Annotated in this window: 53 protein-coding genes and 3 tRNA genes; 35 read left to right on the top strand and 21 right to left on the bottom strand. The window is 69.3% G+C overall.

Annotated elements, in window-relative coordinates:
• The 5 genes from D457_RS0110765 to D457_RS0110790 all read left to right on the top strand — a co-directional run.
• On the top strand, positions 1-766 hold a 766-nt coding region (locus tag D457_RS0110765; protein WP_039831198.1), incomplete at its 5' end, for a glycosyltransferase.
• Between the two features lie 131 nt (positions 767-897).
• Positions 898-2,370, top strand: a complete 1,473-nt coding sequence (locus D457_RS32335; protein ID WP_239646067.1) for a glycosyltransferase — start codon at positions 898-900, stop codon at positions 2,368-2,370.
• 163 nt (positions 2,371-2,533) lie between these two features.
• Entirely contained in the window at positions 2,534-4,009 is a 1,476-nt protein-coding gene (locus D457_RS0110775) for a glycosyltransferase (protein ID WP_239646068.1), read from the top strand.
• Positions 4,010-4,743: 734 nt separating this feature from the next.
• Complete coding sequence (locus tag D457_RS0110785) at positions 4,744-5,808, top strand: 3-isopropylmalate dehydrogenase (RefSeq protein ID WP_017580677.1); 1,065 nt, start codon at positions 4,744-4,746, stop codon at positions 5,806-5,808.
• Between the two features lie 224 nt (positions 5,809-6,032).
• Entirely contained in the window at positions 6,033-7,148 is a 1,116-nt protein-coding gene (locus D457_RS0110790; protein ID WP_017580678.1) for a branched-chain amino acid aminotransferase, read from the top strand.
• A gap of 79 nt (positions 7,149-7,227) precedes the next feature.
• Here the strand turns inward: D457_RS0110790 and D457_RS0110795 are convergent, their stop codons facing one another.
• The gene (locus tag D457_RS0110795) at positions 7,228-7,626 is read right to left on the bottom strand and encodes a type II toxin-antitoxin system VapC family toxin (protein WP_017580679.1); all 399 of its coding nucleotides are present in this window, start codon (positions 7,624-7,626) and stop codon (positions 7,228-7,230) included.
• Positions 7,627-7,902 carry a type II toxin-antitoxin system Phd/YefM family antitoxin gene (locus D457_RS34675; protein WP_083926730.1) on the bottom strand — a complete coding sequence of 92 codons (276 nt, stop codon included), beginning with the start codon at positions 7,900-7,902 and terminating at the stop codon, positions 7,627-7,629.
• A 324-nt stretch (positions 7,903-8,226) separates the two neighbouring features.
• On the opposite strand from D457_RS34675, the gene cimA reads away from it, so the two are divergent.
• The 4 genes from cimA to D457_RS0110815 all read left to right on the top strand — a co-directional run bounded on the left by cimA (position 8,227) and on the right by D457_RS0110815 (position 13,513).
• Positions 8,227-9,837: a citramalate synthase gene (cimA, locus tag D457_RS0110800; protein ID WP_017580680.1), complete on the top strand. Its 1,611-nt coding sequence runs from the start codon at positions 8,227-8,229 to the stop codon at positions 9,835-9,837.
• 360 nt (positions 9,838-10,197) lie between these two features.
• Complete coding sequence (locus D457_RS0110805; protein WP_026116530.1) at positions 10,198-11,145, top strand: carbohydrate ABC transporter permease; 948 nt, start codon at positions 10,198-10,200, stop codon at positions 11,143-11,145.
• A complete protein-coding gene (locus tag D457_RS0110810; RefSeq protein WP_017580682.1) occupies positions 11,142-12,077 on the top strand; it encodes a carbohydrate ABC transporter permease in 936 nt (311 codons plus the stop codon). The genes D457_RS0110805 and D457_RS0110810 overlap by 4 nt, the downstream gene beginning before the upstream one ends.
• A gap of 32 nt (positions 12,078-12,109) precedes the next feature.
• Positions 12,110-13,513: an ABC transporter substrate-binding protein gene (locus D457_RS0110815; RefSeq protein ID WP_017580683.1), complete on the top strand. Its 1,404-nt coding sequence runs from the start codon at positions 12,110-12,112 to the stop codon at positions 13,511-13,513.
• A gap of 77 nt (positions 13,514-13,590) precedes the next feature.
• Here the strand turns inward: D457_RS0110815 and D457_RS0110820 are convergent, their stop codons facing one another.
• Entirely contained in the window at positions 13,591-13,998 is a 408-nt protein-coding gene (locus D457_RS0110820) for a Rieske (2Fe-2S) protein (protein WP_394297037.1), read from the bottom strand.
• Positions 13,999-14,283: 285 nt separating this feature from the next.
• Positions 14,284-15,078, bottom strand: coding sequence for a DUF3152 domain-containing protein (locus D457_RS0110825; RefSeq protein WP_017580685.1), 795 nt, complete (start codon positions 15,076-15,078; stop codon positions 14,284-14,286).
• 485 nt (positions 15,079-15,563) lie between these two features.
• Here D457_RS0110825 and D457_RS0110830 point away from each other — a divergent pair, with 485 nt between their 5' ends.
• The 6 genes from D457_RS0110830 (at position 15,564) to D457_RS0110855 (ending at position 19,443) form a co-directional block, all read left to right on the top strand.
• Complete coding sequence (locus tag D457_RS0110830; protein ID WP_017580686.1) at positions 15,564-16,364, top strand: fumarylacetoacetate hydrolase family protein; 801 nt, start codon at positions 15,564-15,566, stop codon at positions 16,362-16,364.
• An 81-nt stretch (positions 16,365-16,445) separates the two neighbouring features.
• Positions 16,446-17,339, top strand: coding sequence for a GDSL-type esterase/lipase family protein (locus tag D457_RS0110835; protein WP_017580687.1), 894 nt, complete (start codon positions 16,446-16,448; stop codon positions 17,337-17,339).
• A gap of 93 nt (positions 17,340-17,432) precedes the next feature.
• The gene (gene gltX, locus D457_RS0110840; RefSeq protein WP_083926731.1) at positions 17,433-18,881 is read left to right on the top strand and encodes a glutamate--tRNA ligase; all 1,449 of its coding nucleotides are present in this window, start codon (positions 17,433-17,435) and stop codon (positions 18,879-18,881) included.
• A gap of 168 nt (positions 18,882-19,049) precedes the next feature.
• Positions 19,050-19,121: transfer RNA gene (locus tag D457_RS0110845), tRNA-Gln, on the top strand.
• 46 nt (positions 19,122-19,167) lie between these two features.
• Positions 19,168-19,243 (top strand) — tRNA-Glu (locus D457_RS0110850).
• 124 nt (positions 19,244-19,367) lie between these two features.
• Positions 19,368-19,443, top strand: a tRNA-Glu gene (locus D457_RS0110855).
• 51 nt (positions 19,444-19,494) lie between these two features.
• Here D457_RS0110855 and D457_RS0110860 read toward each other — a convergent pair.
• Positions 19,495-20,526 carry a DUF4073 domain-containing protein gene (locus D457_RS0110860; protein ID WP_017580689.1) on the bottom strand — a complete coding sequence of 344 codons (1,032 nt, stop codon included), beginning with the start codon at positions 20,524-20,526 and terminating at the stop codon, positions 19,495-19,497.
• 550 nt (positions 20,527-21,076) lie between these two features.
• Here D457_RS0110860 and D457_RS35705 point away from each other — a divergent pair.
• Positions 21,077-21,406 (top strand): hypothetical protein, encoded by a 330-nt coding sequence (locus D457_RS35705; protein WP_152514214.1) that lies wholly within the window; start codon positions 21,077-21,079, stop codon positions 21,404-21,406.
• Positions 21,407-21,565: 159 nt separating this feature from the next.
• Here the strand turns inward: D457_RS35705 and D457_RS0110865 are convergent, their stop codons facing one another.
• The 6 genes from D457_RS0110865 to D457_RS0110890 form a co-directional block, all read right to left on the bottom strand.
• Positions 21,566-22,168 carry a TetR/AcrR family transcriptional regulator gene (locus D457_RS0110865; protein WP_017580690.1) on the bottom strand — a complete coding sequence of 201 codons (603 nt, stop codon included), beginning with the start codon at positions 22,166-22,168 and terminating at the stop codon, positions 21,566-21,568.
• 204 nt (positions 22,169-22,372) lie between these two features.
• Positions 22,373-23,506, bottom strand: coding sequence for a PDR/VanB family oxidoreductase (locus tag D457_RS0110870; protein ID WP_017580691.1), 1,134 nt, complete (start codon positions 23,504-23,506; stop codon positions 22,373-22,375).
• A complete protein-coding gene (locus D457_RS0110875) occupies positions 23,503-24,492 on the bottom strand; it encodes a metal-dependent hydrolase (protein WP_017580692.1) in 990 nt (329 codons plus the stop codon). Before D457_RS0110875 ends, D457_RS0110870 begins: the two co-directional genes overlap by 4 nt.
• Positions 24,493-24,562: 70 nt before the next feature.
• On the bottom strand, positions 24,563-26,347 hold the full coding sequence (locus D457_RS0110880) for an SDR family oxidoreductase (protein WP_017580693.1): 1,785 nt from the start codon (positions 26,345-26,347) through the stop codon (positions 24,563-24,565).
• Positions 26,344-27,258 carry a M24 family metallopeptidase gene (locus D457_RS0110885; protein WP_017580694.1) on the bottom strand — a complete coding sequence of 305 codons (915 nt, stop codon included), beginning with the start codon at positions 27,256-27,258 and terminating at the stop codon, positions 26,344-26,346. Before D457_RS0110885 ends, D457_RS0110880 begins: the two co-directional genes overlap by 4 nt.
• A gap of 163 nt (positions 27,259-27,421) precedes the next feature.
• On the bottom strand, positions 27,422-28,108 hold the full coding sequence (locus D457_RS0110890) for an IclR family transcriptional regulator (protein WP_026116533.1): 687 nt from the start codon (positions 28,106-28,108) through the stop codon (positions 27,422-27,424).
• A gap of 180 nt (positions 28,109-28,288) precedes the next feature.
• Here D457_RS0110890 and leuC point away from each other — a divergent pair, with 180 nt between their 5' ends.
• The 3 genes from leuC (at position 28,289) to D457_RS0110905 (ending at position 30,959) form a co-directional block, all read left to right on the top strand.
• Positions 28,289-29,695 (top strand): 3-isopropylmalate dehydratase large subunit, encoded by a 1,407-nt coding sequence (gene leuC, locus D457_RS0110895; protein WP_017580696.1) that lies wholly within the window; start codon positions 28,289-28,291, stop codon positions 29,693-29,695.
• 31 nt (positions 29,696-29,726) lie between these two features.
• The gene (gene leuD / locus D457_RS0110900; RefSeq protein ID WP_017580697.1) at positions 29,727-30,317 is read left to right on the top strand and encodes a 3-isopropylmalate dehydratase small subunit; all 591 of its coding nucleotides are present in this window, start codon (positions 29,727-29,729) and stop codon (positions 30,315-30,317) included.
• Between the two features lie 360 nt (positions 30,318-30,677).
• The gene (locus tag D457_RS0110905) at positions 30,678-30,959 is read left to right on the top strand and encodes an HU family DNA-binding protein (RefSeq protein WP_014910144.1); all 282 of its coding nucleotides are present in this window, start codon (positions 30,678-30,680) and stop codon (positions 30,957-30,959) included.
• A 115-nt stretch (positions 30,960-31,074) separates the two neighbouring features.
• Here D457_RS0110905 and cofC read toward each other — a convergent pair whose 3' ends face one another.
• Entirely contained in the window at positions 31,075-31,722 is a 648-nt protein-coding gene (cofC, locus tag D457_RS0110910; RefSeq protein WP_017580698.1) for a 2-phospho-L-lactate guanylyltransferase, read from the bottom strand.
• 240 nt (positions 31,723-31,962) lie between these two features.
• Between cofC and D457_RS0110915 the strand changes: the two genes are divergently transcribed.
• From D457_RS0110915 to D457_RS0110935, 5 genes are all read left to right on the top strand, one after another.
• Positions 31,963-32,805 (top strand): lysophospholipid acyltransferase family protein, encoded by an 843-nt coding sequence (locus D457_RS0110915; protein ID WP_017580699.1) that lies wholly within the window; start codon positions 31,963-31,965, stop codon positions 32,803-32,805.
• Positions 32,802-33,875 (top strand): NAD(P)H-dependent glycerol-3-phosphate dehydrogenase, encoded by a 1,074-nt coding sequence (locus tag D457_RS0110920; RefSeq protein ID WP_017580700.1) that lies wholly within the window; start codon positions 32,802-32,804, stop codon positions 33,873-33,875. Before D457_RS0110915 ends, D457_RS0110920 begins: the two co-directional genes overlap by 4 nt.
• Before the next feature lie 11 nt (positions 33,876-33,886).
• On the top strand, positions 33,887-35,104 hold the full coding sequence (locus D457_RS0110925; RefSeq protein WP_017580701.1) for a trans-sulfuration enzyme family protein: 1,218 nt from the start codon (positions 33,887-33,889) through the stop codon (positions 35,102-35,104).
• Between the two features lie 60 nt (positions 35,105-35,164).
• A complete protein-coding gene (locus D457_RS0110930) occupies positions 35,165-36,289 on the top strand; it encodes a D-alanine--D-alanine ligase family protein (RefSeq protein ID WP_017580702.1) in 1,125 nt (374 codons plus the stop codon).
• A gap of 195 nt (positions 36,290-36,484) precedes the next feature.
• Complete coding sequence (locus D457_RS0110935; RefSeq protein ID WP_239646069.1) at positions 36,485-37,045, top strand: Uma2 family endonuclease; 561 nt, start codon at positions 36,485-36,487, stop codon at positions 37,043-37,045.
• Positions 37,046-37,149: 104 nt separating this feature from the next.
• On the opposite strand, the gene D457_RS0110940 is transcribed toward D457_RS0110935, so the two are convergent.
• From D457_RS0110940 to D457_RS0110965, 6 genes are all read right to left on the bottom strand, one after another.
• Positions 37,150-37,974, bottom strand: coding sequence for an EI24 domain-containing protein (locus D457_RS0110940; RefSeq protein ID WP_017580704.1), 825 nt, complete (start codon positions 37,972-37,974; stop codon positions 37,150-37,152).
• 9 nt (positions 37,975-37,983) lie between these two features.
• Complete coding sequence (cydC, locus tag D457_RS0110945) at positions 37,984-39,750, bottom strand: thiol reductant ABC exporter subunit CydC (protein WP_017580705.1); 1,767 nt, start codon at positions 39,748-39,750, stop codon at positions 37,984-37,986.
• Positions 39,747-41,516, bottom strand: coding sequence for a thiol reductant ABC exporter subunit CydD (cydD, locus tag D457_RS0110950; RefSeq protein WP_017580706.1), 1,770 nt, complete (start codon positions 41,514-41,516; stop codon positions 39,747-39,749). The genes cydC and cydD overlap by 4 nt, the downstream gene beginning before the upstream one ends.
• A gap of 181 nt (positions 41,517-41,697) precedes the next feature.
• Positions 41,698-42,738, bottom strand: coding sequence for a cytochrome d ubiquinol oxidase subunit II (gene cydB / locus D457_RS0110955; RefSeq protein ID WP_017580707.1), 1,041 nt, complete (start codon positions 42,736-42,738; stop codon positions 41,698-41,700).
• Between the two features lie 12 nt (positions 42,739-42,750).
• On the bottom strand, positions 42,751-44,196 hold the full coding sequence (locus D457_RS0110960; protein ID WP_017580708.1) for a cytochrome ubiquinol oxidase subunit I: 1,446 nt from the start codon (positions 44,194-44,196) through the stop codon (positions 42,751-42,753).
• A 207-nt stretch (positions 44,197-44,403) separates the two neighbouring features.
• A complete protein-coding gene (locus tag D457_RS0110965; RefSeq protein ID WP_026116534.1) occupies positions 44,404-45,126 on the bottom strand; it encodes a DUF305 domain-containing protein in 723 nt (240 codons plus the stop codon).
• An 89-nt stretch (positions 45,127-45,215) separates the two neighbouring features.
• Here D457_RS0110965 and D457_RS0110970 point away from each other — a divergent pair, with 89 nt between their 5' ends.
• Positions 45,216-45,995, top strand: a complete 780-nt coding sequence (locus D457_RS0110970) for a DUF3105 domain-containing protein (protein WP_017580710.1) — start codon at positions 45,216-45,218, stop codon at positions 45,993-45,995.
• A gap of 179 nt (positions 45,996-46,174) precedes the next feature.
• Here D457_RS0110970 and D457_RS0110975 read toward each other — a convergent pair whose 3' ends face one another.
• Both D457_RS0110975 and D457_RS0110980 read right to left on the bottom strand, forming a co-directional pair.
• Positions 46,175-46,636, bottom strand: a complete 462-nt coding sequence (locus D457_RS0110975; protein ID WP_017580711.1) for a DUF3515 domain-containing protein — start codon at positions 46,634-46,636, stop codon at positions 46,175-46,177.
• A 31-nt stretch (positions 46,637-46,667) separates the two neighbouring features.
• Positions 46,668-46,901 carry an Lrp/AsnC family transcriptional regulator gene (locus D457_RS0110980; protein ID WP_017580712.1) on the bottom strand — a complete coding sequence of 78 codons (234 nt, stop codon included), beginning with the start codon at positions 46,899-46,901 and terminating at the stop codon, positions 46,668-46,670.
• Positions 46,902-47,109: 208 nt separating this feature from the next.
• On the opposite strand from D457_RS0110980, the gene D457_RS0110985 reads away from it, so the two are divergent.
• Positions 47,110-48,141, top strand: a complete 1,032-nt coding sequence (locus D457_RS0110985; protein WP_394297038.1) for a thiamine-phosphate kinase — start codon at positions 47,110-47,112, stop codon at positions 48,139-48,141.
• Positions 48,142-48,341: 200 nt separating this feature from the next.
• A complete protein-coding gene (locus D457_RS0110990) occupies positions 48,342-48,998 on the top strand; it encodes a cellulose binding domain-containing protein (protein WP_026116536.1) in 657 nt (218 codons plus the stop codon).
• Between the two features lie 238 nt (positions 48,999-49,236).
• Here the strand turns inward: D457_RS0110990 and rpmB are convergent, their stop codons facing one another.
• Positions 49,237-49,422: a 50S ribosomal protein L28 gene (gene rpmB, locus D457_RS0110995; protein ID WP_026116537.1), complete on the bottom strand. Its 186-nt coding sequence runs from the start codon at positions 49,420-49,422 to the stop codon at positions 49,237-49,239.
• Between the two features lie 374 nt (positions 49,423-49,796).
• On the opposite strand from rpmB, the gene recG reads away from it, so the two are divergent.
• The 8 genes from recG (at position 49,797) to D457_RS0111035 (ending at position 57,325) form a co-directional block, all read left to right on the top strand.
• Positions 49,797-52,016: an ATP-dependent DNA helicase RecG gene (gene recG / locus D457_RS0111000; protein ID WP_017580715.1), complete on the top strand. Its 2,220-nt coding sequence runs from the start codon at positions 49,797-49,799 to the stop codon at positions 52,014-52,016.
• 168 nt (positions 52,017-52,184) lie between these two features.
• Positions 52,185-52,751, top strand: coding sequence for a 16S rRNA (guanine(966)-N(2))-methyltransferase RsmD (gene rsmD / locus D457_RS0111005; RefSeq protein ID WP_026116538.1), 567 nt, complete (start codon positions 52,185-52,187; stop codon positions 52,749-52,751).
• 243 nt (positions 52,752-52,994) lie between these two features.
• Positions 52,995-53,483: a pantetheine-phosphate adenylyltransferase gene (coaD, locus tag D457_RS0111010; RefSeq protein ID WP_017580717.1), complete on the top strand. Its 489-nt coding sequence runs from the start codon at positions 52,995-52,997 to the stop codon at positions 53,481-53,483.
• Between the two features lie 470 nt (positions 53,484-53,953).
• Positions 53,954-54,499 (top strand): YceD family protein, encoded by a 546-nt coding sequence (locus tag D457_RS0111015; protein WP_017580718.1) that lies wholly within the window; start codon positions 53,954-53,956, stop codon positions 54,497-54,499.
• A gap of 135 nt (positions 54,500-54,634) precedes the next feature.
• The gene (rpmF, locus tag D457_RS0111020; protein WP_013151268.1) at positions 54,635-54,811 is read left to right on the top strand and encodes a 50S ribosomal protein L32; all 177 of its coding nucleotides are present in this window, start codon (positions 54,635-54,637) and stop codon (positions 54,809-54,811) included.
• 391 nt (positions 54,812-55,202) lie between these two features.
• Positions 55,203-55,955, top strand: coding sequence for a ribonuclease III (gene rnc, locus D457_RS0111025; RefSeq protein ID WP_017580719.1), 753 nt, complete (start codon positions 55,203-55,205; stop codon positions 55,953-55,955).
• Between the two features lie 3 nt (positions 55,956-55,958).
• Entirely contained in the window at positions 55,959-56,813 is an 855-nt protein-coding gene (mutM, locus tag D457_RS0111030; RefSeq protein WP_017580720.1) for a bifunctional DNA-formamidopyrimidine glycosylase/DNA-(apurinic or apyrimidinic site) lyase, read from the top strand.
• A 224-nt stretch (positions 56,814-57,037) separates the two neighbouring features.
• Entirely contained in the window at positions 57,038-57,325 is a 288-nt protein-coding gene (locus D457_RS0111035) for an acylphosphatase (protein ID WP_026116539.1), read from the top strand.
• Positions 57,326-57,671: the final 346 nt, after the last annotated feature.

Raw genomic sequence — 57,671 nt, forward strand, 5'->3', positions numbered from 1 at the left:
GCGGGGTGCTTTCTCTGATCCGTCGGTGTCGGTGGTGTTGTGTACGCGGCGGCCGGAGATGGTGGGTTTCGCTCTGCGGCAGGTGGCGCGTCAGCGGGGTGTGGAGGTGGAGGTCGTGCTGGCGTTGCACGGTTTCGACACGGACGCGCCGGGGGTGGCCGAGGCGGTGGGCGCCTACCGGGCTCTTGGCCGGGAGTTGGTGGTGTGGCGGCCGGATGCGGACATGGTGTTCGGTTCGGTGTTGAACGGGGCGATCGGGCGGGCGAGCGGTTTCCTGGTCGCGAAGATGGATGATGACGACTGGTACGGGCCCGAGCACCTGTCGGATCTGGTGCTGGCCCGCCGCTACTCCGGCGCCGACCTGGTGGGTTGCGCGACCGAGTACCACTATCTGGAACAACTGGACGTCACTGTGCGGCGGTTCGTGCCCTCGGAGCGTTTCGCCAGACACGTCACCGGAGCTGGGTTGATGACCGACCGCTCGCTTCTGGAGGAGGTGGGCGGCTTTCGGCCGCTGGGTCTGGGGGAGGACGGCGCACTGTTGGAGGACGCACGGAGGATCGGCGGTTTCATCTACCGCTCACACGGCCTGGGATGCCTCATTCGGCGTAGGAGAAAGGGCCATACCTGGCAGGAAGCCCCCGGCTACTTCCTGAAGGACCCTCAGCAGCAGTGGTCAGGGTGGCGGCCCAGCGCACTTCTGGAATCCGATCCCAAGGACGAGCCGACCTCCTGGCCTGCTCTGACGACGTACAGGAGCCAATAATGACCCTTGTCCAAGGTGGTCCGCGCGAAGAGCGCACACTCGCCGATCCCGCTCCGCGTCCGTTGATCCGGTGTAACGACTATTCGGTGTTGGAGCCGCCGCCGTTGGGTGGTTGGGATCCGGTGTTGTCGGTGAGTGTGGTGGTTCCGGCTTATGGCGGTCAGGAGAAGTTGGACCTGACGTTGGCGTCGTTGGCGGCGCAGAGTTATCCGGGTCACCTGATGGAGGTTGTGGTGGTGGATGACGGTAGTGAGCCTGCGTTGGTGCTCCCGCCGATCCGCCCCGAGAACACGCGGATCGTACCGAGTCTGCCCGGCGGCTGGGCCCGCGGGCATGCAGTGCGCTCCGGCGCGGCAGCGTCGGACGCAGACGCTCTGCTCTTCCTCGACGCGGACATGATCGTCTTCCGGGAGCACGTGGAGGCGCAGCTGCGCTGGCACCACCTGGCCGACTACCTCGCCGTCACCGGACATCTGCGCTGCGTTGACTACACACCGGGCTCCCTGACCCCGACCGAGGTCAGGGAAGCGATGGAACGGGGGGAGCCGCAGACCCTGGTCGAGGGGCCGGGTGAGGAGCTCGAGTGGCTGGGCAGGGCCTATAAGCGGACGGGGAATCTGAAAACCGGCGGACACACAGCGTTCCGGCACTTTATCGGGGCCACCGGATCGGTGCGCCGCACGTTCTTCGAGGAATCCGGCGGGGCAGCTTCCGAACTCGTCCTGGGCGAGGACACCCACCTCGGATACCGCTTCGCCCAGCACGGCGCCGTGTTCGTCCCCGAACTGGACACCAGCAGCTGGCATCTGGGCCGTCCACAGATGGAGACCCGCAAAGAAGACGGTGCCCGCTTCCGGTACCCGTTCGTCGGTAACCGCCTCCCCCTGGTCGGTGACAACCGCAAACGCGTTGGCCGGCAATGGCAGGTGCCCCGGGTCGACACGGTGGTCGACACCACCGGCAGCGGTTTCGAAGAGGTGGCGCAGACGGTGGACGCTCTGTTGGGCGGGGACACTGCCGACATTCGTATCCGGTTGGTGGGGGAGTGGGGTCGGGTCACCCCGGGGCGGCACGGCACGATCGACGATCCGGCGGTGGACGTGCGGCTGGTGCACGAGAACTACCGGTGCGAGCCCCGGGTGGAGTTCGTCGAGTCCGAACCGGCCCCTGACCCGGACGTGCCCTTCCGGCTACGGGTGGGTCCCGGACAACCGCTGGCCCGGCACGCCGTGGAACACATGATCAAACAGGCGGATGCGGCGGGCGCGGGTCTGCTGCGAGCCACCGCCCCCGGAGACGACCTCGGCGGCCCCCGGCTGGAGCGCACCGCGGCCTTCGCCCGCGCGCGTCGGCTGGGGGCGGGGGAAGACGAGCTCGACGCCATGGTGGACGAGCTCTTCGGTACGCACTGGCTCGACGGCCAGAGCCAGCTGTTCACACCGCAGGACCCGATACCGGAGACCCCGTCGGACTGGAAGGAACAGCTGGAGCGGGCGGGTGCCCGGGTCGAGGCGCAGAAGGTTCGAGTGGAGCGGCTGAAGCATCGGTTCCACTGGTTGACCAGGAGCCGGACTGGACGGTTCCTGTGCCGGATCATTGGTTGAGGACGGGACGGGACAGCGCATGGTGATCGGTGACGGAGCGGTGCGGGGTACGGGGGCTGCCGGTGTCGGGTTGAGGGGATGCGCTCCGCGTCCGTTGATCCGGTGTAACGACTATTCGGTGTTGGAGCCGCCGCCGTTGGGTGGTTGGGATCCGGTGTTGTCGGTGAGTGTGGTGGTTCCGGCTTATGGCGGTCAGGAGAAGTTGGACCTGACGTTGGCGTCGTTGGCGGCGCAGAGTTATCCGGGTCACCTGATGGAGGTTGTGGTGGTGGATGACGGTAGTGAGCCTGCGTTGGTGCTCCCGCCGATCCGCCCCGAGAACACGCGCCTGGTCACCGCCCCCGCACACGGATGGGGCCCAGGACACGCGGTTCAGGCCGGGGTGGAGGCCACGGAGGCGCCCGTCGTCATGAGGTTGGACGCCGACATGGTCGCCGACCGCGAGCACGTGGAGGCGCACCTGCGCTGGCACCACCTTGCTGATTACCTCGCCGTCATGGGCAGGGTCGTCTTCACGGACGCTCCGGACACCGGGCTCACCGCCACCGGGATGCGCGAGCGGGTGGAGGACGGCTCGGCCGCGGACTTTCTGGGGCCGGGGAACACCATGGAATGGGTGTCCGAGGTGTTGGAGTCCACTGACGGCCTCCGGACGGCAGGGCACCGGGCCTGGGAGGTCTTCACCGGGGCCACGGCCTCTGTGCGGCGTGAGCTTTTCGAGAGCGCTGGAGGGATGGATCCGGCGATGGCAATGGGAGAGGACAGCGAACTCGGGTACCGGTTGTCCCAGCGGGGCGCGGTGTTCGTTCCGGAGCCCGGTGCGGTCGGATGGCACCTGGGGCGTCCGACCACGGAGCGGCGCGGGGTAGCCGCGGTCCGTTTCGGCCGCCCGTTCAAGGAGAACCGGATCCCCCGTCAGGGGAGTCGTAGGGATTCGCCTCGGCGGACCTGGCAGGTGCCGTTCGTCGATGTGGTGGTCGACACGGTCGGCCGCAGATTCGACGACGTCTCGGCGACGGTGGACGCTCTGTTGGGCGGGGACACTGCCGACATTCGTATCCGGTTGGTGGGGGAGTGGGGTCGGGTCACCCCGGGGCGGCACGGCACGATCGACGATCCGGCGGTGGACGTGCGGCTGGTGCACGAGAACTACCGGTGCGAGCCCCGGGTGGAGTTCGTCGAGTCCGAACCGTCCCCTGACCCGGACGTGCCCTTCCGGCTGATGGTCTCTCCGGGTTCCCTCTCGCGCCCGGGCGCGGTGCGGGCCCTGACCGGGGCCGCCGACCGGGAGGGCGCCGGTCTCGTCCTGATCCGGAGTGCGGGCCGTGACCGCGGTGAGGCGCTGCGCCTGGAGCGCACTGCCGCCTTTGCCCGGGCCCGCCACCTGGGTGCGAGCGCGGGGGAGCGGGACGCTTTGGTCGCACAGCTGTGGGGACTGCACCTGATGGACCGGTACGAGGTCCTGATCGCGGACAGGGAGTCGGGTGAGCGGCCTCCGAAGGACTGGCACAAGAAGATGCTCAAGGCGGAGCGGAACGAGGAGCGGTGGCGCGCAGAGGCCGAGCGGTGGGAGCGCCGGATCCGGGCGTTGACCGGAGGGCGGCTGTCCCGGCTGTTGCTCGCTGTGCGGCGAGGGTGAGCGTTGACCGGACGGGACCCGCACCGCGAGGACCGCTCCGGCCCTGTCGGTAGGTTCGGCGCGCCACGTCGAGGGCGTGGCGCTTATGTCATGTTTAGTCGGTGATCTGTTGATTTGTCGGTGATCCGTTGACCTGCAGTGACGCGAAATCGTCTCACGATGCGAGAAGCTCTGGTCATATAGTTGGACATCCGATATTCTGAAGTCCTAGGAGTCAGTGGCATCGGCTCCATCGCCGGATGCCACGGTCCCCCGCTGCGCTCGCCCCCACCGGGGCCCGCGCCGGCGGTTCCGGCAGTCGATCCCGCCGGGCGAAGCTCCTGTCCCTTTTTCGTGGACAACGCCGCCCACGTTGCGCGCCCGTGAGGGTTGGCTCGACCCTGATCGCCACCCGATCCCGGACGCGCGTCACCGTCGAACGCTGACGGCGGAGCCGTACGCTCCCGGCGTCACGCAGAGCATCCGATCGCATCCGGAGGATCACATGTACGACATGATCGAGTACCCGTCCACGCCTGACACCGACGACGAGATCGCCCGCGCCCTGCAGGACGCCATCAACCGTCGTGACTGAGTGCTGCGCCTTTTGAGGCCTTCGCTGCGCTTTGGTCAGTGTTTGCGGGTAGGCGGCTGTGCCGGTCCTTCGGGCCGGTACAGTTGTCTCATCTACTGTTCATATCGTCTCGCTATGTGAGAATTCCATGGCGGGTCACGTCTGAGTTAGAGGCAGTCCTATGGCAGCTCGCACCGTGAAACTGGCCGTCATCCCGGGTGACGGGATCGGCTCCGAGGTGGTCGCCGAAGGTCTCAAGGTCCTGGGCGTCGCGGCCGCCCAGTTCGACCTGGCCGTCGACACCACCGAGTACGAGCTGGGCGCCAAACTCTGGCACCGCACCGGTGAGACGCTGCCCGACTCCGTCGCCGCCGAGCTGCGCGAGCACGACGCCATCTACCTGGGCGCCGTCGGCGACCCCTCCGTCCCCAGCGGGGTCCTGGAGCGCGGCCTGCTGCTGCGCCTGCGCTTCGACTTCGACCACTACGTCAACCTGCGCCCGGTGCGCCTGTACCCCGGTGTGGAGAGCCCCCTGGCGGGCGTGGGCCCCGAGGACATCGACATGCTGGTCGTGCGCGAGGGCACCGAGGGCCCCTACGCGGGCGCGGGCGGCGTGCTGCGCAAGGGCACCCCGCACGAGATCGCCACCCAGGACAGCGTGAACACCCGCTTCGGCGTCGAGCGCGTGGTCCGCTTCGCCTTCGAGAAGGCCGCGGTCCGCCCCCGCCAGAAGCTGACCCTGGTGCACAAGGACAACGTCCTCACCTTCGCCGGCGAGTTGTGGCAGCGCACCGTCAAGGAGGTCGGCGCCGAGTACCCGCAGGTGTCCGTGGACTACTGCCACGTCGATGCCGCGGCGATGTTCTTCGTCAACCAGCCCGGCCGCTTCGACGTGGTCGTTACCGACAACCTGTTCGGCGACATCATCACCGACATCGGCGCGGCCATCACCGGCGGCATCGGCCTGGCCGCCAGCGGTAACATCAACCCGGACAACACCTTCCCCAGCATGTTCGAGCCGGTCCACGGTTCCGCGCCGGACATCGCCGGCCAGGGCAAGGCCGACCCGACCGCCACGGTGCTCTCGGCCGCGACCATGCTGGACCACCTGGGTGTACCCGAAGCCGCACGCCGTATCGAGGCCGCGGTCTCGGCGGACCTGAAGACCCGCGCCCAGAGCGGTGCGGTCCGGTCCACCACCCAGATCGGCGACGACCTCGCCGCGCGAGTAGCCGAGCAGGGCTGACACCACCCCCGTCGGCCCTGCCCGTTTTCGAGGCGCGGCCGACCCAGAAGCCACTGAAAAGCCACCTGTGACGACAGCGGGCGCGCCTGGAAACACTCCGGCGCGCCCGCTGCCCGTTTGGCTCCGTTTGGTTCCGCCCTGGCACCGGGTGCGCTCTTCCGACACACTAGATCCCAGGTCGGCGGCGCTGCCGACCCGTTGCACCCGAGAGGACCACCGACAACATGGACAACAACGCCACCACCACTGGCTTGACGTTCGACATCCAGCTCTCCGACCAGCGGAAGACCCCGCAGGAGCGCGAGGCACTGCTGGAGAACCCCGGGTTCGGTCAGGTGTTCACCGACCACATGGTGACCATCCGCTACACCGAGGGCAAGGGCTGGCACGACGCCAAGCTGGAGCCGTACGGTCCGCTGAGCCTGGACCCGGCCACCGCTGCCCTGCACTACGCCCAGGAGATCTTCGAGGGACTCAAGGCCTACCGCCACCCGGACGGTTCGCTCGCCTCCTTCCGCCCCGAGGCCAACGCGGCCCGCTTCAACCGCAGCGCTGCGCGGATGGCGATGCCGGACCTGCCCGAGGAGCTCTTCCTCAAGTCCATCGAGCTGCTCCTCGAGCACGACGGCGAGTGGGTGCCGTCCAAGGAGTACTTCAGCCTCTACCTGCGCCCGTTCATGATCGCCACCGACGTGGGCCTGGGGGTCAACAACCCCTCGCGCAGCTACATCTACCTGCTCATCGCCTCGCCGGTGGGCTCCTACTTCTCCGGCGGCGTCAAGCCGGTGACGGTCTGGCTGTCCAAGGACTTCACCCGCGCCGCCCCGGGCGGCACCGGCGCCGCGAAGTTCGCGGGCAACTACGCCGCGAGCTTCCTGGCCCAGGCCCAGGCCGTGGAGAAGGGCTGCGACCAGGTCGTGTGGCTGGACGCCCGCGAGCACCGCTGGGTCGAGGAGATGGGCGGCATGAACCTGTGGTTCGTGTTCGGCGAGGGCGAGAACGCCCGCCTGCGCACGCCCCCGCTGACCGGCACCCTGCTGCCCGGCATCACTCGCGAGTCGCTGCTGACCCTCGCCCCGGACCTGGGCATCCCGGCCGAGGAGGAGCCGCTGTCCATCGAGGAGTGGAAGGCCGCCGCCGAGTCCGGTGAGATGACCGAGGTCTTCGCCTGCGGCACCGCCGCGGTGGTCACCCCGGTCGGCCACGTCAAGAGCGACGACGGCGAGTTCACCATCGGCGACGGCACGCCCGGCCCGGTCACCATGCGCCTGCGCGAGGAGCTGGTGGGCCTGCAGACCGGTCTGCGCGAGGACAAGCACGGCTGGATCACGCGCTTCTAGGAGTGGAGAAGCCGGATGACCGGCAGGGGCCGCCGTCAGCACGCCCGACGGCGGCCCTTCTCCTGTCCGGGGCCGGGGCTCAGACCCCCGGGCTGGCGACGGGAAGCCCGACCTGCTCAGCGGCGGTGAGCAGGCGCTTGTCATAGGTTACGAACGCGGTGATGCTGCTCCCTAGGACCGAATGGGCGGTTGCCAGGTGAATTGCATCGAGTGAACGTAGATGTGGTTCCGTGTAGGCAGCCGCAGCAGCCCGTACGGCTCCATTGATCTCGTAGAGGTGAACTCTGCCGAGCACCGGGCTCACACTTCCCAGCAATTGCGGTTCGCTGCGGCGCAGGGCCCTGGGCACTTCCACCTCAGCCAGAGCCGATGAGGCGAGGGGAACCTCTTGCCTCTGGGTCAGCCACTCGAAGAGCGCGTCACTCTCTTGTTCACGCCTGATGAGCTTCACCAGCGCTGCGCTGTCGCAGTAGAGCACTTAGTGGTTCTCCTCGTCCCGCATCTCTTCCAGGAGCGCTCCTGCCTCATGAGTGGTTCTGATCGGCCCGGTGGGTGCCGGAATCGGGCCTGGAAGTACAGGGGGCCTCATGTCTCCGGAACGGATCATTTCGCTCAGGGGATTCGTCCCTGTGGGCACGATACGGGCGACCACCTTGTCATGGCTGTCGGTGATCTCGATCTCGTGGCCCCTTTGTACCTGGGAGAGGACCTTCGATGTGTGGAGTGCCAGTTCATCTGCCGAGACTGTGCTCATGTTCCCAGCGTAAGCGGCTCCGGGGCGGCTGTCATGACTTTTCCTCCGGCTGTGGAAAAGTGCCCGTTGTGTCCGTTCTGAGAAACTTTCGTCTCAGGGAATGAGACACATGGGCCCCGAACTGCGTCTCTCCGGGGGCCGTGTGGCACACTGGCCTCATGCTGTCCCAGGTACTCATTATTTTGGGGCGCGCTGGCTGACGACTTCCCGCGTAGACGCAGGGAAGAATCCGGACCCTGCCAGCGCGCTGACCTCTCGTGTCCACGAGGGGTCTTTTTTGTTGGTCGGGACCGCCACACACAGCATCGACCGGGAGTTCCATCCATGAGGAACGACAGTTTCCACGTCTTCGACACCACGCTGCGCGACGGAGCCCAGCGCGAGGGGATCAATCTTCGGGTCTCCGACAAGCTGGCCATCGCGAAGCTGCTCGACGACTTCGGAGTGGCGTTCATCGAGGGTGGGTGGCCCGGGGCCAACCCCAAGGACACCGAATTCTTTCAGCGGGCTTCACAAGAGCTGACGCTGAAGCACGCGCAACTCTCCGCGTTCGGGGCGACCCGCCGGGCCGGAGTGAAGGCCGCCGACGACCCTCAGGTGGCCGCACTGCGCGACAGCGGCGCGTCGGTCGTCACTCTTGTCGCCAAGAGTGATGACCGGCACGTCGAACGTGCCCTGCGCACGACCCTCGACGAGAACCTCGCCATGGTCACCGACACCGTCGCCCACCTGCACGAACACGGGCAGCGCGTGTTCGTGGACTGCGAGCACTTCTTCGACGGCTACCACCACAACCCCGAGTACGCGCTCGCCGTGGTGCGGGCCGCGGCCGATGCCGGGGCCGACGTGGTGGTGCTGTGCGACACCAACGGGGGCATGCTCCCCAGCGACGTCACCCGCGTGGTCACCGAGGTACTGGAGGCCACCGGCGCCCGCCTGGGCATCCACGCCCAGGACGACACCGGCTGCGCCGTCGCCAACACCCTCGCAGCCGTGGACGCGGGCGCCACACACGTGCAGTGCACCGCCAACGGCTACGGCGAGCGCGTGGGCAACGCCAACCTCTTCTCCGTGGTGGGCGCGCTCAACCTCAAACGGGGCATGGACGTCCTGCCCGAGGGCTGCATGGGTGAGATGACCCGGGTGGCCACCGCCATCGCCGAGCTCGTCAACCTCGCCCCCGACACCCACCAGCCCTACGTGGGGGTGTCAGCCTTCGCGCACAAGGCCGGGCTGCACGCCTCGGCCATCAAGGTCGACCCCGACCTGTACCAGCACACCGACCCCGAGCTGGTCGGCAACCGCATGCGCATGCTCGTCTCCGACATGGCCGGGCGCGCCTCCATCGAGCTCAAGGCCCAGGAGCTGGGGCTGGACCTGGCCGGAGACCGTGCCCTGTCCGGGCGGGTCGTGGAGCGGGTCAAGAGCCTGGAACTGTCCGGCTACAGCTTCGAGGCGGCCGACGCCTCCCTGGAGCTGCTGCTGCGCGAGGAGCTCGGTGCCCCGGTCCGCTACTTCGAGACCGAGTCCTGGCGGGTCATCACCGAGCGCCGCCCGGCGGCCGGGTCCAGCCCGCTGGCCAGCGACTACGAGAGCCTCAGCGAGGCCACGGTCAAGCTCGACGTCAAGGGTGAGCGCGTCATCGCCACCTCCGAGGGCAACGGACCGGTGAACGCCCTGGACCGGGCGCTGCGCAGTTCGATGGAGAGCGTCTACACCGCGCTGGCCGGGCTGGAGCTCACGGACTACAAGGTCCGCATCCTGGAGGGCTCCTCGGGCACCAACGCCATCACCCGGATCCTGGTCACCTTCAGCGACGGCAGTGAGGAGTGGACGACGGTGGGCGTGGGCCCGAACGTCGTGGACGCCTCGTGGGTGGCGCTGGAGCAGGCCATCACCTACGGGCTGCTGCGCCAGGGCTACCCGCAGGGCTGAGCCCCGGTTCCCGGGGCCCTGCTCCGTCATCCGCACCCGTTCGGGGTGACCTGAACCCCGTGGAACACACGTCTCTTGTCACCCGGCCGCCTGGCCCGAAACCCTTGGTCAGGCGGCCGGACCTTACCTGGAGGTAAGACAGGCCTGTCCTTGAGGCCATAGCCAGTGTGACCCCGGCCACTCGATACTGCGAACTTTGGCGAAGCCCGAGATGTACGAGTGGTGATAGATGACGGTCCTCACCGATGCGCGCCCTTCCGTTGGCGTACAGTTCGCCTTCCCGCGAACCGCAGGCCACCTGCCCCGTGAAGACTTCGGGGCGTGTCCTCAGCCACCATCCGACCGGACGGGGGGAACGGCGTGAGCGCCGGCCCGGTGTCCGAACGCCGCGCCGCGTCGCGACCAACCCCCAAGTCCTCACCCCAACGCGCCCGTCCGGGCCGGGACGCGCTCCTCGCCTGGGGCTTCCTCGGTCCCTCCGTAGTAATCTTCGCGCTCTTCCTGGTCTATCCCCTGGGCCGCACCGTCTACCTGTCGATGCACGGCAACGACATCATCGGCCAGCCCAACCGCTTCGTCGGCCTGAGCCACTTCGCCGAGATGGCCTCGCCCGAGTTCGGCCGGATCCTGTTCACCACCCTGGTGTTCACCCTCGGGGTCGTGGTTCCCGGAGTCGTCGGCGCCCTCGTGATCGTCCTCCTGATGGAGGGGGTCCTGCGCGGCCAGAAGTTCCTGCGCGGCGCCTTCGCCCTGCCCTTCGCGTTCTCCGTGGCCAGCGCCTCGGTGATCTTCGCTGTCTTCTACAGCCCGGGCAACAGCGTCCTCAACGGCATCCTCTACCGCATGGGCCTCGACCAGGTCCCCTGGCTGACCTCCCAGGAGATGGCCCTGTGGTCGGTCGCCCTCACCACGGTGTGGATGAACCTCGGCTACGGCGTCCTCGTGCTCGCCGCCGGGATCGGCTCGATCCCCAAGGAGGTCAACGAGGCCGCCCGTATCGACGGCGCCACCGGGCCGCGCCTGGCCTGGGACGTCACCGTCCCCATGCTCGGGCCACAGCTCTTCTTCCTGATCGTCATCTCCACGATCAACGCGCTCCAGAGCTTCGGCCAGATCCACATCCTCACCGCGGGCGGACCGGTCGGCTCCACGACCACCCTCGTCTACTCCATCTACCAGGACGCCTTCGCCTACGGCACCAGCGACTTCGGCCGGGCCAGCGCTCAGGCGCTCGTCCTGCTCGTGGTGGTCCTGGTGTGCACTCTGGTCCAGTTCGGTGTCATCGAGCGGAAGGTGCACTACTCATGAGCCGAACCTCCGCCGCGGCCGGCGTTTCGGGCACCGCGGACGTCCGCGGCGCCACCGCCGACGAACTCACCCGCACCGCGCCCCCGCGCCCCCGCGCGCGCCACCGGCGCGGGGTCGGATTCATCGTCGGCCGCGTCCTGCTGTACCTCATGCTGGCCGCACTGCTCATCCCGGTGCTGTTCCCCGTGTACTACGTGTTCGTCGGGACCCTCATGGAGCCCCGTGAACTCTCCACGTTCCCGCCGCGGCTGCTGCCCACTGGTGTGCACTTCGAGAACGTTCAGGGCGCGCTGGCCGCCGTCCCGCTTCTGCGCATGTACACAAACTCGCTGGTCATGGCCGGAATCATCACGGTCTGCCAGCTGTTCACCTCGGCCCTGGCCGCGTACGCGTTCGTGTTCCTGCGTTTCCGGGGCAGCGCGGTGATCTTCGCGCTGTTCCTGTCCACGCTCATGGTCCCCGCCGAGGCGACCTTCATCCCGAACTACCTCACCCTCACCGGGTGGGGGCTCGGCAACACCTATGCCGGGCTGGTCCTGCCCTTCCTGGCCTACGCGTTCGGCACCTTCCTGCTGCGCCAGAGCTTCAAACAGTTCCCGCGCGAGCTGTACGACGCCGCGCGCATCGACGGCATGGGGCACCTCAGATTCCTGTGGACCATCCTGCTGCCGCTGAGCAAACCGGCCCTGACCGCCGTCGGCATGTACGTGTTCATCACCAGTTGGAACATGTACTTCTGGCCGCTGATCATCACCCGCAGCACCGAGATGCAGACCCTGCAGATCGGTCTGAACAGCCTCAAGGCGGGGGAGGCGGCCAACCCCGGCCTCGTCCTGGCGGGCGCGGCCCTGTCCGTCATCCCCACCCTCGCCCTCGTGATCTTCGGGCAGCGCTTCATCGTCCGGGGCCTGACCGCGGGCGCTATCAAGTAGGGCGCGAAACACCTAGTGGAGACGAGTAGCAAATGAAACGTTCCCCCCGACGCCGCGGTGTGAAGACCGCAGCCCTGCTTACGAGCCTGGGCCTGGTCCTCAGTGCCTGCTCCGATGACGGTGGCGGCGGTGGCGGCAGCGACCTCACCGCCCCCGGCCCGGAGGTCCTGGACGGCCTCGACGAGGCGGTCCAGGTCGAGTTCTGGCACAGCATGGACGCCACCAACGGCCAGGTGCTGGACGGGCTGATCGATGAGTTCAACGCCCAGAACGAGGGCCGGATCGAAGTGACCGGCTCCTTCCAGGGCAACTACGACGAGGCGCTGGCCAGCCACCGCGCCGCGATCCAGCAGGGCGACACCGCCGAGCTGATCATGATCTACGACCTCGGTACGCAGTTCATGATCGACTCCGCGCAGACCGTGCCCGCGCAGTCCTTCGTCGACGAGGACGACTACGACACGTCCTCGATCGAGGACGCGCTGCTCAACTACTTCACGGTCGAAGGCGACCTGCGGTCGTTCCCCTTCAACAACTCCACCCCGCTGATGTACGTCAACCGGGACGCCTTTGAGGAGGCCGGTCTCGACCCGGACTCCCCGCCCGCCGACCTCGCAGAGATCCGTGAGGCCGCCGAACAGCTCACCGTCACCGACGACGACGGCACCGTGGTCCAGTACGGCTTCGGCGCCGCCGTGTACGGCTGGTTCATCGAGCAGTTCATGGCGCGCGCCGCCACCCCCTACTGCGACAACTCCAACGGCCGCGACGGCCGCGCCACCGAGGTGCTCTTCGACGACCCGAAGATCGTGGAGCTCGTCGAGTGGTGGGAGGAGATGATCGAGGACGACCTGGCGGTGCAGATCGGCCGCAACACCGACGACGGCCAAGCCGCCTTCACCTCCGGCCGCGCCGCGATGACCCTGGAGTCCACCGGTTCCCTGGGCGGGTTCATCGAACAGTCCGACTTCGAGGTCGGCGCCGGGTACTTCCCGCTGATCAGCGCGGACGACCCGGGCGGCTCGATCATCGGCGGCGCTTCGCTGTGGATCAACGGCGAGGGGCACACCCCCGAGGAGATCCGTGGGTCCTGGGAGTTCGTCCAGTTCCTGCTGACCCCGGAGTCCCAGTCGGTCTGGCACGCGGGAACCGGATACCTGGCGGTCAACACCGAGGGCTACGACGGCCCGGAGGCCAGTGAGCGCGCCGAGGAGTTCCCGCAGTTCTCCGTGGCCGCCAACCAGCTGGCGGACTCCGAGATCAACGAGAACACCGCGGGTTGCATGATGGGCGTGATGTCCGAGGCCCGGGTCGCCGCTGAGGAGGGCTGGGAAGCCGCCCTGACCAGCGACACCTCCGCCGAGGAGGCCATGTCCAACGCGGCCGCCGGGGTGTCCCGCACCATCGAGGAGTACAACGATTCGGTGGGCGACTAGAGCCTGAACCGATGACGGGGCCGCGGCGGGATCCATCGGATTCCACCGCGGCCCCTTCGTGTGGGGTCGGAGCGCGCTCAGGCCAGCACGATGGAGTCGCCGTCGACGCGGATCTGAATCTCCTCCAGCGGGCTCTCCGCCGGGCCCTCGACGGGGGAGCCGTCCTCGATCGAGAAGCGGCTGCCGTGGCAGGGGCACTGGATCTGCCCGTCGGAGACCTGGTCGACCGGACAGCCCTCGTGCGTGCACCTGGTGGAGAAGGCACGGAAGGTGCCCTCCTCGGGCTGGGTCACGACCACCTCGTGCTCGCTGAAGACGGCGCCCTCACCCACGGGGACCTCGTCCGTGCTGGCGATCGGGGCGTCGACGTCTGCCGGGTCCCCGACGTTCGCTGTGTCCTCGCCCCCACCGCAGGCGGTGACCACCCCGACCACGGCCCCGCCCCCGGCGACCCCGAACACGGAGCGCCTGGTCACCTCCGGCACGACGGGCACCGACTCGGCGGGGGGTTTACGGCAGTCACACATGCGGCCTCACTCTCTCGCCCGACGCAGGGCGGGCGGATTTACGCGCGGGGTGCGGGCCCCGCACGGGCGACGGACGGCCCCGCTCGCTCGGGGCCAGGACCTATGGAACACGGCGAATACCCGTCGTGTCCGGGAAATCCGCTGACGTGTCCGAAGGTCATTCGGCGCGCGCCCCGTACCGGATTGGTTGGGAACCGGTGCGGAGCGCTGAGGCCCGTTGATACCAGAGGCGGCGAGTGGGTGCTAGGGATGCACCCAGCCGTTGGCCTCGCAGCCCTGAAGACCCAGGCTCTGCTGCTGCATCACCGGGGCGGGCTCGCCGTCGCCCGGGCAGTTCACGTGGCCGTGGCCCAGGGTGTGGCCCACCTCGTGGTTGATCAGGTAGATCCGGTAGGTCTCCAGGTCGTCGTCGAAGTGATCGACGCCCGAAACCCAGCGGTTCTGGTTGATGATGGCCTGGTTGCCGTTGGCGCAGGACACGTACCCGTTGGTGCGCAGCGGGGCGCACAGGCGGTCGACCGTGTCCGGCGCGGCCAGCAGCACCCGGATGTCGGCGTCGTCACCGTCCACCTTCTGGAACGAGCGGTCCCCGTCGTTGCCCCAGCTGCGGGGGTCGCCCAGGATCTCTTCCACGGCGTCCGCGAAGTCCTCGTCCTCGCCGGGCAGCCCTTCCTCGACCTCGACCGTGAAGGTCGTCAGCGGGCCGTCACCCATGACCTCGCCCTCGCCCTCGACCACCTTGAGGTCGCCGTCGGCGGTGTCGACCTCCTCCACCACCGAGCGCAGCAGGACCGGGAGGTCCTCCTCGGCCTGCGAAGGGCTGGGGGAGGGGGTGTTCGTGGCGGCGCTGGACTCGGCCACGGGGGCGTCCTCGGGAGCGGCTCGGCGGTCGGAGCCCTCGTCGGGGATCCCGTCGCCCATCGGGCCGGTGGCGGAGGTCTCCTCGGAGGAGCCCGCGTCGGAGCCGGGTTCGGGCACGCTGACCATCAACACGGCGGAGGCACCCGAGACCAGGCACAGACCCAGGGCCAGACCCATGGGGTACCGACGGCGTCGGCGGTGCTTGGCGCGGGGAGCGGGAGCGGGCACGGGGCTCAACCTCTCGACAGTGGACGGTGGTTCCGCCGGGACCCGAACAGGGAGGGCGGGGAGGGCCGGCCTCCGGCGCCTTCCGGCGGCCGCGGGTCCGCTCCGACCAGGGCGGTCGGTGGAGGCGTCCCCACGGGAGCGGCCGAGTGTCGCGACGGCCACCCCGGGCGGTGTTCCCGCCCACTCGGGCGGTACCGCCAACCCTCGGAGCGGCGGCTGGCCGAGGGTTTTGTCTAACGCACCCCAGCATGCCAGAGATCGGCCCCGTCAAGGGCCAGGCAGAGTCCCGGGAAGTGTGGGTGTGTCACGGCTTCGGGTGTTTGTCGCGGGGGCTCCGCCCCACCGGCTGCCCGCCTTCCCCCGTGCCCACCTGGGCGCCGATACGCTTCAGACGGACAAGAACGAGTGAAATCAGGGCTGCTGGGAGGCATCAGGTGCGTATCGCACGGTTCGCGGCCGGTGACGAGGTCGGGTTCGGCCTGATCGACACGGACACGGACAGCGGGGAAGAGTTCGTCGCCCGGCTGACGGGCCACCCCCTGCTGGGGGACATCAAGCTGACGGGTGAGCGCGCGAAGCTCTCCGACGTGCGTCTGCTGTCGCCGGTCCTACCCACCAAGGTCGTGTGCATCGGCAAGAACTACGCCGACCACGTCGCGGAGATGAAGGACATCACGGGGGAGTCCACCGACGAGCCGGTGGTCTTCCTCAAGCCGTCCACCGCCGTCACCGGGCCGAACGACCCGATCTTCTACCCCTCGGCCTCCGAGCGGGTGGACTTCGAGGGTGAGCTGGCCATCGTCATCTCCCGGCCCTGCCGCGAGGTGCCGCGGGAGCGCGCCAAGGACGTGATCTTCGGCTACACCGTGGCCAACGACGTCACCGCTCGCGACCTGCAGAAGACGGACAAGCAGTGGACCCGGGCCAAGGGGTTCGACTCCTTCTGCCCGATCGGGCCGTGGATCACCACCGGGCTGAGCATCGAGGAGGCCCAGGACCTGGCGGTCACCACGACCGTGGACGGCGAGACGCGCCAGGACGGACGTACATCACAGTTCATCCACGACATCCCGGGCATCATCTCCTATGTCACCTCGTTCATGACGCTGCTCCCGGGCGACGTGGTCCTGACCGGCACCCCCGCCGGTGTGGGCCCCGTCGAGGTCGGCCAGGAGGTCACCGTTACGGTGGAACGTCTGGGTGCCATCAGCAACAGGGTGGTCACCCGGGACTGACCTCGGGGCCGTGCGCGGGCGCGCCCGCGCACGGCTGCCTTCCCGGGGCAGCACGCAACGCACCACGGAAGGTCTGACCCGTTGTCCGCACCCAGCCGCATCCCCCGCTCGTTCCTCTCCGCAGGTGTGTGCGCCCTGATCCTTCTGCTCGCGGGTTCCGGCCTGTGGATACTCACCCGGCTCTCCCCGGGGGCCGACAATCCTTCCGCTGACCCGGACTCCGACAGCACCGGCCAGACACAGGTGCGCATCATGCTGGCCGGGGACTCCATGACCCAGGGCGCCGACGGTGACAAGACCTGGCGCTTCCACCTGTGGAACCACCTCGACCCCCATATCGAGAGCCTGGACTTCGTCGGCCCCTTCACCTCGCTCGCCACACCCGAGCAGATCATCCCGCCCGAGCTCACCGGCGGTGAACCCGATGACGGTGACCCGGACAGCGTCGAGTACCGGAACCCGGACTTCGACCAGGACCACAACGCCCGTTGGGGCCGCACCCTGGACGAGGCGGCCACCACCATCGAGGAGGATGTCCGGGCGTACCAGCCGGACGTACTGTGCACCATGATCGGTGTCAACGACCTGCTGTTCCCGATCTCCGCCGAGGAGATGGAGGAACGCCTGCGCTCCTACGTGCTCGGCGCCCGTGCGTCCAACCCCGACATCCGGATCCTCCTCGCGCAGGCTCCGCGCATCGCCCTGGCCGACAGCGACGAGGGCTTCGCCCTGCGCTTGTACGTCTACAACGAACTTGTCCAGTCGGTGAGCGAGGACCTGTCCACCGAGCGGTCCCCGGTCGTCAGCTTCGATCTGGCCGGGGCTGAGCTGTGGGACACGGCCGAGGACACCTACGACGGAACGCATCCGAACGGCAGGGGGGAGCTGAAGATCGCCGCGGGCTTCGCGGACGCCCTCTCCCGTGAGTTCGGTCTGGGCCCGGCCTACCCGAGGCCGCTGCCGAGCAGCACCTGACCGGTCGCCACCGGTGCACGGGGCGGACCGCGCCCCTCCGCTCCCTCCGGGACTTCCCACAGGTCATCCCGGGCCACCGATACCCTGGGGACCGTGACTGAGACTCCTATTCGTACCCGCTTCGCCCCGTCCCCCACGGGCATGTTCCACGTCGGTGGTGCACGTTCCGCCCTCTTCAACTGGGCTCTGGCCCAGCAGCAGCCCGAGGGCCGCATGGTGCTGCGCATCGAGGACACCGACGCCGCCCGCAACCGTCCCGAGTGGACCGACGGCATCATCCGCGCGATGTCGTGGATCGGCATCGACGAGAACGACCCGCACTTCGAGGGTCCCTACTTCCAGTCGGCCTACGTCGACAAGCACCGCGAGACCGCGCAGGAGCTGTACCGCTCCGGCCGCGCCTACTACTGCGACTGCACCCGCGAGCAGGTGCAGGAGCGCCGCGGCAACCAGTACCTGGGCTACGACGGCTTCTGCCGGGAACGCGGCCTGGAGCCTGGCCCGGGCCGGGCGCTGCGCTTCCGCGTACCCGAGGGCGGCCCCACGGTCGTCCGCGACCAGATCCGCGGCGACGTGGAGTTCGACCACGCCTCCATCGAGGACTTCGTGATCGCCCGCGCTGACGGCTCTCCGCTGTTCGTGCTGGCCAACGTGCTCGACGACGTCGAGATGCGGATCACGCACGTCATCCGCGGCGAGGAGCACCTGTCCAACACCCCCAAGCAGCAGCTGCTGTGGGAGGCGCTGGATCTGACCCCGCCGGTGTGGGCGCACCTGCCCGTCATCGTCAACGAGCAGCGCAAGAAGCTGTCCAAGCGCCGGGACAAGGTCGCCCTGGAGTCCTACCAGGAGGAGGGCTACCTCGCCGAGGCGATGATCAACTACCTGATGCTGCTGGGCTGGGCACCGGGTGACGACCGCGAGATCATGCCGTGGTCGGAGATGATGCCGCTGTTCCGTATCCAGGACGTCAACAGCTCCAGCGCGTTCTTCGACGAGAAGAAGCTGCGCGCCTTCAACGGCGAGTACATCCGTGAGCTGAGCGTCGAGGACTTCATCGAGCGCTGCCAGCCGTGGCTCACCGGCGAGGGCACCCCCTGGGACGCCGCCGACTACGACGCCGAGGCGTTCGCCGCGGTCGCCCCGCTCGCGCAGAGCCGTGTGGCGGTGCTCAGCGAGATCGTCCCCAACGTGGACTTCCTCTTCCTGAAGGAGCCCGTGGAGGACGAGAAGAGCTGGAAGAAGGCGATGAAGCCGGGCGTCGGCAAGGAGATGGTGGAGGCCGCCCTCGCGCGCTTCGCTGACCCCGAGCTCGACTGGACGGCTGACGCCCTCAAGGCCGCCACCGAGGAGACCGGGGCCACGCTCGGGCTGAAGCTGGGCAAGGCCCAGGCGCCGGTGCGGGTGGCCGTCACCGGACGGACCGTCGGGCTGCCGCTGTTCGAGTCCCTAGAGCTGCTGGGCCGCGAGCGCGTCCAGGCGCGTCTGGAGGCCGCTCTAGAGCGCCTGCGCGCCGAAGAGAAGGCCGCCGACGAAGGCTGACCAGTGCGTCGGTCAGAGCGCTGATGTGCGCCTGATCTGTACGGGGTGGCCGGGGCCACAGCCCGGTCACCCCGATTCTGGTTCGCGAGTACTCAGAATGTCCGCTAGAGTTAAACACGTCGCCGAGGGGGACAGGGCAGCGAAAGCCGCCAAGTCCTCCAAGAGCACTGGCCTATGGTGTAATCGGCAGCACGACTGATTCTGGTTCAGTTAGTCTAGGTTCGAGTCCTGGTAGGCCAGCGCATGATCGCGTAGCGATCAGCACGGATCTTCGGATCCACAGTGCGCCCCCGTCGTCTAGTGGCCTAGGACGCCGCCCTCTCAAGGCGGTAACGGCGGTTCGAATCCGCTCGGGGGTACCACAGGAGAACGCTTCCACTTCGTGGAGGCTTTCTCTCTGACTGGCGCTTGTCGCCAGTGTCCGGTTCGAGTGGGTATCGTGGGTTCACGTTCCTCTCGACCATCAGTCTCCAGGGACTGGTTGAGGCCCCCGTCGTCTAGTGGCCTAGGACGCCGCCCTCTCAAGGCGGTAACGGCGGTTCGAATCCGCTCGGGGGTACCAGCGAGAAGGCTCCATCCACACGGATGGAGCCTTCTGTCGTTGTGTGGCCCCTTAGCCGGTGGGAGCCTCGATCTCCAGCGAACGGATCACCGCGCCGGCCTTCAGATCATGCGCGTGCACGGTCACCGTGCCGTCCTGCGCCACGTCGATCCGCAGCCCCTGCGCCGCCGAGGCGTCGATCGCCCGCTCGCCGCCGTTGCCGTTCGGACCGTAGAGGGTCTGCACGAACCCGGTGTTGACCACCGTGAACCCCCGCGGATCGCCGCCGGAGACCACCTTGCGCACAGCCCAGTCGTCACGCTCCAAAGACCAGTGCGTGTGCCCGGACAAAAACACGACATCGGCGTGCCCGCCCAGAATCTCCAGAAGCTCGATCTCGTCCACGAAGTCCTGGTCGTAGAACCGGGCCTTGTCCTCCCCGGTCGTCCCGGAAATGCTCTCCGGCAGCACATGATGGCTCAGCACGAACACCGGAAGCCCGCTGCCCGCGTAGTGGGACAGCCGCTCGTCCAGCCAGGACAGCTGTTCGGCACCCAGCGTCACGAACGGAGGGCTGGTGCCCGCGAAGGGCTCGGTGGTCCCGATCGCCAACAGCGGCACGTCGCCCACCACCTGCTCCGAGTACACCCCGGGCATGCCGGTGTACTCCACGAACCGGTCGACCTGGATGTCGAAGGGCTCGCTGTTGTACAGCTCGTGATTGCCGATGGTGCTGATCACCCGCTCCGGATGCGGGTGCGAGTCCAGCACCCTCCGGTAGGCCTCGTACTCGGAGATGTGGCCGTTGGCGACCAGGTCACCGTTGACCACGAGAGCGTCAGCCGTCCCGAGGGAGTCCAGATAATCCAGAACGTGCGCGAAGTCGGCCAGGTCGCCCTGGATATCGGAGATGACATCCAGAGTGGTCGCGGCGCCCTCCCGAGCCAGAGCGGTGCCCTCAGGCAGGAAGGTCAGCCCGGCAGCGGCCGCGGCGGCACCGGTGAGCGTGGTGAGGAAACCCCGCCGCCCCAACCCGGCCTGGGCAGAGGAATCAGAGGAAAGCGAGCCGGGGGAGCCGAAGCGGCCAGAGGAGGAGCCAGTCATGGGTGAGCCCTTCTACAGCGGGTAACACAGCGGGGCACCAGCCGGAAAGCTGACGATCCGAAACCGTAGGCGCGGCCGGTGGCCTGAGAACGTGGACCGGGTGTACACCGGATGACTACTCACCCCGGCCATGCGGGGAAGGCAGGGGCAAGGCCCCCACCTCGGAGCCCAACGCCTGGACGTGTCGCGGCCGGTCGAGGCGGGCGAGACGGAAAAGCGGCAGCGAGGGCCCCGGGTTCCCCAGCTCTGCGGGGACCGGGTCGCGTGTCGCGGCCGGTCACGCCTGCCTGCGAACCACAACAGCGCCCCACCAGCCTCCCCGGGCACGGTTTGGGCCCCTGTTTCGAAGATGATCTTGCTACCAGAAGCGAAATCGGCGCTGAACTTGCTTCTGGTAGCAAGATCACCGGGGATGAGGGGGTTTCGGAAGCAGCGGACAGCTCCAGGTGCGGGTTGCGGCCAGCCCTTCTCTCTGGCGGAAAAGCAGCCCCTTTGCGTAGCACGCGGGTGTGGCGATTTCCGAGTTGTCCAGATGATGGATGCCGGAATCATGGCCGTGAAAAAGGACAACCCGACTCTGTCCTGCAACGAACTCACCCGGGCGGGTCGGGATGTGGCGGCCAAGTTGAACCCGACCCTGGTGGAGGACCAGTACAAGAAGGCTTTCGACGCCTGCCGCGCGGACCTGGTTCGCGGCCACCCAGGACGGCGAAGTGATGGCGATGGATGCGGTGCGGCGGATGGCGTCCTGCGCCGGGTCATCCTGGACCCCCAGTCGGGTAAGCCCCTGGATGCGGGGCCCGGTGAGCTCCGGGGTGGGGAGAGCGGGATTTTCTCTGCTGCTGCTTGTTTTGGGCATGCCGAAGTGGGCGGGACGTGAAGATCCCCCTATTCGAGAAGAACACGCCGAGCAGGGGCAGCGCCATCTCAGGTGTGGCGGCCTGTGGATCAGTGTCTGCCTGGGGGCGACTCGTTGTGGGGTCAGGTGATGTGTGGGGGCGGTGATTCGTTGTGGGGCAGGTGATTTTTTTTGGGGGGGTCAGGTGATGTGGGCCGCGAGGCGGTCCAGTTCTTCCTGGGGGCCTCCGGCCGCGGTCAGCATGGCTATCAGCTGGTCGAGCAGCCAGTCGGCGAGTTCTTCGCGGGACATGCCATGGTCGCGGAGCCAGAACATCACCGCGGTCTCGACCGCTGACACCCAGCAGTGCAGGCTCAGCAGCAGTTTGGGCGAGGGGCCCTCGATGCCGGTGCGTTGGAGAATTAGGGCGCGCACGCCCTCGCGGACGCGGTCGATCTCGGCCTCGGTCTCCTCGGTGGAGATCACCGAGCCGCCGTTGAGCAGGGCGGCGTAGGAAGGGGCGTAGGAATCCGCGAAGTCGATGAAGGTGCGTAGGGCCACCCGCAGCTGTTCCAGGGGCGGCAGATCCTCGGGCGGGGCTAGGCGGGACATGAGTTCCGCCATGGCCTGCTCCAGAGCAGCCTTGCGCAGCTCCGCCATGTTGGGGAAGTAGCGGTAGACCAGGGCCCGGGAGACGTCGGCCTCCTCGGCGATTTCCTCCGGAGTGACATCACCGGGAGGGCGCCGCGCGAACACGCGCAGCGCCGTCCGGATCAGATCATCCCGGCGTTCGTGGGGCGCCATGCGGCGTGGCCGCCGCCTGGTCTCCGGCCGATCAGCCGGGACCGCCGAGCCCGTCACCCGCGCCTGGTGACGGTCGGCCCTGCTGGACACCACCGCTGTCGAAACCTCCCGGGGCCGCTCGCCCTGACTTCTGGCCCTGCAACTAGCCCTGCAACTCTCTGCTTCTGAAACTACCGCCCCCCGGGTCCCGCTATCGCGCTCCGCTCACAGGTCCAGTACGAGGCGCTCGTCCTCGTCGGCGCGGGAGACGCACAGGGCGAACTCCGCGCCGCGCGGCGAACCGCCGGTGGGCCGGTCCCGGTTGTCGGGCTTCCCGGACAGCAGCCCCACCCGGCAGGTGCCGCAGAAGCCCTGCCGGCACGAGTAAGCGGTCTCCGGGCGCACCCGGCGCACCACGTCCAGCGCCGACTCGTCCTCCGGAACGGTGAGCACCGGCCCGGAACGGCCCAACTGCACCTCGAACCTGCGGCCGTCCACGATCGGCGGCGGGGAGAAACGCTCGGAGAAGAACGGGTTCTCCGCGGGCACCCGCGTCCGGAGCGCGTTGATCAGCGGGGTCGGGCCGCACACGTACACGGCAGTGCCGGGGGTGAGATCAGTCAGAAGCTCCTCGACGTCCGGGGTCCCGTACTCGTCGTCGGGTCGCACGAACACGCTCGCCGCGCCCGCGCCCCCAACCCCGGGCAGCTCGTCCTGGAAGGGCATGCTCTCCCGGTCCCGGCCCGTGTAGACGAACGCGAACTCCCGGCCCGCGGCGTGTGCGGCCCGGACCATCGGCAGGATCGGGGTGATCCCGATACCGCCCGCCACGAACATGTACCGCTCGGCCCGGGCGAAGGGGAAGGCGTTGCGCGGCCCGCGCAGCCCGATCACGTCCCCCTCGGCGAGCTCGTGGACCAACCCCGAACCCACACCGCCCTCGATCCGCCGGACCGCGATCCGGTATCCGGAGCGGTCCGCCGGGTCGCCGCAGAGCGAGTACTGGCGCACCACGCCGCCGCTCAGCACCACGTCCACATGGTGGCCAGGCTGCCAGTACGGCAGCACGGCGCCCGGGCCGACGGGCACCAGGGTCAGGGCCGCGACGTCCGGTGCGGGCCGCTCCACCCGGGCCACCCGCACCGGCAGGTCCCCGGCCGGTGCGAGCGGCGGGTGGCCAGGCCGCCACCGCGAGGTGAGCGGCTCGATCCGCGCCGCGAGTTTCCCCAGGCCCAGCATGAACCGGTCCGGGCGCCGCTGACGGCCGTACAGGGAGACCGGCGGGCGCGGGTTCGCGTAGAACTCGGCGCTGTGCTTGACCTCCCGGGGGCGCTCGTCCTGGTGGGGTTCGCCGGTCACTGCGAGGCCTCCTGCTGCTTCGCTTCCTGCTTCAGGGCCTTCTCCGCTTCCTTCCTCGCCGCCTCCTGCTCGGCGGCGTCGGCGGCCCGGGCGGCGGGAGAGACCGCCAGGTAGGCGACGGCCTGGCTGGTGGAACCGTGGTGCGAGGGGTGGTACTTGCGGCGCAGGTACTCGGGGACGGCCCGCGCCAGGCGGCCCAGGTGCGGGATGAGTCCGCGCTTGCCGTCCCGCAGCGCCCAGGAGGCCTTGGGCTTGCGTCCCTCGATCCTCCCCTTCAGGTAGGGGTCGTTGGCGATCAGGAACCGTACCCCGCGTACCCACAGCGCGGCCAGCGCGAAGGCGGCCACGCCCATCGCCAGAGCACGGCGCGGGTAGCCGCCGTCCAGGTGCGTGTACAGGTCGTAGGCGACCGCGCGGTGCTCGACCTCCTCGGCGCCGTGCCAGCGCAGCAGGTCCAGCATCGTCGGGTCGGTGCCGACCTCGTCCAGCTCCTTCGCGTCCAGCACCCACTGGCCCAGAACGGCCGTGTAGTGCTCGATTCCGGCGATCACCGCGAGCCGGGTGCGCAGCCAGGCGAATTCGCGGGCCCCGGAGAGGTCGCGGTCGCCGAGCACGACCCGGAACATCCAGGCGATCTGCTCCACGTAGGGCCGCGGGTCCAGGCCGTGCGCGTCCATGTGGTCGAGCACGCCCGCGTGCGCCTCGGCGTGCACGGCCTCCTGCCCGATGAAGCCGAGCACCTGCTCGCGCAGCTCATCGTCGGTGATGTGCGGGACGGCCTGCTTGAAGACCTCCACGAACCACCGCTCACCCTCGGGCAGCAGCAGGTGCAGCACGTTGATGACGTGGGTGGCGAAGGGCTCGTTCGGGATCCAGTGCAGGTCCAGCTTGCTCCAGTCGAACTGCACGTCACGCGCGTGCAGGACGAGGCGGTCGGGTTCGTCCACGCCGGGCTGGGCGGGGAGGAGAGTGTGGTCGCTGCTCATGGTCAGCCTCCTGGGTGGGAGCGAGGGTGTTCGAGAAAGAGAAAGGGGGACGGGCCGGCACGGGCTCGGCTCAGATCGGCGGGGCCACCCGGGCGTAGCCGCGGATCGCCGCCGGGGACAGCCGGGACAGGGCCAGCCCGATGTGCGCCTCGCTGGTGATCGGGACGATCTCCGGGCCGGACTCGATGGCGTTCGCGATCCGCCGGGCCGCCTTCTCCGGGGTGTAGCCGCGCAGCCGGTAGAGCCGGTTGAGCTTGTCCTTGGTGCCGGAGACCTCGCCCATCCCGGAGAGGCGGGCGTTCGAGATGATCCCGGTGTTGATCAGGCCCGGGCAGACGGCGGTGACGCTCACGCCCTTCCCCGCCAGTTCTCCGCGCAGGGAGCGGCTGAGCCCGAGCACCGCCGCCTTGGTGGCCGAGTAGGCGCCGTACAACCGCGAGGGCAGGTAGGACGCGGCCGAGGCGGTGTTGACGATCCGGCCGCCGCCCCCGCTCTCCACCATCATCGGGGCGAAGGCGCGGACACCGTTGATCACGCCCCACAGGTTGATGTCGACCACCCGTTCCAGGTCCTCGGTGGTGGCCTCCAGGAAGGGACCGGCCACACCGATCCCGGCGTTGTTCACCACCAGGTCCGGCACCCCGTACTCCTCGCGCACCCCTACAGCGAGCTTGTCCATGGCGGCGGAGTCGGTGACGTCCACGCGCTGCGCGCTGGAACCGGGCGTGATCATGGAGCAGAGTTCGGCGGTGCGCTCGGCGGCGGGCGCGTTGACGTCCACCGCGACGATCCGGGCGCCGCGTTCGGCGAGCTCGAAGGCGAGGCAGCGGCCGATCCCGCTGCCCGCGCCGGTGATCACGGCGACCTGACCGGCGAAGGCGCCGCCGTGGCGGCGGGCCTGCTGCGCGGTGAGGTTGCGGACCGGGCGCGGTGCCCCGGACTCGATCTCCTCGACGAACGCGCGCACGCGCCGGGCGACCGGCTCGGGGTGGGAGCGGACCGACCAGTGGCCGCCCTTGAAGCGGTGGAAGCGGAAGTCCTCGACCCAGCGCGCGGCGTTGGACTGCACCTGCTCGACCATGAACGCGTCGTGCGTGGGCGCCAGGACCTGAACCGGCACGCCGGTGCGGCGTTCGGCGGGCTGGGTGAAGCGGCGGAACATGTTGGCGCGGTACAGCTCCAGCCCGTTGAGGTAGTCGCGGGTGGCGCGCTTGGCGGGGACCCGGGGGCCGCCGCCGATGCGCTCCAGCCCGGCCAGTGCGGCGCCGCCGATCCCGCTGAGCCAAGCGGCCTCGGGCAGTCCGGGTGTGCTGAAGAAGCCGATGTAGCTGGAGCGCACGGCCTGGCGCAGCACGTTGCGGACACCGTCGGGGGCCTTCCGCAGCCAGTGCCCGGCGTGGTCGAGGTCGGGGCCCGAGACGGAGGTGAAGGACGCGAACCGGTGGGCGTGCTTCGGCTCGGTGACGGCGTGCCAGGTCTGGATGGAGCCCCAGTCGTGGGCGACCAGGTGCACGGGCCGGTCGGGGCTGACGGCGTCGGCGACGGTGCGCAGGTCGTCGGCGAGCTGGTCCATCAGGTAGCCGGAGCGGTCGTCGGGGGCGGTGGAGCGCCCGGCGCCGCGGACGTCGTAGCTGACCACGTGGTAGTCGGCGGCGAGGTCGGCGACGAGGGCGTCCCAGACGGCGGCGTTGTCCGGGTAGCCGTGGACCAGGAGCAGAGTGGGAGGTACTGCGCCGTAGGCGTCCGTTGAGGGCGGTGGAGGCAGACGGGTGGGATCGGAGCCGACCCCGGCGGAGTAGACGGCCAGGCGCTGGCCGTCGGTGGCGGTGACGTAGCGGTGCGGTCCGGGGCTCATGCGGTGGTGGCCTCCTCGTCGGCGCAGACGGTGGTCAGGGTGCTGCCGGAGGCCCCGGGGCCCGCGGCGGTGACCGGGGAGCGGTCGTTCCACCGGTTCACGTGGGGCAGGTCGTCGTCGAGCCAGTAGGCGTCGCCGGAGGTGACGACGAGGATCTCCTCGAACTTGACCCCCATGTCGCGGAAGCCGATGTGGGGTTCCACCGCCCACATGCCGGGGGTGGCGGGGTGCGCGGAGATGTCGCCGTCCGCCCACAGCGGGGAGCGGTGGTGCATGCGCTCGACGATGAGGTCACCGAACAGGGTCTGCAGGGAGCGGATGCCGAAGCCCGCGACGATCGCCTTGGGCAGTCGGGACTCGACCTTGCCGACCTGGTGGGCGATGACACGGCCGGGATAGACCTGGTGCCGGTTGTCGTAGCCCTGTTCGCGGATGAGGGCGTCAACGGAGCGGTAGACGTCCTGGAGCGTGTTGCCCTCGCGGACCTTTTCGACGATCAGGCGCCGGTGCGCGCGCAGGTCGTCCATCAGGCGGTCGTGCAGGGGGTTCTCGCCGAGGTAGCCGGAGTAGCCGATGTCGGCGACGTAGCCGTCCCGGACCGGGGCGCAGTCGAGGATGAAGGGCATGCCCTCCTCCAGCCTGCGGTTGGTCGGGAAGAACTGCAGGGGCACCCGGAAGTTACGGAAGGCGGTGCGGTCGCCGAACCAGGCGAAGGGGGTGTGGAACCAGTCCTGCACTCCGCGGGTCTCCAGGTGTTCGCGGATGCGCCGGGCGGCCTCGCGTTCGGTCACACCGGGTTCGAGGGTGGCCGCCACGTCGCTGGCGGCCTGGTAGGCGAGTTGCTGGAGCTCACGGAAGGCGTCGAGCTCGGCCTGGGAAGATGTGTCCCCAGTCACGTTCTTGTGAGACATGCCGTCATGTTAGACAAAGTGTCAATAAGTGTCCACGGGCGGGGGTGGGTTTTCGGAACCCCTCTGGATACGTCGGCACACATGCGAAAGGCGGTGCCCTGGGTGGGCACCGCCGTCGACTTCGGGGATGGTGGTGGGTCCGGCGAGGCTGGGCCGGTGCTGGTTAGTGGGAGCCCTCGTAGGTGTGCAGGGACTCGCTGATCTTCTCGGCGGCCGACACCACGGCCTGCGAGTGCATGCGCCCCGGTGAGCGGGTGAGTCGCTCTATCGGGCCGGAGACGGACACCGCGCCGATCACGCGCCCGCCCGGGCCGGAGACCGGGGCCGAGACTGAGGCCACGCCCTGCTCGCGTTCGGCGACGCTCTGGGCCCACCGGCGGCGGCGCACCTGGGCGAGGCTGGCGGCGGTGAAGCGCGCGCCCACCAGGGAACGGCGGATCCGGTCGGCGTCTTCCCAGGCCAGCAGTACCTGGGCGGCCGAACCGGCGTTCATTGGCAGTTCGCTGCCGACCGGGACGGTGTCGCGCAGGCCGCTGCTGCGCTCGGAGGCGGCTACGCACACGCGCAGGTCGCCCTGGCGGCGGTAGAGCTGGGCGCTCTCGCCGGTGAGGTCGCGCAGCTGGACCAGGACCGGCGCGGCCACGGCGAGCAGGCGGTCCTCGCCGGTGGCGATCGACAGCTCTCCCAGGCGCGGCCCGAGCACGAACCTGCCCTGACTGTCCCTGGTGACCATGCGGTGCCGCTCCAGGGCGACGGCGAGACGGTGGGCGGTGGGGCGGGCCAGACCGGTGATCTGGACCAGCTGGGCCAGCGACGCGGGCCCCGACTCCAAGGCGTCGAGGACGGACATCGTCTTGTCCAGGACACCGACACCGCTGGATGAGCTAGAGTTGTCCATGGCTTGATATTGCCGTCTCGAAATATGGAATGCAAGTCGGCCGCACATCCGTGCGCGAGGCCAGCGGCCCAGATGAGCACCCCTCCACCCGAGACGCGCCACAGACGCTAGACACGAGAGAGGCGATCGCCCATGGCACGCACGATGGCCGAGAAGGTCTGGGAGGAGCACGTCGTCCGACGTGCCGACGGCGAGCCGGACCTGCTCTACATCGACCTCCACCTCGTCCACGAGGTGACCAGCCCGCAGGCCTTCGAAGGGCTGCGACTGGCGGGTCGCTCCGTGCGCCGTCCGGATCTGACCATCGCCACCGAGGACCACAACGTTCCGACGATGGACCTCCTGGCCCCCATCGCCGACCCGGTCTCCCGTAAGCAGGTCGAGACGCTGCGCAAGAACTGCTCCGACTTCGGCATCCGCCTGCACCCGATGGGCGACATCGACCAGGGCGTCGTGCACGTGGTCGGCCCCCAGCTCGGCCTCACCCAGCCCGGTATGACCGTGGTCTGCGGCGACAGCCACACCAGCACCCACGGCGCGTTCGGCGCGCTGGCCTTCGGTATCGGCACCAGCCAGGTCGAGCATGTCATGGCCACCCAGACCCTGCCGATGCAGCCGTTCAAGACCATGGCCGTCACGGTCAACGGAACGCTCAGGCCGGGTGTGTCCGCCAAGGACATCATCCTCGCCGTGATCGCCAAGATCGGCACCGGCGGCGGCCAGGGCTACGTCATCGAGTACCGGGGCGAGGCCATCGAGGCCCTGTCCATGGAAGCCCGCATGACGGTGTGCAACATGTCCATCGAGGCGGGCGCCCGCGCCGGGATGATCGCCCCGGACCAGACCACGTTCGACTACGTCCAGGGCCGCCCGCACGCGCCCCAGGGAGCGGACTTCGACGCCGCGGTCGAGCACTGGAAGAGCCTGCGCACCGACGAGGGCGCCGAGTTCGACGCCGAGGTGGTCCTGGACGCGGACGAGCTCAGCCCGTTCGTCACCTGGGGCACCAACCCCGGCCAGGGCGTGCCGCTGGACGCCGAGGTGCCCGACCCCGCCTCCTACGAGGACCCCTCTGCGCGCGCCGCCGCCGAGAAGGCCCTGAAGTACATGGACCTCAAGGCCGGAACGCCGATGCGCGAGGTCAAGGTGGACACCGTCTTCCTCGGCTCGTGCACCAACGGCCGGATCGAGGACCTGCGCACCGCCGCGGAGATCGTCCGGGGCCGCAAGGTCGCCGACGGCGTGCGGATGCTCGTGGTGCCCGGCTCCATGCGGGTCAAGGAGCAGGCCAACGAGGAGGGCCTGGGCCAGGTCTTCCTGGACGCCGGAGCCGAGTGGCGCGAGGCGGGCTGCTCGATGTGCCTGGGTATGAACCCGGACCAGCTCAAGCCCGGAGAGCGCAGCGCCTCCACCTCCAACCGCAACTTCGAGGGCCGTCAGGGCCGCGGCGGCCGTACCCACCTGGTCTCGCCCCAGGTCGCCGCCGCCACCGCCGTGCGCGGCACCCTGTCCTCACCCGCCGACCTGGACGCCCAGTAGCCCGTCCCGACCCCGTAAGGAGAGTCCTCCCATGGAGAAGTTCGACGTCCACACCGGTCGGGCCGTCCCGCTGCGCGCCAGCAACGTCGACACCGACCAGATCATCCCCGCCGTCTACCTGAAGCGGGTCAGCCGCACCGGGTTCGAGGACGGCCTGTTCGCCGAGTGGCGCAAGTCCGACCCGGACTTCGTGCTCAACCGCCCCGAGTACGAGGGCGCGTCCGTCCTAGTGGCCGGGCCGGACTTCGGTACCGGTTCCTCCCGTGAGCACGCCGTGTGGGCGCTGCAGGACTACGGCTTCAAGACCGTGCTGTCCTCGCGCTTCGCCGACATCTTCCGCGGCAACTCGCTCAAGGGCGGCCTGCTGACCGTCCTGCTGCCGCAGGAGGTCATCGACCGACTGTGGGACGCCATCGAGGCCGACCCCGCCACCGAGGTGACGGTGGACCTGGTCAACCGCGAGGTTCGCGGGCCCGGCGTGCAGGAGCCGTTCGAGTTGGACGACTACACCCGCTGGCGGCTGTTGGAGGGTCTGGACGACATCGCCCTGACGCTCCGTCACACGGATGAGATCGGTGAGTTCGAGACCACTCGCGAGCCCTGGAAGCCGGTCACGCTCTAGCGCCGGACGGGGTTCGGAACGCCGAACTGAAGCGGGATCGAGGGTCGTTGTGACTCAGTGCACCCTCGGTCCCGAATAATTTTACCTTTACTTGACGTGAGCGCTCGCTTACGGTCTTTGTGCCCTTAACCGCAGCCTGCCCCGCGCCCGGAATCCGGTTATACGTAGGCATTTGAGGGCCGCAGAAGGGGTCAAAAGGGGCCTGGTCGCCACCCCCGCCTCTTGCACCCCATCCGTTGCGGAGGGTGACCTTGCAGGTCGGGAGGGGCCCGACACGCCTAGCTCACGGGCGTTTGTATTTGTGTAAGGGCCTCTGCTTCCCCTAATTTCGTGCGAGCAAGGGGGAACCGGAGGAACCTTATGAACAAGCGTGACCTGATCGACGCGATCTCCGACCGTCTCGGAGACAAGAAGACCGCGACCGAAGCGGTCAACGCTGTGCTTGAGACCATTCAGGCCACCGTGGCGTCGGGCGACAAGGTCGCCATCACGGGCTTCGGCGTTTTCGAGAAGTCCGAGCGTGCGGCTCGCACCGCCCGCAATCCCGCCACAGGCGCCACGATCAACGTCCCCGCGAGCTTCGTTCCGAAGTTCCGCGCTGGCGCTGACTTCAAGGCTCTGGTCAACGGCGACAAGAAGTAATACCGCTCGCCCTCTGGCGAACGGCTGGTTCCGCCCGGGTTTCCCACAAGGGGACCCGGGCGGAGCACTGTCCGGGGCCGGTTCAGGGATTGCTCCCGGGTCCGCTCCGGAACCGTCAGCAGGCGTCGCTCGGAGCGCGCGCCGCCACCCGCTCCAGGAGTTCACGCGTGCGAGGCCCCACGCCCAGGGCCGCCGCGGCCGTCAGATCCTCTGGGGTGTCCACGTCCCGCCGGACCGACTCCGTGCCCGGGACCAGCAGTTCGCGGGCCCCACCGGCCAGATGGCGGGCGCGTGAGGCCCCCTCGAAGGCCGGGGCGAGCCGCATCCCGGGCGAAGCGGCCAGCAGAGTGGTCCCCACGCCGGGGGAGTCCGCCAGAAACGACCTTCCGTGCGCGGCGGCGGCCGCCAGCACCCGCTCCAGTTCGGCCGGGCGCAGCGCGGGCAGATCCGCGGAGAGCGCACACACCCCGAACCCCGGCAGGCGGGCGGCCGCGATCCGGGCCCCGTGCTCCAACGCCGGGTTCAGACCACCGCCTGGCTCACCGCCCACCACCACCGCGCCCAGTCCCGCGAGCTCGGCGCGCGCACGCGGGTCCTCGGTCACCGCGAACACAGCCCCCGTGGCAGGGCAGGAGCGCGCCGCGGCCACCGTGTCGCAGGCGATCGCCAGCGCCAGGTCCTCCCGGAGCTCCCCGGCGGCCCGGGTCAGTCGTGTCTTGGCCAGGCCGAGGTGCTTGACTGGGACGATCAGGGACCAGCGCACCCCGACGTGCGAAGCCCCGCCTCGCTCTCCAAAGCCGGTCACGGTTCCCCCGGGACGTTGATGCGGCCACGACAGTGATGAGGGTAGGCGTTCGGGGTACGGCGCGGCGCGGGCACCCTGGGCGTGTCCGGCCGGGCGCCCCGAACGGCGCACCCCGGTACATCAGTGCACGTCCTAGACTGAGTCGGTTGAGCTTCCGTGGTCCGGACCGGGCCGGGAGTGAGAAGTGAGGAGTCCCCCGTGGCCAAGCAACGAGAATCGCGATGGGTCAAGTGGGTCGTGTCCCGGATCGTCCGGTTCGTCCTGTGGTTCGTGGTCAAGCCCGAGTGGAAGGGCACCGAGCACGTGCCCGCCCAGGGCGGAGCCATCATCGCGGCGAACCACCTTTCGGTGACCGACCCCCTGACCGTCGCGCACTTCCTCTACATCGGTGCGCGCCGCTGGCCGACCTTCACCATGAAGGACGCGGTCATGAAGATCCCCGTGGTCCGCTCGGTGGCCAGGAGCACCGGACAGATCCCGATCAAGCGCGGCAGCGCCGACGCGGTCAAGGCGCTGGGCGAGGCCGAGAAGGCGCTCGTCGAGGACGGTTCGTCGGTGATCTTCTACCCGGAGGGCACCTGCACCCGCGACCCCGAGCTGTGGCCGATGACCGCCAAGAATGGCGTGGCCCGGCTGGCCCTGACCACCGGTGTGCCGGTCATCCCCGTTGCGCACTGGGGCGAGCAGAACATCCTGCCCTACGGTGAAAAGAAGCCGCGTCTGCTGCCGCCGCGCAAGAAGGTCCAGTTCCGCGCGGGCCCGGCGGTGGACCTGTCCGAGTTCCGGGGCAAGCCGATCACCGCGACCGTCCTGGACGGCGCCACCAAGGCGATCATGGCCGACATCACCGCCCTGCAGGCCGAGATTCGTGGTGAGACCCCGCCGGCCGAGCCCTTCGACTTCAAGAAGGCCCGCCAGCAGGCCGCGGAGGCCAAGCGCGCCGAGCGGGAAGAGATCACGGAGGCACCCGAGGTGCCGACCGCTGACACGACCGCCGAAACCACCGAAGCCGACAACGGGAAGAACAGCACGGGGGCATGACCGACCAGATGAGCGCTGACAACGTGGGCCACGTGAAGGTCGCGGTACTGGGCAGCGGGTCCTGGGGGACCACGTTCGCCAACATCGTCGCCGACGCCGCGGACCTGGCGCGCAAGAGCGGCGAGGGCCCTGTGGCCGAGGTGGTCCTGTGGGGGCGCCGGGCTGCGGTGGTCGACGCGATCAACGAGTCCTCGGAGAACCCGGACTACTTTCCGGGGATCACGCTCAACGGGCGGCTGCACGCCACCACGGACGCGGCCGAGGCGCTGTCCGGCGCCCGGGTCGTGGTGCTGGCCGTCCCCTCGCAGACACTGCGGGAGAACCTGGCGTCCTGGCGGGAGCACATCGCCGAGGACGCGGTGGTGGTCAGCCTCATGAAGGGTGTCGAGCTCGGCACCCTCATGCGGATGAGCCAGGTCATCGGCGAGGTCCTCGAAATGTCCGAGAAGCGGATCGCTGTGGTGTCCGGGCCCAACCTGGCTCGGGAGATCATCGAGCGCCAGCCGGCCACCGCCGTGGTCGCCTGCCCGCACTACGAGACGGCCGTCCTCCTACAGGGGCTCTGCAAGTCCACGTACTTCCGCCCCTACACCAGCACCGACCTGGTGGGCGTGGAGATCGGTGGCGCGATGAAGAACGTGATCGGCCTGGCAGTCGGCGTCGCCGAGGGCATGGGTTTCGGTGACAACACCAAGGCCTCGCTGATCACCCGCGGGCTGGCCGAGACCACCCGCCTCGCGGTGACGCTCGGAGCCGACGAACACACCCTGTCCGGCTTGGCCGGAATGGGTGACCTCGTGGCGACATGCTCGTCCCCACTGTCGCGGAACCGGACCTTCGGTGAGAAACTGGGCGCGGGCAAAACCCTCGAACAGGTCGTCGCCGAGACCAGGCAGACGGCCGAGGGGGTCAAGTCGTCCGAGTCGATCCTCGAACTCGGCTGGACCCACGGGGTCGACATGCCGATCACCGAGGCCGTCGTCAAGATGATGCACCACGACATGAGCCCGGCCCAGGCACTGCTGGCGTTCATGTCACGCAGCACCAAGCCGGAGCGCTACGGCGTCTGAGAGCGAGCACGATGACACACACACCTGGTTCCGGGAGCGCGGGGGAGCACACGCGGGCGGTCTCCGCCCCGCTGGCTCCGGTCCCCGCCGAGCGGCCGATGCGGATGCCCGTCCATCGGGCCACCACCTACGCGTTCGACACCTCCCAGGGGTTCGCGGACGTGCTGGCCGGTGCGCGGAGCGGCTACTCCTACGCCCGCATCGACAGTCCCACCGTGGACGCCTTCGCGGACGCGGTCGCGGCGCTGGAGGGCGCGGGGCTCCCCGACCGGGTGCGTGGTCAGGCCTTCGCCTCCGGTATGGCGGCGATCAGCACCGTGCTGCTGGCCCTCACCGAGGCCGGGGCGCACGTGGTGGCCTCCCGCCAGATCTACGGCAACACGTACTCGCTGCTGGACCGGCTGATGCGCCGCTTCGGGGTGCGCACGGACTTCGTGGACATCACCGACCTGGACGCCGTACGCGCGGCGGTCACGCCCCAGACGCGCGTGGTGTTCACCGAGACGCTGTCCAACCCGGCCATGACCGTCTCCGATCTGCCCGGGCTGGCACAGATCTCCCGTGAGGCGGGCGCCGCCCTGGTGGTGGACTCCACGTTCGCTTCCCCGGCGGTCTGCCGCCCCCTGGAGTTCGGCGCCGACATCGTGGTGCACTCGGCCACCAAGTACCTGGGCGGGCACAGCGACACCACCGGCGGCGTGGCCGTGGCCTCGCCCGACCTGATCGACCGTATCCGCGCGGCCCGCATCGACCTGGGCCCGTGCCTGGCCCCGGACGAGGCGTACCTGCTGCACCGCGGCCTGGAGACCCTGCCGCTGCGCGTGCAGCGCCAGTGCGAGAGCGCCGCGGCCTTCGCGGCCGCTCTGGACGGGCACCCGCTCGTGGAGCGGGTGGACCACCCGTCGCTGGCCTCGCACCCCGAGCACACGCTCGCCGGCAAGCTCTTCGACGAAGGCCGCTACGGCGCGGTGGTCACCGTGCACCCGCGCGGCGGCGCCGACGAGGGCATGGCCTTCGCGGACCGGCTTCAGGTGGCTACCATCGCCGCCTCCCTCGGCGGCACGCACACCCTGGCCGGGCACGTGGCCTCGACCTCGCACCGCAGCATGAGCGAGGCGGAGCTGGCCGCCGCGGGCATCTCCCTGGGCGCGGTACGGTTCTCCATCGGTCTGGAGGACCCCCAGGACCTCATCGAGGACGCCCTCGCGGCGCTCGACGGGGGAAAGTGACACACGGGTGCGTTTCGCCCCGAACCGGTTCCATCAGCAGGCGAGATAAGGTCAGGCAGCATGTCGTCCGAGCAGCGCAAGATTCGGGTCGCCGTCGTCTTCGGCGGGCGTAGTTCCGAACACGAGATCTCCTGCGTCACCGCGGGCAGCGTCCTGTCCGTCATCGACCAGGACCGTTACGAGGTTGTCCCGGTCGGGATCACCCCCACCGGCAACTGGGTCCTGACCTCGGGAGACCCCGAGAGCCTGCGCATCGACGCGGAGACCAAGGCCCTGCCCACCGTCTCCGAGGACGGCGTCGAACTGGCGCTGCCCTTCGACGCGGCGGGCCAGCTCATGACGGTGACCCCGGAGCAGGGCACTCGGCGCCTGGCCGAGGTGGACGTCGTGCTGCCGCTGCTGCACGGCCCCTTCGGCGAGGACGGCACCATCCAGGGTCTCTTCGAGATGATGGGCGTGCGCTACGCGGGTGCAGGGGTCTTCTCCAGTGCCGCCGCCATGGACAAGGTCTTCATGAAGGCCCTCCTGGTCGGCAACGCCATCCCCACCAGCGACTTCGTGGCGATCACCGAGCGCACCTGGCGGACTGAGCGCAAGAAGGTCCTGGACGACATCGCCGAGCTGGGCGAGACGGTCTTCGTCAAGCCCGCCCGCGCCGGGAGCAGCGTCGGTATCAGCAAGGTGAAGGACTCCAAGGACACCGACGCCGTGATCGCCGCGGTCGAGGCCGCCCGCGAGCACGACCCCAAGGTCCTGGTCGAGGCCCAGGTCATCGGTCGCGAGATCGAGTGCGGCGTCCTGGAGGCGGAGGACGGCGGTACCCCGGACGTCTCCTTCCCGGCCGAGGTGCACGTGGCGGAGGGCTTCGACTTCTACGACTTCGAGGCCAAGTACCTGTCCACGAGCGGCCTGACCATCCCCGCCGAGATCCCGGAGGAAGCCACGGCGCGCCTGCGCAAGATGGCCGCCGACGTCTTCGAGGCCATGGGCTGCGAGGGGCTGGCCCGGGTGGACTTCTTCTACACCGAGGACGGCGAGGTCCTGGTCAACGAGCTCAACACGATGCCCGGCTTCACCCCGTCGTCGGCCTTCCCACAGATGTGGGGCGCCACCGGCCTGGGCTACGCCGAACTCGTCGAGCGCATGATCACCACGGCCCTGCGCCGCAACCCCGGCCTGCGCTGACCGCACCGGCCAAACCACCAAACACATGCCAAGGGGCGGACGATCACGCGATCGTCCGCCCCTGGTGTTTCCTGGGGATTCTTCGGGAAAAGACGTACGCTGGAAAAGTGCTCTCGCTGAGCTCAGGAACGTTCTGGATACCTCAGGGAGCCCTCTATGACGTGTGCTGTGCAAGAGCGGACGGATGAGCCGACCATGGATCTCCACACTCTGGCCGAAAGTCTCGAACTCCCGGATGGTTACCGCGTGGAAATCATCAATGGGAGCATCACCGTGTCGCCAACGCCCAGTGCCAGGCATGCCGACATCGTCACCGAGGTTCACGAGTCGGTGCTGGAGGGCGGACTCAAAGCCAAAGGCCTTCGGGCAGTGCAGGTGCTCACCTTGGAGATCGCCAAGACCGGTGATCGCTACGTGCCCGACCTGGTGGTCTTGCCGACAGCTCTCGTGCGGGGGCAGGGTTGGGACGGTCCGTCGTGGATTCGTCCGGCCGAAGAGGCGGAATTGGTTGTCGAGGTTGTCTCGCCCAGTAGTGCGCACCACGACTGGACCAACAAGACGAAGGGATACGCGCAGGCCGGAGTCCCTCTCTACCTGGTGATTGATCCGAAGCAGGATGAGGTCGCCCTGTTCCGTCAGCCAGAGGGAGACGAGTACCGGGAAGTCACCCGTGTCCTTCGCCGCGGGTCTGTGCGACTTCCTCAGCCTTTCGACCTCAAACTCGAAGCCGCTGACCTGTTGCTCTCCTTCTCCTAAAAGGGAGACGGGGCACTTCCCCGAACACGTGACGAGGGGCGGACGATCGCTAGATCGTCCGCCCCTCGTCGCTTTTCGATTGCCTGCTAGGGCTGAGGCGGCTCCTACGGGGCCTTTGGTGCTTCGGGTGGGTTCTGGTGAGGAATCGGGGGAGTTTGGGGCTCCTGCGGCCCCTGGGGGCCCTCTGTGAGGAGCTCCCGGGCGAGGATGGTGCCGCCCGCGGTCGCCGCCGGGAAAACCGCCACTGCCACGAAGGGGATCGCCAGCAGGAAGTAGGTCGGGATCGCGAAGCCCAGGACGCGCCAGCGGCGGGCGGCCATGAAGTGGCGGCGGTCGCGGATGCGCAGCAGGCCGCGGCGGTCGAAGGCGCTCGCGGTCAGCTCGATGCCCAGCAGCCAGCCTCCCACCACCGCGGTCAGCACCGGGGCCACCATCCAGCCGACCACCGGGACCAGCCCGAGCAGGAACGCGCTGACGGTCACGGTGAGGGAGACCAGCACGACCCCCGTCGACTGGCGCACCGAACGGGTCACCGACGCCATCAGCGCCTCGTCCGGGGCCTCGGGCGCGCCGCCCAGTTCCTGTTCGACCAGTTCGGCGATCTTGTCGTAGATCGGCGAGCCCAGGCCCAGCGTCACCGTCGTGAACGTCACCACCATGACCAGGACCGCTCCGGCCAGCAGCGCCAGGCTCAGCGCGCCGCGCACCAGCCCCCGCCAGGCGCTCTCCCAGTCCTCGGCGAACGGCGTCGCCCACGCCACCAGACCGGTGATGTTCACCGCGAGGGTGATCAGCGCCGCCAGGAACAGCAGCGACGTGACCAACGCGGGCAGCGCGCCGAGCAGGAACAGGCGCGGTTTGCGCAGCACGATGCCCAGACCGCGCAGCAGGACACCGAAACCACCGAAGACCTCACGTACAGGATTCACGCGCGAACCTTAGCGCTCGTGCACCGACCGGTACCACCCCTCACGTGCGAGAAGCTCCTCGTGTGTCCCCCACTGGCACACCCGGCCCTCGCGGACCACGTAGATCCGGTCCACCCGGTCCAGGCCGGTGAGGTCGTGGGTGATGAGCAGGGTGGAGAACCCCCGGGCGGCGTCGAGCAGGTCCGCCACCACCGCGTCGCGGGTGTCCGGGTCCAGGTGCGCGGTCGGCTCGTCCAGGACCAGGACGCGCGGCGCCGCCAGCACCGCGCGGGCCAGTGCCAGCCGCTGGCGCATACCGCCGCTCAGCCCCAGGCCGTGCGAACCCACCTGGGTGTCCAGGCCCCTGGGCATCGCCTCGACCTCCCCGGCCAACCGAACCCGGCGCAGCGCCGCCCACAGCTCCTCGTCCTCGGCCCCCGGTTTGGCCAGCCGCAGGTTCTCCCGGAGCGTGGACGCGAACACGTGCGGGTCCTGCGGCACCCCGGACACCACCCGGCGCACTTCGTCGGCCGGGTAGTCGGTGACGCTCACCCCACCGATCTCCACGCGGCCGCCGTCCGGGTCGCGGAAACGCAGCAGCACCGAGGCGAGCGTGCTCTTGCCCGCGCCGCTGGGCCCCACCACCGCGACGGTCGCCCCGGCCGGGATCTCCAGATCCACCCCGTCCAGCGCCCACGGCTCCTCGGGGCCGTACCGCACCCGCAGATCCCGAACCCGAACCGTGGCGTCGGCCTCCGGATCGATCTCCAGGCCCTCCCGGGCGGGAGGTGAGATCGCGGGCGGGGTGTCCAGCACCCCGAACAACCGCTCCCCGCTGGCCCGGATCGACCCCAGCTTGGCGGCCACCGCGGGCAGCGGAGCGACGATCTCGAAGGCGGCGAGCGTGGTCAGCACCAGCACCGCCAGCGCGGTCGGGCCGATCACCCCGTCCTCCACGGCGAGCACGCCCAGCAACAGCGCGCCCCAGACGGTCAGCCCGGTGATCAGCGCGGTGGCCCCGGCGCTCAGCCCGAGGGTCGCGGCGTCGCGCCGGGCCACCCGGGTGAGTTCGGCGTCAGCCTCGTACACCCGCTCCACCTGCCGGTCCATGGCGCCGTAGGCCACCAGGTCCGGCGCGCCCTGAAGGGTGTCCACCAGGGCCGTGGAGAGCCTGCCGCGCGCCTGCGCCTCGCGCTGCCCCGGCCCCTTGCCGAGTGCGGCCGCGGCCAGAGGCACAGCGAGCCCTGCCAGCAGCAGACCCGCGGCCAGCAGCAGCCCGCCCGGCACGTACACCACGGTCAGGAACAGCACCGTCGCGCCGCCCGTGACAACGGAAACCAGCGGCGGAGTGAGCCCGCGCACCAGCAGGTCCAGGGTGGCCTCGGTGTCGTTGACCAGACGCGAGACCAGGTCACCGGAGCGGAAACGACCGAACGGCTCGGTTCTGGCCAGGCGCTCGTACACGCGAACCCGCACCTCGGCCAGGGTTCGGAAGGCGGCGTCGTGGGTGACCAGCCGCTCCAGGTAGCGGGTCACGCCCTTGCTCACACCCAACGCGCGGGTGGCGACCACGGCCACGCTCAATGCGGTGATCGAGGGGTGGTTCGCGGCCGTGGCCAGCATCCACGCGGCCACGCCCAGCAGCGCCACACCCGAACCGGTGGCGGCGGCGCCGAGCAGCACGCCCAGCGCGAACCTTCCGCCCCGGGGCCAGGCCAGCCCGATCATCCGGCGCAGCGGGTTCCGGCGCCGCTCCCGCTCGTCCACCGCCAAGGGGTCGGTCGTCTCGGTCCTCATCGGTGTGCCCCTCGGGTCAGCAGCGGGAGTTCGGCGGTCCGCAGGTTCTCGCCGAGCGCGGACTCGGCCCAGCCGGTGTCGTGCGCCACGATCACCGCGGTCCGCCCCGCCAACAGGCGGGTCACCGCGGTACGCACCGACGCGGCGTTCTCCGCGTCCAGGTGCGCGGTGGGTTCGTCCAACAGGACCAGCGGGGCGTCCCGGCACATCGCCCTGGCCAGCGCGATCCGCTGCCGCTGCCCGGCGGACAGCCGGGCGCCCCGCTCACCCAGGCGCGTCTCGTAGCCGTCGGGCAGGGCGGAGACGAACCCGTCGGCCTCGGCCAGCCGGGCCGCCTCCCGGACCCGTTTCATGTCGGCGTCGGGTGCGCCCAGGCGGATGTTGTCGGCGACGGAGACGTCGAACAGGTAGGGGTGCTGGGGGACCCAGGCGATGCCCAGCCGCCAGTCGTCGGCGGGGATCCGGTCCATGGGGGTCCACTCGCCGCCGGGCGCGCGCACGCTGATCCGCCCCTCGGTGGGTTCGCCCAGTCGCAGCAGCAGGGACAGCAGGGTGGTCTTGCCCGACCCGCTCGGCCCGGTGAGCAGCAGGTGCTCCCCGGCGCGGACGGTCAGGTCCAGGCCGGACAGGGCGGGGACGTCGCGGCCCGGGTAGAGCAGCCCGACCCCCTCGAAGCGGATGTCGCCCGCGGCGGCGGGGGCGGCGGTCCCGGTCGGGGCCGAGGTCGGGGCCGGAGCCTTCCGATCCTCGTGCTCCTCGCCTTCCGCGCCGGCCCGGGCGGCGGCCCCGCGCTTGCGGTCCAGCTCGGTGAAGACCTGGTCGGCGGCGGCCACCCCCTCCATACTCGCGTGGAAGCGCGCGCCCACCTCGCGCAGCGGCAGATAGGCCTCGGGCGCCAGGATCAGCACCAGCAGTGCGGTCTGGTAGTCCATGTGCCCGCCCAGCAGGCGCAGGCCCACCTCGACCGCCACCAGCGCCACTGCCAGGGTCGCGAGCAGCTCCAGGGCGAACGCCGACAGGAACGCGATCCGCAGCGTCCCCATGGTCGCCGACCGATGGTCCTCGCCGACCTTGCGGATGATCGCGGCCTGGGCCTTGGCCCTGCGGAACACCGCGAGCGTGGGCAGCCCTTCCACGACGTCGAGGAAGTGCCCGCCCAGCCTGCTCAGCAGCCGCCACTGGCGGTCGATGCGCTGCTGGGTGTGCATGCCGATCAGCGCCATGAAGATCGGGATGAGCGGCAGCGTCACCAGGATGACGATCCCGGAGATCCAGTCGGCCCAGAACACCACCGCCAGCACCGCGAACGGCACGATGCAGGCCAGGACCAGCTGGGGCAGGTAGCGGGAGAAGTACTCGTCCAGGGCGTCCAGGCCGCGGGTGGCCAGGGTGACGAGTTCACCGGCCTTGGGTGAGCCGTCCTCGCGGTCCCCGCCCTCGGCCAGCCACACCTTGCCCGAACCGGTCACGTGCGCGACCAGCTTGCGGCGCAGCTGCGACTTGGTGCGCGCGGCGCTGTGCAGTGCCGAGGTCTCGGCGACGTAGGACAGCAGGGCGCGGGCCACGGCGACGGCGGCCACCGCGGCGATCATCCAGCCGAGGGCGTCCATGCCTTCCCCGGCCCAGGCCCCGGTGATGACCTCGGCGAGCAGCCAGGCCTGGGCGAGGATCAGTCCGGTGATCAGCACGCCGCTGACGACGGTGACGGCCAGGTGCGTCCGGACCGCGCCTGCGGTGCGGACCAGGCGCGGATCGAGCGGTTTCATGTGTGGGCGACCTCGTAGCGTCGAAACTCTGGGCTGAAACTCGTCTGGTGCTGGCCGTTCCCAGTATCCAGGGAGGCTTTCCGGAAACGCTCAACCCCCACTTCCCGGGGCGATCTCGGGGGAGTGGGGGCGAGCGGACCTACCTGGTTCTGCGGTTTCCGCGGGTTGTGGGCCCTGGGGCTCAGGCGGCCTGGTCCGGCTCGCCCTTCCCTGCCGTGACGGTGGCCCGGGTGATCTGCTCTCCGGTGACCCGCTTGCGGAAGACCCAGTAGCTCCAGGCCTGGTAGCCCAGCACCAGCGGCAGGAACACCACCGCCACCCACGTCATCAGGGTGAGCGTGTAGTCGGCGGAGGAGGCGTTGGCGACGGTCAGGCTGAACGCCGGGTCGGTGGTGGAGGGGAGCACGTTCGGGAACAGCGATCCCAGCAGCGCGGTGAACGTGAGGACGATGGTGACCGCCGTGGCCAGGAAGGACCACCCCTCGCGGCGGAACCGGGCCGCCGCGACCCCGCCCACCAGGGCCGCGACGGCGATCAGGACAAGTGGCAGGGTCCACGCCGCACCGTGTGCGGCCTGGGTCCACAGCAGGAAGACGGCCACGGCGGGCACGGCCACCCAGGCGCTCCACTGGGAGGCCGTGCGGGCGCGGACCCGGACCGGACCGTCGGTCTTGAGGGTCAGGAAGACGGCGCCGTGCAGGATGAACAGGGACAGGGTCATCACCCCGCCCAGCAGGGCGTAGGGGTTGAACAGGTCGAGCAGTGACGCCGTGACGATGTGGTCGGCGTCCATGGCCACCCCGCGGACGAAGTTGGCGAAGATCAGCCCCCACAGGAAGGCGGGCACGGCGCTGCCGACGAAGATCGCCCGGTCCCACCAGTTGCGCCACTGGTCGCTGTCACGCTTGTGGCGGTACTCGAAGGCCACCCCGCGCACGATGAGCGCCAGCAGGATGAGCAGCACCGGCACGTAGAACCCGCTGAACGCGGACGCGTACCAGGCGGGGAAGGCGGCGAACATGGCGCCGACGGCGGTGATCATCCACACCTCGTTGGCGTCCCAGACCGGGCCGATGGCGTTGATGGCCACGCGGCGGTCCACGGAGTGGCGCTTGCCCATGAAAGGCAGTAGCACCCCGACCCCGAAGTCGAACCCCTCCAGGAGGAAGAAGCCGATCCACAGGACGGCGATGGCGACGAACCAGATGACGGCCAGTTCCATGGTCGTTGGCTCCTAGTAGCTGAAGTGCGGGATCTTGGACTCGTCCTCGTCGTTCTCCAGATCGGGGACGACGTGGGAGGGGCCCTTCTTGATGTACTTCCACAGCAGGCCGACCTCGACGACGAACAGGATCCCGTACAGCGCGGTGAACAGGCTCAGGCTCATCGCCACGGTGCCGAGGCTGACCCCGGGGGAGACACTGGCCGCGGTGAGGAGTTCGCCGTGGACGGTCCAGGGCTGGCGGCCCATCTCGGTGAGCACCCACCCGAAGATGTTGGCCAGCAGGGCGGCGGGCAGGGCGGCGAACGCCGCGTAGTAGAACCACCGGGTCCTGGGCAGCCGCTCCCGGCCCCGGGTCATCCACAGGCCCACGGCGGCCACGGCGATGCCGAACATCCCGAAGCCCATCATCAGGCGGAAGGACCAGTACACGACGAACACGTTGGGAATGTAGTCGCCGGGCCCGTAGAACTCCTCGTAGGCCTCCTGGAGGTTGTTCATCCCGTGCACCTCGCCGTCGAAGTGCCCGGTGGCCAGGAAGCTCAGCACGTTGGGGACGGTGACGTCGATGGGGTTGTAGCGGGCCTCGGTGTCGCCGACCGCGAAGGCGGAGAAGGCGGCGCCCTCCTCGGTGTCCCACAGGGCCTCTGCCGCGGCGAGCTTCATGGGTTCGTACTCGGCCGCCAGCTTGGCCTGGTGGTCGCCGGAGAACACCGTCAGGGCGCCGGCCACCAGGGTGACGACCAGACCGGTCCGCAGGGTGGCGCGGAACAGCGCGAAGTCACGCTTGGGCGGGACGACGCCGACCTCACCGGTGTCGTCGTACCTGGTGTTGCGCCACAGCTTGTAGGCGCTGACCGCCACCACGAACAGCCCGGCGGTGACGAAGGCGGCCGAGACGGTGTGCAAGTAGGTGGACCAGGCCTGGTCGTTGCTGAGTACGGCCCAGATGTCGTTGAGCTCGGCGCGGCCGGTCTCGGGGTTGATCTCGTAGCCGACCGGGCGGCGCATCCAGGCGTTGGCGGCCAGGATGAAGTAGGCCGACAGGTTGGTGGCCACGGCCACGATCCAGATGCAGGCCAGGTGGACTCCGCGGGGGAGCCGGTGCCAGCCGAAGATCCACAGTCCGATGAAGGTGGACTCCAGGAAGAAGGCCAGCAGGGCCTCCATCGCCAGCGGAGCTCCGAACACGTCGCCGACGAAGCGCGAGTACTCGCTCCAGTTCATGCCGAACTGGAACTCCTGCACGATCCCGGTGACCACGCCCATGGCGAAGTTGATCAGGAACAGCTTGCCGAAGAACTGGGTGGCCTGGAGGTACTCGTGCCGTCCGGTGCGGTACCAGAAGGTCTGGAGGACGGCCACGATGAACGACAGCCCGATCGTCAGGGGGACGAAGAGGAAGTGGTAGATCGTGGTGATCCCGAACTGCCACCTCGCCAGGTCTAGAGCTTCCATGCCCGCCTCTCAGGTACCGACTGCCGGTAGTACTGCACACAGTAGTACTACAGCTTGTCGTAGTAGAGGTGGGCCCCCTGAGATGCCGAACACACACGGCGCGCCCCCGGTCCGGGAGCGCGCCGCGCGTAGTGCTCGTCTTGGTTTTCTCCTGGCAGCGCCAGGCTGTAAGCGCCAGGTCGGAAGATCAGCGCTGGGGCCGACCGGTCACGCGCGCTTGTCCAGCATGCGTTCCATGTTTTCGACCTCGGAAGTCTGGGCGTCGACCATCCCCTGGGCGAAGTTGGTGACCAGTTCCTCATTGCCGAGCTCCACCTCGGCCTCGGCCATCTCGATCCCGCCGATGTGGTGGGCGATCATCAGCTCGAGGAAGAGCACCTCGGCCTCCTCGCCCTCGGCGTCGCTCAGCCGCACCAGGTCCTCGTCGGTGGCCAGCCCCGGCATGGTCTCGGGCACCTCGCCCTCGCCGCCGCCGTGCTCGTGGCCCGCCATCCAGGTCATCGGGGGCTCCGCCGAGCGTGAGTTCAGCCCCCAGGCCGTCAGCCAGCCCTGCATCATCCCGATCTGCGCCTGCTGGGTCCGGGCCATGTCGGTGGCCACCGTGTGCAGCTCGACGTCATCGGTCTTGTCGAGGATGGTCATCGACATGTCCACGGCCTGGGCGTGGTGCGCGCTCATGTCACGCAGGAAACCGGCGTCGGCCCCGGTGTCCAGGGGATAGGACGGACGGCCCAGGAGGAACCCTCCGACCAGTGCCAAGGCGACCAGGGTCACAGCCATCCAGAGCGGGACGGAACGCTCGGTGCGGGGCGCCGCCCCGGTGCCCTCGTCGCTTTCGGAGAACGCGTCGGGCTCGGCCCATCCGTCCTCGTACGACGTCTCGTCGGCACCGTCGGCGTCTCGGGACGCCGGGCCGCTCATATGCCCCATCGGAACCACCCTGGTCAAATCGCACAACTCTGGTGCCAAAGTAGAGGATAGGAAAGTCCCATTCGACCACATGCATCCCAGGAGACCCTGTGGCCAAGAAGACGAAGGCGGAGGAGCGTCGCGCTCGCGCCGCCGCATTGCGGGAAGAGCAGCGCAAGAAGGAACGCCGCGCCAAAGCCCTCAAGATCACCGGGATCAGCGTAGCCGCCGCGGCTGTTCTGGGTCTCCTGGGAACCGCGATCTTCATGGAGTTTCGTTCGCGCAACATCGACGGCGTCCAGGAGTACACCGTCGGGGACTTCAGCCACGTGGAGATCGGCGACGTCGTCGACTACGATCAGTCCCCGCCGGTCGGCGGTCAGCACTGGCCCAGCTGGCAGAACTGCGGCGTCTACGGCGCCCCGGTGACCCCGGAGCTCGCGGTCCACTCCATGGAGCACGGCGCGGTGTGGATCACCTACGACCCCGAGCTGCCGGAAGAAGAGGTCCAGACGCTCCAGAACTTCTACAACCCGGGCGACTACCTGGTCATCAGCCCCTACGAGGGCGACATGCCCGCGCCGATCGTCGCCTCCAGCTGGGGCCGTCAGATCGCCGTGGACAGTGCCGATGACGAGAACCTCAGCCGCTACGTGCAGTTCTACGAGCGCGGCACCGACGTCCCCGAGCCGGGCGCCTCCTGCTCGGGTGCGATCCAGCAGACCGCCGACGAGGTGGAGGAGGAGCTGGCTGGCGGTGGCGGAGCCATCGAGGACGCGGACACCGACGAGCCCGCCGAGGGCGCTGAGGGCGCCGAGGATGAGGACGCCGATGAGCCCGCCGAGGATGAGGACGCCGACGCCGACGCCGGCGCCGAGGACGACGAATAGGCCTCAGGGGACCGGCTGACCCGCGGCATCCCGGTACTCGAGGTCAGTACTCACTCACGACCCCGCGGAAAGCGTGTGGGGCCGGAGGCGAATCGCTCGCCTCCGGCCCCACACGTGTGTTCGGGGCTCCGGGAACCGGCCCTGGGAGTAGTTTCGGGAACCGGTCGCGTCCGACGCGGTCACATGCCGCTGTCGGCGCGTACTGCCAGGTGCTCGTCGATCAGGTCGCTCAGAGTGTTGAGCGCTGGGGCGGGGGCGCCGTAGGAGGGCGGGACCGTCAGCTCGACGTAGGCCTCGCGCTCCACCGCCGTGTACAGGGTGGGCTCGTCCTCCGGCTGGCCGAACCACGCCACGTCGTTGACTTCCAGCAGCTCCGACTCCATGTTCAGGGTGGAGGGACGCGGCACCCCGCACCGCAGGCCGATGGGCGGGTCACCCCAGGCGGCCATGATCTCCGACTCGGGCTGGACCGTGGCGCGGTCTGCGCCGAGGAGGGTGTCCGGGAGGTCGGCGACCAGCGCGGCGCAGGCCTCGGCTGTCTGGCCGTCGGTCTCGGGGGGCTGCATCTGTACGGTCTGGGTTCCGCAACCAGCCGTTACCAGGGCGACGGCCAGAGCCGCCCCGAAGTAGCGCTTGTGCACAGGCAACCTCGCTCCGTCGACTCAGTCGACCTCAGATGTTGACGATGGGACAGGTAAGGGTACGGGCGATGCCGTCCAAGCGCTGAATCCGAGCCACCACGAGAGCGCCCAGGGCGTCGATGTCGTCGGCCTTGGCCTGGACGATCACATCGTAGGGACCCGTGACATCGCTCGCCTGTTCGACCCCCTCGATCCCGCGGATTCGTTCCGCGACCTCGGCCGACTGGCCGACCTCGGTCTGGATCAGGATGTATGCCTGCACCATGTGTCTTCTCCTTCATGCTGTGCCGGGCGTGAGGTCGAGCGGACGTATCCCTGGCCATCTCTGGCCAAAAAGCACAGAGGATGACGAAAGAATGCCGCACGTGGGGCTTGACCACGGGGTCTAGACCACTGCGCCGGAGCGTCACCGTACCCTGATCTCTGTGTTGAGCACTATTGGGGGCCTTGGCGAGTTCGCTCTGATCGCACGCGTGACGAGCCAATTCCCCAGGACGGACGATGTAATCCTTGGCCCCGGCGACGACGCCGCCGTGGTGGCCGCGCCGGACGGGCGCACGGTCGCGACCACGGACCTGCTGGTGGAGGGCCGCCACTTCAAACGGGAATGGTCCAGCGCTCGGGACGTGGGCCACCGCGCCGTGGCGCAGAACTACGCCGACGTCGTGGCCATGGGCGCCCGCCCCACCGGGCTGCTCATCGGTTTCGCCGCGCCGCCCGAGCTGCCGCTGGCCTGGGCCGAGGAGTTCACCGCCGGGGTGCGCGACGAGTGCGCACTGGCCGGAGGAGCGGTGGTCGGTGGTGACACGGTGGGCTCGGACACCCTCACCATCGCCATCACCGCCCTCGGTGACCTGGAAGGACGCTCCCCGGTGCGGCGTGACGGCGCACGGTCGGGGGATGTGGTCGCCTACACCGGGCACCTGGGGCTGTCCGCCGCGGGACTGGCCCTGCTGGAGCGGAGCGACGCAGCGGGGGGAACCCCGGCGGGGGAAACTTCGGCCGGGCAGGCCGGAGAGTCTCCGGTCGGGGCGATTCCGGTCGGGGCGACCGACGGTCTCGCCCAGTGTCTGTCCGAGCACCGCAGGCCGAGCCCGCCCTACGCCGCCGGGCCCGAGGCGGCCCGGCTGGGCGCGACCGCCATGCTCGACGTGAGTGACGGTCTGGTCCAGGACCTGGGGCACGTCTGCCGGGCCAGCGGGGTGTGTATCGATCTGGACTCGGACGCCTTCCGGCCCGCTCCCGCGCTCCTCGAAGCCGTCCGTGTGCTCGGGGCCCCGGCGGGGAAGGCTGTGGATGCCGCCCGCCGCTTGATGCTGTCGGGCGGGGAGGACCACGCGCTCGCGGCGGTCTTCCCACCCGAGGTGCGGCTACCCGAGCACTGGCACGTGGTGGGAACCGTGGGCGACGCTCCGGGGACCGAGGCGGAAAGCACCGGTACTCGCGTCACCGTGGACCAAAACGTGGTCGAAAACGGCGGATGGGATCATTTTCGGCGGGCTTAGGCCTGTTTGGATTTGTCCTGTTTGTTGATCGCGCTAGGCTTTGCCAACGCGGCCAGCGCTGCCTCTCGGGCGGCCGTCCGGCCTCGTGGGACTCCGGCCCGCGACGATCCGCACGAGGAACACCCCTGACCGGAGGAAACAGCAGGTCAGGGATGGGGAAGGTCAGAAGATCAGCGGCGAGAGGCGGTATATGGGGCGGCATGGGTAGGCGACGGTACAGCCCTCGTCGTGGAGCCCACCGCAGCGAACCGGAAGACGCCGGTGCCCTGCGGCGTATCGGCGGACTCCTCGGGAGCACCGTTCCCAAAAGGGTGGAACCCCCGAGGCTGCTCAATGTCCTCGTCATTTCCGGGGTGATCCTCGGGCTGCTCCTGTTCGGTTACAGCACCACGCAGATCTACCTCCAGTTCGGCGGCACCCCGGGCGCGACGGAGGCCCCCGGCCCGCAGGACGGCGCCGAACCCACACATGACGCGTCCCCGGGGCCCGAGCGCGAGGGGTCCTCGTCCGGGGACGGCAGCACCGGACCGCAGACCCAGGCCGGGGCCGAGCCCACCACCGTGGTGTACCAGGTGGTGGAGGCCACGTCCGTCGGCTTCACCGGCCGGGTCACTGTCACCAACACCTCGCAGACCACCCTCGACACCTGGGAACTGGCCCTGGCCTTCGAGACCGCGGAGGTCACCGAGGTGTACGACGCCGACTGGGAGCCTCTGGGGGACGGCATCCTGGCCCGCGTGTCCGGGCCGGACGGCCATCTGGAGCCCGGTGCCTCAGTCTCACTGACCTTCGACGCGATCGGCGTCTCCCAGAGCCCCGTGCGCTGCTCCCTCAACGGGCACGTCTGCGATCTGTGATCCAGCGTCTGCGACCTCTGATTCCTGCTTCCTGCCTCACGGTCCACGGGAGTTACACCGGGCACGGGCGTCACCCCGGGCACAGGAGTCACACCATTCACAGGACACGGCCCTGTGCAGGCGTACATCGTGAAGACGTGTTTCCGCGGGCTTGTCCGGACCACAAGTCCCTGGACAACAAGAAGGCCCCCCGACCGGAGTCGGAGGGCGCTTCGAAGACTACTGGCGGGAGGGAACCCTAGCGGGTCACCTTGCCGGCCTTGATGCACGAGGTGCAGGCGTTCACGCGCTTGGGCGTGCCACCGACCTTGGTGCGAACAGTCTGGATGTTGGGGTTCCAGCGGCGGCGGGTGCGACGGTGCGAGTGGGAAACACTGTTACCGAACCCTGGTCCCTTGCCGCAGACGTCGCAGACGGAAGCCACGGTAACTCCATTCAAGTGCTCGGGATCGCGCACGTCGCCGCACGCGAGGTTCATCCGACCGGAAGAGGTCGGGTGGGCAGGTCGGCGCGAACGCCAACCGTGGAAGAGTACACGACGGACATACCCGAAGGTGGAATCAGACCACTGGGAGGCGCCCGTACGCGCAACGGTGGAACACGGTACGGCCGAAACCGCACAAACCCACCGGAGCATCGAGATCAGCCACGCGGGCATGGCGAAAACACGATGAACTCTGACGAGTATACCCCTGTCGGGGTGGGCGGGCGCCAACTCCGGTCCTGGCCCCGGTCGTCACACCAGAGGTCTACCGTGGCGTTGACGGGCGACCCCACGAGGCCAGGACGGGAACCACAGTGAGCACCTGGGACGAGCCGCTGCGCAAAGGACCGCTCGGCGGCAGGACGGCGAAGGCATTCGCCGACAAACTCGACCTGCACACCCTCGGCGACCTGCTGCGCTACTACCCGCGCCGCTACGACCGCCGCGGTGAACTCACCGACCTCGCACTCCTGCGGGAGGGCGAGGACGTCACCGTTCAGGCCAAGGTCCTGGACGCCCGGCGGCGCACCATCCCCGCCCGGCAGGGGCGCCGCCGGATGGACATGATGGAGGCCACCGTCACGGACGGCACCGGCCGCCTGCACCTGACCTTCTTCAACCGCGGCTCCCACCACCAGAACACCCTGGTCCCCGGGCGGCTGGCCATGTTCTCCGGCCGGGTCTCCACCTTCAAGGGCCGCCGCCAGCTCGACCACCCCGAGTACGTCCTCCTGGACGACGACGGGACGGAGGGGGAGGCCGCCCGCGCCTACGCCAACGAGCTCATCCCCGTCTACCCGGCGGTCAAGGGCCTGGACTCGGCCACCATCGCCCGCTCGGTCGGGGTGGCCCTGGACTACGCGGTGGACATCCCCGACCCGCTGCCCCCGGAGCTGCGTTCCGACAAGAAGCTCCTCGGCGTCCACGAGGCGCTCCGCAAGATCCACCGGCCCGACGACTGGGCCGAGGTGGGCGCGGCCAAACGCCGCCTGAAGTGGGACGAGGCGTTCGTGCTCCAGCTGGTCCTGGCCCAGCGCCGCCGGCAGGCCGAGGAACTGCCCGCCGCCCCCCGCCCTGGCGCGGACGGCGGAATCCTCGACGCCTTCGACGCCCAGCTGCCCTTCACCCTCACCGACGGCCAGCGCGAGGTCGGCGACCGCCTGGCCGAGCGGCTCGACGCCACCCACCCCATGCACTGCCTGCTCCAAGGCGACGTGGGCGCGGGCAAGACCCTGGTGGCGCTGCGCGCGATGCTGCGGGTGGTGGATTCGGGCGGCCAGGCCGTCATGCTCGCTCCCACCGAGGTCCTCGCCCAGCAGCACCACCGCTCCATCGGCGCGATGCTCGGGGCGCTGGGCCGCGCCGGACAGATCGACGGCGCCGAGAACGCCACCCGGGTGGCCCTGCTCACCGGTTCGATGAACACGGCCGCCCGCCGGGAGGCCCTGCTGGACGCGGCCTCGGGGCAGGCGGGGATCGTCGTGGGCACCCACGCCCTCCTCCAGGAGCACGTGTCCTTCGCCGACCTGGGCCTGGTGGTCGTGGACGAACAGCACCGCTTCGGCGTGGAACAGCGCGACGCCCTGCGCGAGAAGGCCCGGGACGGCCGCCCGCACGTCCTGGTGATGACCGCCACACCCATCCCGCGGACCGTGGCGATGACGGTCTACGGCGACCTCGACGTGGTGGCCCTCACCCAACTGCCCAAGGGCCGCGCGCCCGTCTCCACCCACGTCGTCCCGGCCCACGAGAAACCGCACTTCCTCACCCGCGCCTGGGAGCGCATCCGAGAGGAGGTCGGCCAGGGGCGCCAGGCCTTCGTGGTCTGCCCCCGCATCGGTGACGGCACGGACGGCTCCGGAGGGGGAGAGCCCGGAGACGAGATCGACGCCACGGCCGAGGACGCGCCCCCGGGCGCCCGCCCGCCGCTCGCGGTCCTGGATGTGCTCGCCCGCCTCAAGGAGGGCCCGCTGGCCGACGTCCGGGTGGAGGCCCTGCACGGCCGGATGGCCCCCGACGACAAGGACGCGGTGATGCGCCGCCTGTCCTCCGGCCAGACCGATGTGGTGGTCTCCACCACCGTCATCGAGGTCGGCGTGGACGTGCCCAACGCCACGGTCATGGCGATCATGGACGCCGACCGGTTCGGTATCTCCCAGCTGCACCAGCTCCGAGGCCGGGTCGGCCGAGGGCAGCTGCCCGGCCTGTGCCTGCTGGTCACCGAGTCCGAGGACGGTAGCCCCGCCCGCGAACGGCTGGCCGCGGTCGCCTCGACCACGGATGGGTTCGAGCTCTCCCGCGCCGACCTGGAGATGCGCCGTGAGGGCGACGTCCTGGGCGAGGCGCAGTCCGGCGCACGTTCGAGCCTGCGGATGCTCACCCTGGTCAAGGACGAGCAACTCATCGGCGAGGCCCGCGAGGAAGCCACCCGCCTAGTCGCCCGCGACCCGGACCTGACCGGCCACCCGCCCCTCACCGACGCCCTCACCGCCCTCCTCCCGGAGGACCGCGCCGAGTACCTCGACAAGACCTGAGCCGTCCGCCGGGGAGGGTTGTCCACAGGCGGAGAACCTTCCCCGGCGGGTGGGTCGTCCCCGGTGTTGACTCGATATCGGGGGAGCTTCGCTTCCCGCTCGCCTCGGCGTGCCCGGGAGCGGGGCCGTGGTCAGGTGCGTGCCCCGAACCGCACTACCGTGGTGGCCATGACCCGCATCATCGCCGGGGCGGCGGGCGGACGGCGCATCTCCGCCCCCGACGGCCGTACCACCCGACCCACCAGCGACCGGGCCCGTGAGGCCCTGTTCGCCTCCGTCCAGTCCGATCTCGGCTCCCTCGACGGGCTCCGGGTCATGGACCTCTACGCGGGCTCCGGGGCGATCGGCCTGGAAGCCCTCTCGCGGGGTGCCTCGCACGCCCTGTTGGTGGAGGCCGACCGCAAGGCGGCCCAGGTGGTGAAGGAGAACATCGCCACACTCCGGCTGCCCGGCGCCGAACTGGCCGCCGACCGGGTGGAGCGGGTACTGGCCCGCGGCAACCTCGGTGCCCCCTACGACCTGGTGGTGGCCGACCCGCCTTACGCGGTCACCGACGACGAGGTCGCTTCGGTGCTGTCCGCCCTGGTCGAGCACGGATGGCTGGCCGAGGACGCGGTGCTCGTGGTGGAGCGGTCCAAGCGGACCCCGGAACCGGCCTGGCCCGAGGGGATCGAGCGCGACCGCAGCCGCAAGTACGGCGAGGCGATCCTCTGGTACGCCCGCACCACCGGGTAGGGGCGGTAACGGGCCGGGAAGCCGGAAACCGGGCATAGTCGACGTTTTCCGAAGTTCCACGCGGGAAGGTTCAGACGACCCGCACGTGTCGTAGCGGTGGGGATCTGCCGTGTCCTTCCTGGGGCGAACCTGGGGTGAATGTGGACACTGGTGGTTACTAAGTGGGTGTTGCCCGAATTGCTACAGGGGTGAGCCCCTACGATCGCGGTACCCGTGAGTAGTTCTGGAGAGGGGCGATCCACCGTGCGCAGAGTCGTCTGTCCGGGTTCCTTCGACCCGGTGACCTACGGTCACATCGACATCATCGGTCGAGCCGCCAAGCAGTACGACGAGGTCATCGCCGCCGTACTCAACAACGTCAACAAGCGGGGGCTGTTCACCGTCCCCGAGAAGCTCGACATGCTCAGCGAGAGCACCGCCGAGTTCGGCAACGTCCGGGTCAGCGACTTCGACGGACTCCTCGTCGACTTCTGCCGGGAGAACGGCGTCGAGACCATCGTGCGCAGTCTGCGTTCGGTCAGCGACTTCGACTACGAGCTCCAGATCGCGCAGATGAACTACCGGCTCTCCGGCGTGGAGACCGTGTTCATGACCGCCAACCCGCAGTACTCGTTCCTGTCGTCCAGCCTGGTCCGGGAGATCGCTCAGCACCGCGGCGACGTCTCCAGCCTGGTCACGCCCTATGTCCAGGGTCGCCTCAAGGAGAAGTACGCCGAACGCGCCCAGAGCTGACCGGGCACTCCCGCCGCTGGCCCGAGGACACCCCCGGAGCCAGACGCGGAGCCGCTTGCTTGCTTTGGGCCTCCGCTTCGCTTTGGCCCGCCCGTCGCCCGCCACCGCCCTCAACGGGCGCGCTGGCGCGCGACGGTTCTTCCGCTGTTCGGCGCCTTTGCGGAGGGATTTGGGTTCAAGCAGGCACAGCATCGTCGTCGGCGCCTGACGCTCGTACCTCGCTAGCGGCTTGACTCCTCTTGCAGCACCCTCCCCGGCGCTCGAACTGGGGGCTGATTTGGGTGGTCGGGGACATGGTAGGTAGAATCTGGGTTTGACCATGGGCGTCGCCGGTCTTCGGCGTGCGCTCAGGCCGGTCAGCACTACCGCGATACTCCGATGCCACGTGTGTCGGTGAGCGCGTGCCCGGCACCCGGAACTCTCCTGAAAGCGCGATCACCCTGACTCGTCTAGATGCCCGTGACCCGTACGTGGTCGACACCCGCCAGCTGGGCCGCCAGCCGGGGTCGATGCGGACCGTCAACCGAATCGTGACCGTCCCCGACGCGTTCGAGACGGCGATGGCCAGCGTGCCCAAGGGGCAGGAGACCGAGCTGGACCTGCGTCTTGAGGCGGTGATGGAGGGCGTCCTGGTCACCGGAACCGTCCGTGGTCGCCTCACCGCGGAGTGCTCCCGCTGCCTGGACCCCCTGTCCGAGGAGCTGGAAGCCGGCTTCCAGGAGATGTACCGCTACGCCGCCGACGACGAGGAGAGCCTCGGGGGCGACGGGGACGCGAACGACGAAGATGAGGACTACTATCTAGAGGGCGATCTGCTCGACCTGGAACCAGTGGTTCGAGACGCCGTCGTGCTCGCTCTCCCACTCTCACCGCTGTGCGGCCCGGACTGCCCCGGCCTGTGCGCCGAGTGCGGTGCCAAACTCGCCGACGTCGGACCCGAGCACGGGCACGGCGACGGTGTGGACCCGCGTTGGGAAGCTCTCCGCGAGATCGCGGAGAAACCCGAGCAGCAGTAAGACCAGTGCGCCGATCGCGCGCGGTACCCGCCGGGCACCGCTGACGACCGGAGCACACCCTCCCCGCCACAGCGCGCGGGGTGACCAGATAAGCGACCTCCCGCGACCGCGCGGGGGTGACCCAGGAGGATTGAAGTGGCCGTCCCGAAGCGGAAGATGTCGCGGAGCAACACCCGGACCCGCCGTTCCCAGTGGAAGGCGTCGCGCCCGGTGCTGGTCAACTGCCCGCGCTGCCGTGACCCGAAGCAGCCCCACATCGCGTGCCCGACCTGCGGCACCTACAACAACCGCCAGGTCACCAACCCGGCCTAACCCGGAAGTGACAGGCTTCGGGTCCAGCACCCGATTCCACACTCCCGAACACCATCGGGGCGGACCCCATTGAGGGGTCCGCCCCGCTGTGTTGCCCGCGGAAGGAGGGCGCGGCGGTGCGGGTCCGGCCGCACCGTCGGCCCGAAGGCCTGAGCACTGTCGGCAGGGAGCGGTAGAGTGCTCTGGGAAACGCCGGGAAGAACACTTTCCGCGGTTCCGAGACACCGGTGATCCTGCCCCCGCAAGGGCTCCCGAGGATCGTGGTGGCCGCCGGGGGAGCGAACCAGCTCCCGCGACGATCACCTCGTTTTCGAGCGTCCTGGTCGGGCCGAGGGATTCCTCTACCTCCGCGCGCCGCACACCGGCGCGCCCAACAGGGAAGCGAACTCGCGTGGCAAGCCAACTCTCCGTCTCCGAGGCCAGGTCGTTCCACCGTGCGATCGGCGTCGAGGTCGACCCCAAGATCCTGCTCCGGGCCCTGACCCACCGCTCCTACGCGTACGAGAAGGGCGGCCTGCCCACCAACGAGCGCCTGGAGTTCCTCGGGGACTCCGTGCTCGGCCTGGTGGTCACCGACACCCTCTTCCGCAAGCACCCGGACCTGCCCGAAGGGCAGCTGGCCAAGCTGCGCGCCGCCGTGGTGAACATGCGCGCCCTCGCCGACGTCGCGCGCGGGCTGGGCATCGGTGAGTACATCCGGCTGGGCCGCGGTGAGGAGGGTACCGGGGGCCGGGACAAGTCCTCGATCCTCGCGGACACCCTGGAGGCCATCATCGGAGCGGTCTACCTGGACCGCGGTCTCGACATGGCCTCGGAGTTCGTGCACCGGCTCTTCGACCCGCTGATCGCCACCGCCTCCGGGCTGGGCGCCGGGCTGGACTGGAAGACCTCCCTGCAGGAGCTCACCGCCGCCGAGATGCTCGGGGTGCCCGAGTACCACGTGGACGAGAGCGGCCCCGACCATCAGAAGACCTTCCGCGCCACCGTCCGGGTCGCGGGGGAGAGCTACGGCCTGGGCGAGGGCCGCAGCAAGAAGGAGGCCGAGCAGCAGGCCGCGGAGTCTGCCTGGAAGGCCATCCGGGCCCGCGCCGACAAGGCCGCGGAGAAGGCCAAGGGCAAGGCCGGCGGCCAGGGGCAGGGCTGAGAGATGCCTGAACTTCCCGAGGTCGAGGTGGTCCGGCGCGGTCTGAGCGACCACGCCGTGGGGCGCGGGATCGGCGCCGTCGAAGTGCTGCACCCGCGTTCGGTCCGCCGCCACGTGCCCGGCCCCGCGGACTTCGCGGGTCGGCTGAGCGGGCAGACGCCCACCGCGGTCCGCCGCCGCGGCAAGTACATGTGGCTGGTGCTGGACAGCGGCGACATGCTCCTGGTTCACCTGGGCATGAGCGGGCAGATGTTGGTGCAGCCCCAGGGCAAGCCGGATGAGAAGCACCTGCGGGTGCGCATGTCGCTCGACGACGGTAACGAACTGCGCTTCGTCGACCAGCGCACCTTCGGCCACCTGCTGCTGGACCAGCGGGGTGAGCGCGCCGAGGTGCCGTCTTCGGTGGACCACATCGCCCTGGACCCGCTGGACGCCGAGTTCGTCCCGGACGCGTTCGTCCGGGCGCTTCGGAGCAAGCGGACCGAGGTCAAGCGCGCACTGCTGGACCAGTCGCTGATCAGCGGTGTGGGCAACATCTACGCGGACGAGGCGCTGTGGCGGGCGCGGCTGCACTGGGCCCGCTCCACTCGGGGGCTGACCAACGCCCAGGGTTCGGAGCTGCTCGGCCACGTCACCGACGTGATGACCGAGGCCCTGGAAGTCGGCGGCACCACCTTCGACGGGCTGTACGTGAACGTGAACGGGGAGAGTGGTTACTTCGAGCGCGGGCTCAACGCCTACGGGCGGCGGGACCGGCCGTGCGGTCGCTGCGGCACGCTGATCGTGCGCGAGGCGTTCATGAACCGTTCGTCGTTCAGCTGCCCGAGCTGCCAGCGGGCCCCGCGTCCCCGCGGCTGAGGCAGTGGACGCGCTCGCAGAGAGAGTGTCCGCGACGGGTGCAGCGGCACGTCCCGGGGGTCTCCAAGGCACGTCCAGGTCTCAGCGGCCACAGAGGGCACAGTAATCACCCTCGCCACATAGGCCACCTGGGTGCCTGATATGTCGGCTTAAGTGCCTTAAAGGCGTTCCTTGGCGTGTCGGTGAGGAAAGTGTCTCCGTGAGGTAAGGGAGAGTGTGGGGCTGTGGGGCAAGAGGGAGAGCCGGTTCGGCTGATGGCGTGGGTACGCGGTCGGGTTCAAGGAGTGGGTTTTCGCTGGTGGACCCGGGCTCGCGCGCTTGAGGAAGGGCTGAAGGGCGCCGCGACCAACCTGGACGACGGTCGGGTCGAGGTCGTCGCGGAGGGCTCCCGCGAGGGATGTGAGCGACTCCTGGGACACCTGAGAAGCGGCCAAACGCCCGGAAAGGTCGATTCCGTGGTCGAACACTGGGGTCCACCGCGGGGTTCCTTCGACGGTTTCGTTGAACGGTGAGTATGCTGGAAGGGTAACGCGGTTCGAGCATCGACCGTGGTGCGGTTCAGATCCGGTAGTAGACGGGCGCCGCGACACACGGGGACCACCGCGCAAGCCGAGTCAGGGCCGTGCGTACCGGCGTCACCGCCGGGGGTGGATCACGTTCGTACCGTGCGATATCACATGCCCTGGTTCGTTTTGCCTGGCATGTGGTCATTGCGGACTGTTGTAATCCAATCTTGACCAGTGGCGCGCAGAGTGAGACTCTGGGATGCACACCGCGCATCCTCAGCCCGTGAAGTCGGCCCTCCGCGGGGCCGAGAAAAACACGGGGTCACGTATGCGCGCATCACCACTGGTCACT

Source organism: Nocardiopsis valliformis DSM 45023 (genome assembly GCF_000340985.1).
Taxonomy (GTDB): domain Bacteria; phylum Actinomycetota; class Actinomycetes; order Streptosporangiales; family Streptosporangiaceae; genus Nocardiopsis; species Nocardiopsis exhalans.

Bases quoted from the DNA above. Each gene is read 5' to 3' on its own strand.
- D457_RS0110785 (WP_017580677.1), top strand. From the start codon at position 4,744: ATGGCAGCTCGCACCGTGAAACTGGCCGTCATCCCGGGTGACGGGATC.
- D457_RS0110790 (WP_017580678.1), top strand. From the start codon at position 6,033: ATGGACAACAACGCCACCACCACTGGCTTGACGTTCGACATCCAGCTC.
- D457_RS34675 (WP_083926730.1), bottom strand. From the start codon at position 7,902: ATGAGCACAGTCTCGGCAGATGAACTGGCACTCCACACATCGAAGGTC.
- cimA (WP_017580680.1), top strand. From the start codon at position 8,227: ATGAGGAACGACAGTTTCCACGTCTTCGACACCACGCTGCGCGACGGA.
- D457_RS0110810 (WP_017580682.1), top strand. From the start codon at position 11,142: ATGAGCCGAACCTCCGCCGCGGCCGGCGTTTCGGGCACCGCGGACGTC.
- D457_RS0110815 (WP_017580683.1), top strand. From the start codon at position 12,110: ATGAAACGTTCCCCCCGACGCCGCGGTGTGAAGACCGCAGCCCTGCTT.
- D457_RS0110825 (WP_017580685.1), bottom strand. From the start codon at position 15,078: ATGGGTCTGGCCCTGGGTCTGTGCCTGGTCTCGGGTGCCTCCGCCGTG.
- D457_RS0110860 (WP_017580689.1), bottom strand. From the start codon at position 20,526: ATGACTGGCTCCTCCTCTGGCCGCTTCGGCTCCCCCGGCTCGCTTTCC.
- D457_RS35705 (WP_152514214.1), top strand. From the start codon at position 21,077: ATGGCCGTGAAAAAGGACAACCCGACTCTGTCCTGCAACGAACTCACC.
- D457_RS0110865 (WP_017580690.1), bottom strand. From the start codon at position 22,168: ATGGCGCCCCACGAACGCCGGGATGATCTGATCCGGACGGCGCTGCGC.
- D457_RS0110875 (WP_017580692.1), bottom strand. From the start codon at position 24,492: ATGAGCAGCGACCACACTCTCCTCCCCGCCCAGCCCGGCGTGGACGAA.
- D457_RS0110880 (WP_017580693.1), bottom strand. From the start codon at position 26,347: ATGAGCCCCGGACCGCACCGCTACGTCACCGCCACCGACGGCCAGCGC.
- D457_RS0110885 (WP_017580694.1), bottom strand. From the start codon at position 27,258: ATGTCTCACAAGAACGTGACTGGGGACACATCTTCCCAGGCCGAGCTC.
- D457_RS0110890 (WP_026116533.1), bottom strand. From the start codon at position 28,108: ATGTCCGTCCTCGACGCCTTGGAGTCGGGGCCCGCGTCGCTGGCCCAG.
- leuC (WP_017580696.1), top strand. From the start codon at position 28,289: ATGGCACGCACGATGGCCGAGAAGGTCTGGGAGGAGCACGTCGTCCGA.
- leuD (WP_017580697.1), top strand. From the start codon at position 29,727: ATGGAGAAGTTCGACGTCCACACCGGTCGGGCCGTCCCGCTGCGCGCC.
- D457_RS0110905 (WP_014910144.1), top strand. From the start codon at position 30,678: ATGAACAAGCGTGACCTGATCGACGCGATCTCCGACCGTCTCGGAGAC.
- D457_RS0110920 (WP_017580700.1), top strand. From the start codon at position 32,802: ATGACCGACCAGATGAGCGCTGACAACGTGGGCCACGTGAAGGTCGCG.
- D457_RS0110925 (WP_017580701.1), top strand. From the start codon at position 33,887: ATGACACACACACCTGGTTCCGGGAGCGCGGGGGAGCACACGCGGGCG.
- D457_RS0110930 (WP_017580702.1), top strand. From the start codon at position 35,165: ATGTCGTCCGAGCAGCGCAAGATTCGGGTCGCCGTCGTCTTCGGCGGG.
- D457_RS0110935 (WP_239646069.1), top strand. From the start codon at position 36,485: ATGGATCTCCACACTCTGGCCGAAAGTCTCGAACTCCCGGATGGTTAC.
- cydC (WP_017580705.1), bottom strand. From the start codon at position 39,750: ATGAGGACCGAGACGACCGACCCCTTGGCGGTGGACGAGCGGGAGCGG.
- cydD (WP_017580706.1), bottom strand. From the start codon at position 41,516: ATGAAACCGCTCGATCCGCGCCTGGTCCGCACCGCAGGCGCGGTCCGG.
- cydB (WP_017580707.1), bottom strand. From the start codon at position 42,738: ATGGAACTGGCCGTCATCTGGTTCGTCGCCATCGCCGTCCTGTGGATC.
- D457_RS0110960 (WP_017580708.1), bottom strand. From the start codon at position 44,196: ATGGAAGCTCTAGACCTGGCGAGGTGGCAGTTCGGGATCACCACGATC.
- D457_RS0110965 (WP_026116534.1), bottom strand. From the start codon at position 45,126: ATGGGGCATATGAGCGGCCCGGCGTCCCGAGACGCCGACGGTGCCGAC.
- D457_RS0110980 (WP_017580712.1), bottom strand. From the start codon at position 46,901: ATGGTGCAGGCATACATCCTGATCCAGACCGAGGTCGGCCAGTCGGCC.
- D457_RS0110990 (WP_026116536.1), top strand. From the start codon at position 48,342: ATGGGTAGGCGACGGTACAGCCCTCGTCGTGGAGCCCACCGCAGCGAA.
- rsmD (WP_026116538.1), top strand. From the start codon at position 52,185: ATGACCCGCATCATCGCCGGGGCGGCGGGCGGACGGCGCATCTCCGCC.
- mutM (WP_017580720.1), top strand. From the start codon at position 55,959: ATGCCTGAACTTCCCGAGGTCGAGGTGGTCCGGCGCGGTCTGAGCGAC.